The sequence below is a fragment of the Pantoea sp. JK genome (genome assembly GCF_026130245.1).
Taxonomy (GTDB): domain Bacteria; phylum Pseudomonadota; class Gammaproteobacteria; order Enterobacterales; family Enterobacteriaceae; genus Pantoea; species Pantoea trifolii.
Genome location: NZ_JAINFN010000001.1, coordinates 801,440 through 858,885, shown reverse-complemented (window position 1 = coordinate 858,885; position 57,446 = coordinate 801,440). Strand labels below are relative to the sequence as shown.

The following is a 57,446-nucleotide window of genomic DNA, read 5'->3' as shown; positions in this document are numbered from 1 at the left end:
CTGGCGCTGCTGCTGGTGAAAATCGGCTTCCCGGTGCTGTTGCATGGCGTTAGCGACGATCCCACGCGCATCACCACCGAAGCGGTGCTGGCGGCGCTGGACATCGCGCCTGTGACCTCCGCCGCACAGGCGCAGGCGAAGCTGGATAACGGAGAGTTGGCGTTTATCACCATTGACCATCTATGTGCGCCGATGGCGCAACAGCTGTCGCTGCGCTGGCGTATGGGCGTGCGTAACAGCGCGCATACGCTGGCGAAACTGGCGACGCCGTTTGCCGAACGCGCCGCGCTGCGTCTGGCCAGCGTCTCGCATCCGGAATATGTGCCGCGCGTCGGGAAATTTTTCCAGGATATCGATGCACCGGCGATTCTGCTCAACGGCACCGAAGGCGAGGTGTACGCCAATCCGCAGCGCTGCCCGGCGATTAACTACATTCGCGGCGCGGGTGCAGAAGCGGAAGTGTGGGTTGAGCGCCAGCCGGAAGTGAGTGTGGAACTGCCGGAAAGCAAAAGTGCGCAGGATACCGCTGTGTGGATCAATCAGGTTTTAGCCGGGGAACGCGCTGTACCGCAGGCGCTGCGTTTGCAACTGGCGTGTTGTTTGGTGGCGACCGGGCAATCGGCCAGCATGGCAGATGCGGAAGGGCGCTTACAGCGAGCGGGGATCTGAGGCCTGCCAGGCGCATCGCAAGGTTTCCGTAGGGTCGCCATTCATGGCGACCGCCATCACGCCTTCGCTAATACGCTCTCCACCAACCGCTGCCAGAAGGTAATACCGATCGGCAGCAGTTCATCATTAAAATCGTAATTCGCGTTATGCAGCGGGGCGGACGGCGTCGTGCCATCGGCACCGAGCCAGAAATAGGCGCCGGGACAGGCTTCCATCATGCAGGCAAAATCTTCCGAAGCCATTGAAGGGTTCACCTGCCAATGCACCTGCGACTCGCCGAGCACATCAACCGCCACCGCACGCACCTGTTCGGCTTGCTCTGCATGGTTGGCGGTGACCGGATAACCGGGATACCAGTGAATCTCGCCGCTGACGCCAAACGGACGCGGCAACGTAGTGACAAAATCTTCAATCAGACCGCGCACGCGATTGCGCACGTCGGTCTGCAAACATCGCACCGTTCCGCGCAACACAATCTGCTCAGGAATGACGTTAATCGCTTCACCGCCGTGAATCTGCGTCACGCTCACCACCGCCGAAGCCAGCGGCGACAGACGACGCGACGGAATGGTTTGCAGCGCCAGAATCAGTTCTGCGGCGACCACCATTGGATCTGCACCACTTTCCGGCATCGCCGCATGGCAACTTTTACCGTGCAGCGTAATTTCAAACGAGTCGAGTGACGCCATCATCGCATCCGGGTTCACCGCCAGCGTGCCCACCGGCATGCCCGGCCAGTTATGCATGGCGTAAACCGCATCCATCGGGAAGCGCTGGAACAGACCTTCTTCCACCATCTTGCGCGCGCCACCGAGATTCTCTTCGGCGGGCTGGAAGATGAAATGAAGGGTGCCGCTGAAGTTACGCGTGGCCGCCAGCTGACAGGCCGCTGCCAGCAGAATCGAAGTGTGACCATCGTGACCGCAGGCATGCATGACGCCAGCTTTCTGCGACTTCCACTGCGGTGCACCTTTTTCGGTGATCGGCAGCGCATCCATATCGGCACGCAGGCCAATAACCGGTCCGGGGCCGTTCTCTAAGGTGCCGATGACGCCGGTGCCGGCTAAGCCACGAAACACCTGTAATCCGGCCTCGGTGAGTACCTTCGCGACGAGCTCGCTGGTCTGCTGCTCCTGGTAACCCAGTTCAGGATGTTGGTGTAACTGACGACGCCAGTTGAGGGCGTTTTCCAGCAGTGCAGCAGGCAGGCTCATAAGGTAAGGCTCTCCATTAGCAGCGTGAGCTGCAAAATAATGTATTTACTGTAGTGGCAAGCGCATAGCGGCGTCTATCGTGGAACGGAATGATTTGGCTATAGGGTATAGCGGAATGGAATATGCAGATTTAAATAAAAACAGGTCGCCATGAATGGCGACCCTACAACGATAGTGCGCGGTTTTCGCGCACCTGGTTTATTTCTGCATCGGCAGGTTCAGACCGTGTTCCTGCGCGCAGCTTTGCGCTAATTGATAACCGGCATCCGCGTGACGCATTACGCCAGTGGCTGGATCGTTCCACAACACGCGGCCTAAGCGCGCATCGGCTTCTTTAGTGCCGTCACACACGATCACTACGCCGGAGTGCTGCGAGAAGCCCATACCAACGCCGCCGCCATGGTGCAGGCTGACCCAGGTCGCGCCGCCTGCGGTGTTCAGCAGGGCATTCAGCAGCGGCCAATCCGATACGGCATCCGAGCCATCCTTCATCGCTTCGGTTTCACGGTTCGGTGACGCCACGGAACCGCAATCCAGATGATCGCGACCAATGACGATCGGCGCTTTTAGCTCGCCGTTGCGCACCATTTCGTTGAACGCCAGCGCCGCTTTGTGACGCTCGCCCAGACCCAGCCAGCAGATACGCGCTGGTAAGCCCTGGAAGGCGATGCGCTCCTGCGCCATGTCGAGCCAGCGGTGCAGATTCTGGTGATCCGGGAACAGCTCTTTCAGCTTGGCATCGGTTTTGTAGATATCTTCCGGATCGCCTGACAGCGCCACCCAGCGGAACGGACCTTTGCCTTCGCAGAACAGCGGACGAATATAGGCCGGCACAAAGCCTGGAAAATCAAAGGCATTTTTCACGCCTTCATCCAGCGCTACCTGACGGATGTTGTTGCCGTAATCCACGGTCGGGACGCCCATGTGATGGAAGTCCAGCATCGCCTGTACATGCACCGCCATTGAGGCGCGTGCGGCTTTCTCCACCGCTTTCGGGTTGCTGACACGCTCGGCTTCCCAGCGCGCCACATCCCAACCGACCGGCAGATAACCGTTAATCGGATCGTGCGCCGAAGTTTGATCGGTGACGATATCCGGCTTCATGCCGCCCGCTTTGGCACGTTTCACCAGCTCCGGCACGATTTCAGCGGCGTTGCCCAGCAGGCCAACAGAAATGGCGCGCTTCTCTTTATTCGCCTGATCAATCAGCGCCAGTGCTTCGTCCAGCGTATAGGCTTTGTGATCGACGTAGCGAGTACGGATACGGAAATCGATGCGTGATTCCTGGCACTCAATCGCCAGCACGCTGGCACCGGCCAACACGCCCGCCAGCGGTTGTGCGCCGCCCATGCCACCCAAACCGGCGGTGAGGATCCAGCGGCCGCTGAGATTGCTGTCGTAATGCTGGCGACCGGCTTCGGCGAAGGTTTCAAAGGTACCTTGCACGATGCCCTGCGCACCGATGTAGATCCATGAACCGGCAGTCATCTGGCCGTACATCATCAGGCCTTTTTGATCCAGCTCGTGGAAGTGATCCCAGTTGGCCCAATGTGGCACCAGATTCGAGTTAGCCAGCAGCACGCGCGGTGCATCAGCATGCGTGCGGAATATGCCCACCGGTTTGCCGGACTGGATCAGCAATGTCTCTTCCGGCTGCAGCGCACGCAGCGAACGCAGAATCTGCTCGAAGCACTCCCAGTTTCGCGCGGCTTTACCGATGCCGCCGTACACCACCAGATCTTCCGGGCGCTCTGCCACGTCAGGATCGAGGTTGTTCTGGATCATGCGGTAAGCCGCTTCAATCAACCAGTTGGCGCAGTGCAATTCATTACCGCGCGGCGCACGGATTTCACGGGCTACAGCCTGAGTCAAAGTTTCGCTCATCATCGATTCCTTAATTAACAGTCTTACGCTGGCTTGGCAGCAGCGCGGTAAGGGATTCAGGCCATGCGGATGCGCTGGCCCACAGACGCATGGATTCGATATCCGGCGCCAGTAAACGGTCGTGATCGAGGAAGGCCACGTTCTCGCGGATGCGGCTCATCTCCTGTTCCAGCGTCGGCGAGCTCTGCAGCGGACGATGGAAATCAATGCCTTGTGCAGCGGCCATCGCTTCAATACCCACTACGGCGGCGGTGTTGAAGCACATGCTGCCGAGGCGGCGGGCTGCGTAGGTCGCCATCGAGACGTGATCTTCCTGGTTAGCGGAGGTCGGCAGGCTGTCAACGCTGCCAGGATGCGCCAGCGATTTGTTCTCAGACGCCAGCGCCGCCGCAGTGACCTGGGCGATCATAAAGCCGGAGTTAACGCCGCCATCATTGACGAGGAACGGCGGCAAACCGGAGAGGCCGGTATCCAGCAGCAGCGCCAGACGACGCTCGGAGATCGCGCCGATTTCGGCAATCGCCAGTGCCAGAATATCGGCGGCGAAGGCCACCGGCTCGGCGTGGAAGTTACCGCCGGAAATCACATCGCCGCTGTCGCTGAACACCAGCGGATTATCCGAGGCGGCGTTGGCTTCAATCTGTAATATGCGCGCGGCATGCGTCAGGTTATCCAGGCAGGCGCCCATCACCTGTGGCACGCAGCGAATCGAGTAGGGATCCTGCACGCGACCACAGTTGGTGTGCGAGCTGAGGATTTCACTGCCGGATAATAAAGAGGAGACGGCGGCGGCAACGTTGATCTGTCCAACCTGACCCCGCGCTTCGTGAATACGCGCATCGTAAGGTTTTACCGAGCCTTTAATCGCTTCCAGCGACAGCGCGCCGGCCATCAGGCCCGCCGCGAAAAGGTTTTCCGCTTCGAATAGACCGCGCAGCGCCAGCGCATTCGAGACCTGCGTGCCGTTGAGCAGCGCCAGACCTTCTTTAGGGCCCAACACAATCGGCTGCAGGCCAACGCGCGCTAAGCCTTCAGTAGCAGGAATTAATTCGCCCTCGACGCGCACCTGACCTTCGCCCAGCAGCATCAAGGAAAGATGTGCCAGCGGCGCCAGATCGCCTGACGCGCCCACCGAACCTTTCTCCGGGATGCATGGCATCACGCCCGCGTTGAACAGCGCCAGCAACGCTTCAATCAGTTCGATGCGCACGCCAGAGTGGCCGCGCGCCAGGCTGATAATTTTGGTGGCGACCACCAGCCGCGTCACATTATCCGGCAGCAAATCGCCGAGGCCAACGCTGTGCGACAGCACCAGATTGCGCTGCAGTTCTGCCAGCCGCGCCGAAGGGATTTGCGTCTGCGCCAGCTTGCCGAAACCGGTGTTGATGCCGTACACCACGTTGCCGGATGCGACGATGGCATCGACGGTTTCATGGGCACGCGCAATCGCTGCGCGCGCGTCATCGGCCAACGTGAGCGTTACCTTGCTTTGATAAATACTGCGCAAGGTCGCGAGGTCCACTTCACCGGGAACGAGGCGAATTTCCTGAACCGAACCTGACATAGTCTACTCCTGTCTATACAAGTGATCTGGCATGAATCGGACGCCGATATTTTGCGATGGGGCGGTCCGATTTGCCGTGGATTGCGATGAGTGAAGCATAAGTGTCTAATCTTGTCTATACAAGTAGCAAGCACTATGCCAGATTGTTCTTGTTCTGTGAAATGCGGCGCAAAGCGGTGAAACAGGCGCAACCGCAACGTGATTGCACCGCAATGGCACGAAAGCTGCACCAATGCTGGGCGGATTGCACAATTAGATGTATATACATTTACCGGCTGAGACAGTAAACTTTGGGCATTATTCTTCAAAGGAACAGGAAATGGCGGAGCAAACAGCAGTAGCACAGCTGGCTGCGGCGATGGGCGATGAGCCTGCGCCGATTTACCAGCGGGTGAAGCAGGCAATCGTTAGCCAAATCCGTGAAGGCCACTGGAAAGCCAATCAGCGCGTGCCGTCTGAAAGTGAACTGGTGAACGAGCTGGGCGTCAGTCGCATGACCATTAATCGCGCGCTGCGTGAGCTCACCAGCGAAGGTTTTCTGGTGCGCATGCAGGGCGTAGGCACTTTTGTCGCTGAGATGAAGGGCTACACCGCGATGCTGGAAGTGCACAACATCGCCGATGAGATTGCGCAGCGCGGACATCGTCACAGCTGCAAGATTTTGTCGATTGGGCAGATGAAGGCCGATCCCGAACAGGCGGCGGTGCTGGGATTATCTACCGGGCAAACGCTGTTCCATTCGCTGATTGTGCATTACGAAAACGATCTGCCGGTGCAGCTGGAAGATCGTTTGGTCAATCCGCTGGTGGCGCCGGATTATCTCAGTCAGGATTATCATCAGCTGACGCCGTACACCTATTTGATGCGCGTCGCCCCGCTGACCGCCGGTGAGCATATTGTTGAAGCGGTGCTGCCGGATCTGCGCCAGCGTAAGCATCTGGCGCTGGATGAACATGAGCCGTGCCTGTTGATTCGTCGTCAGACGTGGAGCGACAACAAGATTGTGACCTACGCGCGCCTGCTTTATCCAGGATCGCGCTATAAGTTGCTGGGTCGCTTTAGAGGACACGGTTAAGCGTGACAAATAACAGTCTGGCATCTGACGTTTGTGGTGCCAGCTGTAGCGTTTCATCCAGCCACCACATCCCCTGATCCACCGCCAGCATTTCTCCGGCCGATGTTTGCCATGTGCCCGCCACCACCCACGCCACGCCGTTTTCGCTGCTGACCGTTTTTTGCGCGATGCTCACCGCAGACCGCCAGCTGTCGCGCCGCGTCATGATATTGAAATCCTGACAGCTGCCAGAAATTTTAGCTTCAATCGCCCATTCACCGGGAAACGCCCATGGCTGCAGCGGGGTTAAGCGCTGCTGAGCCTGTTCACTCTCAAGTAAAACGCTGTCGCCATGCAGCAAGGTAATCACGCGGTCGATGCCGGGGAAGGGCGAAAACGGCCCGTCGGCGGAGATGGTGGCGATGCTGGCGCGCCAGGCAAACTGTGCGTCGTCCGGCGGATAGCTGGCGATTTCCCGCGTTTCACCGCCGCCATTGCGCCAGCGGCTGACCGGAAGCTGGTCATAGGCAAAACGGGTTCTCATTGCAACGCCCTCATCGCCTCGGCGAAGTGGATCGCGGCGTGCTCTTCTGCCGCATGATGGCCTTCGCTGATAACCTGTTTGCCCGCCACAAACACATCGCGGATCTGTTCGCGCTGTCCGCCAAACAGCCAGCGATTTAACAGCGATGCGCTGCTGACGCTGCTGAGAAACGCGTCTTCTGCCAGCACCAGCCAATCGCCACGTTTGCCGATCGCCAGTTCACCCGCCGACAAACCACACGCCTGCGCGCCGCCCTGTGCGGCTTGCTGCCACAGCAGATCGCCGACGGAAGGTTGATTGGGCAAGGTGATGCGGTTGCGACGACGATCGCGCAGTCGCTGACCGTACTCCAGCCAGCGCAGCTCTTCCAATGCACTAAGCGATACATGGCTGTCGGAGCCAATGCCCCAGCGGCCGCCGCGCGCGATGTATTCCACCGCCGGGAAAATGCCGTCACCGAGATTGGCTTCGGTGGTCGGACACAAGCCCGCCACCGCGCCGCTCGCCGCCATGCGCTGAATTTCATCGTCATCAAGATGGGTAGCGTGAATCAAACACCAACGTTGATCGACCTTAAAGCGGTTGAGCAGCCAGGCCACCGGACGTTCGTCACTCCACGCAAGGCTGTCGTTAACCTCTTTCTCCTGCTCGGCGACGTGAATATGCACCGGCACATCCTGCGGGCAGGCGGCTAAGACTTCATGCATCTGCGCTTCATTCACCGCGCGCAGCGAATGGAAGCAGATGCCATGATTAAGCAGCGGCTTATCCGCGCTCCAGCTTGCCACGCGCTGCTGCTGTTGCAGGTAGGCGTCGGTTTGCTGAATGAAACGGCGCTGGCCGTTGCTGGCCGGTTGCGAACCAAAACCGCTGTAGCTGTAGAGCACCGGCAGCAAGGTTTGGCCGATGCCTGCGTTCTCCGCCGCCGCCATCAGTGCCAGCTGCATGGCATCATCGGCGTAAGGTTTACCCTGTGGATCGTGGTGCAAATAGTGGAATTCCGCCACCTGGCTGTAGCCGCCTTTCAGCATGTCGATGTAGAGATGCGTTGCGATAGCGCCAACCTGCTCGGGCGACAGGCGCTGCACCATGCGGTACATCAAATCGCGCCATGTCCAGAAGCTGTCCTGCGGATCGCCTGCCACTTCGGCCAGTCCTGCCATCGCGCGCTGGAAGGCGTGTGAATGCAGATTCGCTATCGCTGGAATTACCGGTCCGGCAAGACGCGTGGCATCGCCGGGCTCGCTGTTGGGCGCGAGTTGTGTGATCTGTCCAGCTGCGTTGGTGGTCATCAGCACGCGCTCATGCCAGCCGTCGGCCAGCAGCGCGCGTGGGGCAAAATAGGTTGTCATGGTTGATCCTGCATGGCGAAAGGTTGTATATACATATACATACTTTGAAGCCTGGTGTAAATCGCCGAACGCGAAGGGGAGTGGGATGGCAGAAACAGAGCAGATCGACAGCCTGTGGCTGGGGGCCGACATCGTTACGATGCGTGACGGACACTACAATCTGATTGCCGACGGCGCGCTGGCGGTCGATCAGGGAAAACTGATTTGGGTGGGGCCGCGCAGAGAATGCCCGGCTTTTGCCGCGCGTGAACAGCACCAATTTTCCGGCGGCATCATCACGCCTGGTTTGGTGGATTGCCATACGCATCTGGTGTTTGGCGGCGATCGCAGCCAGGAGTTTGAGCAGCGTCTCAATGGCGTGAGCTATGCAGACATCGCTGCGCAGGGTGGCGGCATTCTCTCCACGGTGCGCGCCACCCGCGCCGCTTCCCAGCAAGAGCTGGTGGCAAGTGCGCGCTGGCGGCTGGATCGCCTGCTGGCGGAAGGCGTCACCACGGTGGAGATCAAATCCGGTTACGGTCTTGATGAAGCCAGCGAGCTGACCATGCTGCGCGCCATTCGTGAGCTGGCGGAAACGGTGCCCGCCGATGTGCAAGCTACTTGCCTGGCTGCGCACGGCTTCCCGCCGGAGTTTAAAGACAATCCGCAAGGCTGGATCGATATCATCTGCCAGCGCCTGCTGCCGCAGGTGAAAGCCGAAGGTTTGGCGGATGCGGTAGATGCGTTTTGCGAGCATTTGGCCTTTTCTCCTGAGCAAGTTCGCACGGTCTTTGATGCAGCCAAAGCATTGGGCATGCCGGTGAAACTGCACGCCGAGCAGCTATCGGCGCTCGGCGGCGCGGCGCTGGCGGCGGGTTACGGTGCGCTCTCCGCCGATCATCTGGAATATGCTACCGAAGCCGACGCGCAGGCGATGGCGCAACACGGCACCGTTGCGGTGTTGCTGCCGGGCGCGTTTTATCTGTTGCGCGAAACCCAGCGTCCGCCGGTGGCGCTATTCCGTGAACACGGCGTGCCGATGGCGCTGGCCAGCGATGCCAATCCGGGCACCTCACCGGCGCTGTCGCTGCGTTTGATGCTGAACATGGGCTGCACGCTGTTTGGTTTAACGCCGGAAGAGGCGTTGGCGGGCGTGACCTTGTGGGGCGCGAAAGCGCTGGGCTTACAGCACTCGCACGGTTCGCTGGAAGCGGGCAAGGTGGCGAATTTTGTTCACTGGCCGCTGGCGCGTCCGGCAGAGCTGGTTTACTGGCTGGGCGGCGAATTGCCGTGCCAGGTTATTTATCGTGGAGAAGCGCAATGACACCTTTTCATTTCACCGCCGGTAATGTTCCGCTGCTGGTCAGCATTCCGCACGCTGGTACGCAATTAACGCCGGAAGTGGATGCCGGTTTGAGCGACGCAGCGCGCGGCCTGCCGGATACCGACTGGCACTTGCCGCTGCTGTATGACTTTGTGCGCGATCTCGGTGCCAGCGTGTTGATTGGTCACTATTCGCGTTTTGTTATCGATCTCAATCGCCCAGCAGATAATCAGCCGCTCTACACCACGGCGACCACCGGCTTGTATCCGGAAACCTTGTTCGACGGCAGCCCAACTTTTGCTGCAGGTAAAACGCCGAGCGCCGAGGTGCGTCAGGGTTATCTGGAAAGCATCTGGCAGCCGTATCACCAGCAGCTGCAACAGGAGCTGGCGCGGCTGAAAGCGCAGTACGGTTATGCGCTGCTGTTTGATGCACACTCGATCGCTTCGGTGATTCCGCGCCTGTTTGAGGGACGTTTGCCGGATCTCAACATCGGGACCAACGATGGTGCCAGTTGTTCAACGGCGGTGATTGAGGCGATTAAGCAAGTTTGCAGCGAGCAGCAAGAATACAGCTGGATCGCGAATGGGCGCTTTAAAGGTGGCTACATTACCCGCGCCTACGGGCAGCCGGAGCAGGGCGTGCAGGCGGTACAGCTGGAGCTGGCGCAGCTCAATTATATGGATGAAACTCCGCCGTTTGCCTGGCAGCAGGATCGCGCTGCACAGCTGCAGAAGGTGCTGAAACCGCTGATGCAGGCGTTTCTTGCAGCGGGTAAACCTCAATAAAAACCACCTTCGTAGGGTCGCCATTCATGGCGACCAATTAACGCTGTACGTACATGTAGATGGTCGCCATGAATGGCGACCCTACTGCACCATCGCAATGCATTCTCTGCTACATCACAGTGCAACATTACGTCCATCCCGTGACAATCCCCCTGATTTTGCGGCTTTGCCGATTTGGCATAGCGCTTGCTAGGTTGTATGTACAAGTAAAGACCACGCAGCGATTATCAATTTTTATACTGGCTGGCTCACAAAAAGCTTATGCCGGCAATGATCTGCCGCACGCTAACTTGTATATACATGAAAGGTCATCTGCAAATATTGCACAAGCAGAGACTGACAAACTCGATTAATAGCCAGGAGAAGCCGCATGACGCACCGTGTTCAGATTCGCCGTTTTTGCCTCACGACCCTGTTTGCCAGCCTGATGATGAGCGGCATTGCCGTACAGGCGAAAGAGTGGAAATCGATCACCATCGCTACCGAAGGCAGCTATGAACCCTGGAACCTGACGCTGCCGGGCGGCAAGTTAGGCGGCTTTGAACCGGAACTGATGGAAGACCTGTGCAAGCGCATGGGCATTCAGTGCAAGCTGGTGGTGCAGAACTGGGACGGCATGATCGCCGGCCTCAACGCCGGTAAATATGACGTGATCATGGATGCGATTGTCATCACGCCGGATCGTAAAAAAGTGGTCAACTTCACCACGCCATACGCCTCAACGCCGGCCACTTTCATCACCACCAAAGATAGCCCGCTGCTGCCAGCCGATCACAACATCATCAAGCTGCATGACGATGAGAAAGAGATCAACGCGGCGATTGCCCCCCTGAAAGCGGCGCTGAAGGGTAAAACCATCGGTATCGCCTCCGGCACGGTTTACACGCCATTTATCGATAAGTACTTCAAAGGCGATGCTGACGTACGCGAATACACCTCGTCGGCAGATGCGATGCTCGATCTGCAATCGGGCCGTATCGATGCGGTGTTCGATGACGTGACCTTTGCGCAATCAATGTTGGCGCGCAAAGAGAACAACAATCTGATCTTCAGCGGTCCACAACTCGGCGGCCCAATCTGGGGCGAGGGCGAAGCGATGGGTGTACGCATGGCGGACAACGACCTGAAGGCCAAGCTGGATGAGGCGATTCATGCCGCACTGGCTGACGGCACGGTGAAAAAGCTCAGTGAGAAGTGGTTTAAAACTGACGTAACCCCGTAAGTGAGGTGAAAGATGATGAGCCTGCTGAGTTTTGGTGCTGATGGTTGGGGCCGCCTGATCCTGAGTGCCGCCTGCACCACGCTGCTGCTATCGCTGGTGGCGCTGATGATGGGTGCGGTGGTCGGTTCCGGCGTGGCGGCCGCCAAATTATCGCCTCAGCGCTGGCTGCGCTGGTTGGGTGAAAGCTATTCAGTGGTGTTTCGCGGCATCCCGGAACTGCTGGTGATCTACCTGTTCTATTTTGGGGGATCCGGCCTGATTACGCTGGTTGGGCAGATGTTCGGCGCGGATGGCTTTATCGAAGCGCCGCCGTTCCTGATTGGTGCGCTGGCTATCGGGCTCATCTCTGGTTCGTATCAGGGTGAAGTGTATCGCGCGGCGCGCCTGGCGCTGTCGAAAGGCGAGGTGGAAGCTGCGGTGGCGATTGGTATGCCGCGCTGGCGCATTGCCCAACGTATTCTGCTGCCGCAGGTGGTGCGTTATGCGCTGCCGGGTATGTCGAACGTGTGGCAGATGAGCCTGAAGGATTCGGCGTTGGTGTCGGTCACCGGCATTGTCGAGCTGATGCGTGCCAGCCAGGTTGCGGCCGGATCCACGCGCGATTACTTCACTTTCTATCTGATCGGCGGCGCCTGTTATCTGGTGCTGACGCTGGTGTCTAATCATGCGTTTCGCCGGGCGGAATCGCGTCTTGGTCGTGCGTGGCAAAGTCGCACTGCGGCACAGCATTAAGGAGCAGCAGCATGATCGACTTCGCTTTTCTCTTTGATACCTTTCTCAAGCTGAGCGCCGCGCTGCCGGTGACGCTGGGCCTGTTTATCAGCGCCTTTATTTGCGGCGGCATTCTGGCGATTGGCATTTTGTCCCTGCGCATGAGCCGCTGGCGCGTGCTGAGCGGTTTCGCGCGCGGCTACATTCTGGTGTTTCGCGGCTCGCCGCTGATGATCCAGCTTTTTCTCATCTATTACGGCCTTGGGCAGTTTGGCGTGATCCGCCACAGCTTCGTTTGGCCGTTCCTGCGCGAACCCTTTATCTGCGCGGTGCTGGCGCTGTCACTTTGTACTGCGGCTTATACCGCCGAGATCTTGCGCGGTGCGCTGCTCGCGGTGCCAGCCGGGCAAGTGGAAGCGGGCCTCGCCTGCGGTATGTCGCGCTGGCTGCTGCTGCGCCGCATCATCGCGCCGATTATGCTGCGCTATGCCCTGCCTGCGTACTCCACCGAAGCGATTCTGCTGGTGAAATCCACCGCGCTCGCCAGCCTCGTCACCGTGTGGGACGTGACCGGCGTGGCGCAGCAGATCATTCAGCGTACCTATCGCACCATGGAAGTGTTTGTTTGTGCGGCGGCGATCTACCTGATTCTCAACTTTATTATCGTCCAGCTGTACGCGCTGTTAGAGCGTCGTCTGACCCCGGCGCATCGTGTCGCAAAAAAGCCGTTGCCCGCCGTTAAACCGCTTGCCGGAGAGTAATATGCATTCCACATCACCCGTTACCTTATCCGCCACCGACATCCATAAATCTTTTGGCGCGATGGAAGTTCTGAAAGGCATTTCGCTGCAGGCGCATAAAGGCGATGTCATCTCGATTCTTGGTGCCAGCGGCTCGGGAAAAAGTACTTTGCTGCGCTGCATCAACCTGCTGGAAACGCCGGACGCCGGTGTAGTGAGCGTCGGCGGTGAAACCATTGAGATGAAACGCCATGCGCGCGGCCATCAGCTGGCAGCCAATCCGAAGCAGATTGAGCGTTTGCGTTCACGCCTCGGCATGGTGTTCCAGAGCTTTAATCTGTGGTCGCACATGACGGTGCTGCAAAACGTCATCGAAGGGCCGCACTATGTGCTGAAGCGCGACAAGAAAAGCTGCATCGCCCAGGCGGAGCAGCTGCTGGATCGCGTCGGCTTACTCAATCGCAAAGATTTTTACCCGGCGCAGCTGTCGGGCGGCCAGCAGCAGCGTGTGGCGATTGCCCGCGCGCTGGCGATGGATCCGGAAGTGATGCTGTTCGATGAACCGACCTCAGCGCTCGATCCGGAACTGGTGGGCGAAGTGCTAAAAGTGATGCGCAGCCTGGCCGAAGAGGGGCGCACCATGCTGGTGGTGACGCATGAAATGGGCTTTGCGCGTAACGTCTCAAACCGCGTGGTGTTTATGCATCAGGGCACCATTGATTGTCAGGGCGCGCCGGAAGAGATGTTTGGTGCCGAGGGATCGCAGCGCTTCAAGCAGTTTATCTCCAGCCATCACGGCGCGGAGCAGCCAGCATGACTATCGTGTGGGGCGATGGCCCATTAACCTGGCAAGAGTTGGTGCAGGTGGCGCGGCACGACGCGGAACTCAGTTTGAGTGCCAGCGCCTGGCAGCGTATTGCGCAAGGGCGCGCGATTGTCGATGAGATTGTCGCCAGCGGCCAGATTGCCTACGGCATTAATACCGGATTGGGCGCGCTGTGCAATATCACGCTGCCGGAAGATCAGCTTAGCCAGCTGTCGCGCAACACATTGTTGAGCCACGCCTGTGGTGTCGGCCCGCTGCTGACGCGTGAACAGGCGCGCGCCATTCTGTGCGCGGCCATCGCCAATTACAGCCACGGAAAATCGGGCGTGTCGGTGGCGCTGGTGCAGCATCTGCTGGCGCTGCTCAATCAGCAGATTACGCCGCAGGTGCCGTCGCAGGGTTCGGTGGGCTATCTCAGCCATATGGCGCATATCGGGCTGGCGCTGATTGGTGTTGGCGACGTCGAGTATCAGAACCAGATTATGCCTGCTGCGCAGGCGTTAACGCTGGCGGGATTACAGCCCTATCGTCCGGGTGCCAAAGAGGGCTTGAGCCTGGTCAACGGCACGCCGTGCATGACCGGCTTATCCTGCCTGGCGCTGGATGACGCGGCGCGTTTGCTGGATTGGGCTGATGTCACCGGCGCGATGAGTTTCGAGGCGCTGCGCGGACAGCTGGTGGCCTTTGATGCCGAGGTGATCGCGCTGAAAGCCAGTCCGGGCATGCAAGTGAGCGGTCAGCGTTTACGCGATCTGCTGAGTGATAGCCCGCTGCTGGCGACCAGCGTTGGTATTCGTACCCAGGATGCGCTCAGCCTGCGCTCCATGCCGCAGGTGCACGGCGCCAGCCGCGATCAGTTCGATCACGCGGCGCGCCAGATTGAAACCGAACTTAATGCCTGCACCGATAATCCGCTGGTGCTCGGCACGCCGGATAACTGGCGCGTGGTGTCTCAGGCTAACCCGCACGGCGAATCGGTGGCGATGGCGGCGGATCTGCTGGCAATTGCCATGGCGGAAGTCGGCAGCATCGCCGAGCGGCGGCTTGATCGTTTAGTCAATCCGCTGGTGAGCGGCTTACCGGCGTTTCTGGTGGCGCAGCCGGGCGTTAACTCCGGCATGATGATTGCGCAGTATGTGGCGGCGTCACTGTGTGCGGAGAATCGTCAGCTGGCGCAGCCGGCGGTGCTGGATAACTATGTGACGTCGGGTTTGCAGGAGGATCATCTCAGCCTCGGTACCGGCGCGGCGCTGAAGCTGCTGAAGCTGGTGGGCAACGTATGGCAGATTCTGGCGATTGAGTATCTGCTGGCGGCGCAGGCGCTGGATTTCCACGGCGAAGAGCAGCTGGCGCAAGGGACGGCGCAGGCATTACGTCGCCTGCGCGTGGTGGTTGCCAACTGGCAGCAAGATCGCTGGCTGGCGCCAGAGATTGCCCGCGCGGTGCAGGTGTTGAAGAGCGGTTTGTAACACGGTCGCCATGAATGGCGACCCTACAAAATCCGGTCGTAGGGCGCCATTCATGGCGAGCTGGCCGACGATCAGCGGCGCGCGTCCGGGCGCACCAAATCAAAGCGCAGTTCTTCGCTGATGCCGTAATAGGCCGACGGGCCACCGGCACGCAGGATTGGCTGCGCTTTGGCGGTTTGATAGATCCCTTCTTCCAACAGTGATTCATCAATATGAATGGCGACCGCTTCGCCCATCACCAGCCAGCTATCAATTGGGTTGCCTTGCGCATCCTGCAGTTGAATCAGCTGCGTCAACTTACACTCAAAATTCACCGGGCTTTCCGCCACCATGCTGACATTAACGTGTGATGCGGCAAGCGGCGTTAATCCTGCCAGCGCAAACTCATCCTGTTCAGACGGCACCGATGCGGAGCTCTCATTCATCGCCTCGGCTAGCGGACGCGTCGCCAGATTCCAGACAAACTCTTTGGTCTCGGAGATATTCTGCACGCTGTCTTTCCAGCCACTGCTGGCGAAACCGATAATCGGCGGATGATAGTTGAAGCAGTTAAAGAAGCTATAGGGCGCTAAATTGCGTACGCCGCGGGCGCTTTGCGAGCTGACCCAACCAATGGGGCGTGGACCGACGATCGCGTTCAAAGGGTCGTGCGGCAAACCGTGTCCCGCGCGGGGCTGATAAGAGTAACGCTGACGAGTCATAACCATCCTTATAAGAGAACCTGAGTGTGGTGCACTAATCTCATCTAATACGGTGAATTCGATTAAGCGCATTGTGCGATGCCGCTAGTCAGAGTATCTTACGCCCGCGCTATTTTCCGGAGAAACTATGAACAAGCCAGCCGCTACGTCACCTTTCCATCCGCGTAACCGCCATCAAGGCCGTTATGATTTTGCTGCTTTGACCGCAGCCCATCCGCCGCTGGCGGTGAAAGTGCGTCCCAACGGCTACGGCGAGTTGTCGGTGGATTTCGCCGATCCTGAAGCGGTGATGCTGCTCAATCAGGCGCTGCTGAAGTTGTTCTATAACCTCAACTGGCAGCTACCCGCAGGTTATCTGACGCCGCCGGTGCCGGGCCGTGCAGATTATGTGCACGCGCTGGCCGATCTGCTGGCAAGCGACAACGGCGGCGTGGTGCCGCGCGATCTGGATGTGATGGATATCGGCTGCGGCGCGAACTGCATCTATCCGCTGATTGGCAACGCCGAATATGGCTGGCGCTTCACCGGCACCGATATCACTGCCGAAGCGATTACCGTTGCCGGACAGATTGTGGCGAGTAATCCGGGCTTGCAGCGCGCCGTGCGTCTGCGTCGGCAAAAGGATACCTCGGCGATTTTCGCTGGCGTGGTGCATAAGAATGAGCGTTATCACGCGGTGCTGTGCAATCCGCCGTTCCACGCTTCTGCGGAAGAGGCGGCCAGCGTGGGTCAGCGTAAAACGCGTAACCTCGGCCTGGGCAAAAACGCGCCGCTCAATTTTGGTGGTCATCATAATGAATTGTGGTGTGACGGTGGCGAGCGCAAGTTCGTCGGCCAGATGATCGCTGAAAGCGTGGCGCACTCCGACCACATTATTTGGTTCACCTCGCTGGTCTCGCGCAAAGAGAATTTACCGGCGCTGCGCGACCAGCTGCGCGATCTTGATGCCTACGAAGTGCGCATCCTCGAAATGGCGCAAGGGCAGAAGCAGAGCCGCTTTATCGCCTGGACGTTCCAGCCGCCAGCTACACGCGCCAAGCGGCTGAAACGCTAAGCTTATTGCGCCGGTGGCAACGCCGGTAAGCTGGCAGCGGAGGCAATATCGCTGCCGGTTTGCATCACTTCTACCGTTTGATGTGGCGCTTTAATGCCGGCCGCATCAAAATGCTTCTTCACCTTATCATCCAGCGCAAAACGTACCGTCCACTGCTTCAGCGGCTGGGTGGTGAATGACACGCGCACGGTAAAGGATTGGTTGGTTAATCCCACTAATCCGGCAAAACTCGGCTCGCCAATCACCATGCCGCGAATCTCCGGGTTCTCCAGCAGCTCTTTCACCGCGCCCTGCAGCGTTTGGTTGACGCGTTCGGTATCTTCACTGCGATCTACGTCGTAGTTCGCCACGAACGAGCCGATGCCGCGCACAAAGTTGGCGAAGGTGGTGATCGATGACCACGGAATAATGTGATACGCGCCGGTATCCTGACGCACGCCCACCGAACGAATCGACATACGCTCCACCGTGCCGGTGATTGGGCCAATGGTGACTAAATCACCGGTGTTCATGCCGTTCTCAAACTGGATAAAGATGCCGGTGATGATGTCCTTCACCAGCGTTTGCGAACCGAACGACACCGCCAGACCAAGCGCACCGGCACCGGCCAGCAGCGGCGCGATATTCACACCGACTTCCGACAGCAAAATCATAATGGTGATGGTGCTGATCACCACCGCCAGCGCGTTACGGAACAGTGTCAGCAGCGTGCGGGTGCGTGCGCTCGGCATTGGGCGGCCGTGCGAATCAGAGGCGAGGCGGCTTTCGATTAAACTCGCCAGCAGCGTCCAGCCGATTGCCGACAGCAGCACAATCATCACGATACGAATCAGGATATCCACCATTTTCTGTCCGGTACCGAGAGTGAGCCAGTGCCAGAGATCAAACAGATTCCAGGCGTTGAGCAGCAGCAACAGCGTGGCAAATACCGTGACCACGCGCGCCAGTTTCAGCAGCGCTTTTACCCAATCGTTGACGCGCTTTTGCAGCTCGGGATAGTTGCGGCGCATATCAGGCGACAGCGTGACGGTTTTGCCAATCCAGCGCGTTAGCATGCCGGAAATCAGCGCGGCAATAACCACGATCGCCAGGCTGCGGACCGTGGCGGACATCATAAACTTCAGGCTGTCGCCGGGATTGAAGATCGAGAACAGGAACAGCGCGATAAAGTAGGCGCTGGCCAGCCAATGCCACACCATGCCGAAGGCGCGGATGAACAGCGCAAAGAAGCTCATGCTGCGATCGGCGAGACGCGACAACTCCTGATGAATGTTGCTTTTGTTGCGGAAAATCAGCCACAGCGCCCAGCCGGTCATGATCCCCATGATCAGCATATTGACCAACGCGGCTACCTGAATGTTGACCTGATTGGAGACAATCGGCACCACCACCAGTAAACCGTAACCGATGATGCCGCTCAGCCAGCTCAAACGCGTGTTCCAGTATCTGGCGCGCGCATCGGTTAAGTGGAAGAAACGCAGCGTGGGGAAGCGCGGGCAGAAAATCAGCCGCAGCACCGCTTTAAAGAATTCAATCAGCGCAAAGGCGTTAAGGAACAAACCTTGCTGATAGGCGATGGTGCGGTTGTTGTTGTGATAGTTGTCGCTGATGATCTGCCCGACAAACAGCGTCAGCGCCAGCAGCACAATATCGAGTACAAAGGCCATTAAGATGGCAGCGGGCAGGTGTAGCCACTTAGTGCCCTCAAGATTTTGATCGCGTCCCCAGCGTCCCATACGTCGCCAGACCGGCCACATCATACGGCGTGTCAGCCAGTAAAACGCAAACACCGAGGCGGCGAGGGCGGCAAAGTATTTCAGCGCGTTGAGGAAGGTTTGTTGGTTAAAGGCTTTGTGCGGCGCATTGGTGATGTTGTAATGCAGTTGGACAAACTGCGCGGCTACCGCACCGCCATATTCACGCATTACGCTGGTGACGCTTTCCAGCACCGTGGGATCTTCTTCATTGGCCAGCGGCGGTGCCAGCACCGGCGGTTCGCTGGTGGATTGACTGTTTGCGGCCTGACGTAACTGATCGATCAGCTCCTGGCGCGAAGCGTTGTTATCCAGAATATTTGCCAGCGCGGCGTAAGCGGCTTTTTTCTCGTCTAAGCTGGGTTTGCTTTCGGTTGTGCTATTCGTTGCCGGGGTTTGTGACTGCTGAGCTGCAACGACTGCCTGCGGCAGGTTAACCGCCTGCGCCGGGGCAATGAGAAACAGGGTGAACAAACTGAAGAGTAACCACACGGCTAAACGCCATGGTGGGCTGGCAGACGACATCGCTTTCCTCCTTTAGCTTCGCGCAGCGGCACAAGAGAGAAGTATAGTCAGTGATGGAAGGTTAGGATTCTGAAAGGAAAATTGCGTGGGTGCGGGTAAGAAGAAGGTCGCCATGAATGGCGACCCTACGGATTAGGAGACGTGCTGCAGGAATTCGCGCAGACGATCGCTTGGCGGGTTGGTGATCAAATCGTCCGGGTTGCCATCTTCTGCAATGGTGCCTTTATCGATAAAGATCAGACGCGAAGCCACTTTCTGAGCGAATCCGACTTCGTGCGTCACGATGACCATCGTCATGCCTTCTTCCGCCAGATCCTGCATCACTTTCAATACTTCGTGACGCAGCTCGGGATCCAGCGCTGAGGTTGGCTCATCAAACAACATCATCTTCGGCTTCACTGCCAGCGCACGGGCAATCGCCACGCGCTGTTGCTGACCGCCAGAAAGCTCAGACGGGAAGTGGTGTGCACGCTCGGCGAGGCCAACTTTACCCAGTAGCTCACGCGCCAGTTTATGCGCTTCCTCTTTCTTCGCACCGCGTACGCGAATCGGGCCAAAGGCGACGTTATCCAGCGCGCTCATCTGTGGGAACAGATGGAACTGCTGAAACACCATGCCCGCTTCCTGACGAATCAGGCGCTCATCCACTTTCGGATCATTAACCTTCATGCCATCGACAATCAGGTCGCCGGTGGTGATCTCTTCCAGCTTGTTGATGCAGCGCAGCAGCGTGGATTTACCGGAACCAGACGGCCCAATAATCACCACCACTTCGCCTTGATTAATCTTCAGGTTGATGTCGTGCAGAACCTGAGTCTGGCCGAAATTCTTCGAGACGTTTTTAAATTCAATCACAGAATTTTCATCCTTTTCTCAATACGGCGCAGCACAAAGCTCAACACCAACGTAATAACCAAATAGATAATGGCAACGGCGCTCCAGATCTCCAGCGCGCGGAAGTTACCGGCAATGATCTCCTGACCCTGACGCGTCAGTTCGGCCACGCCAATTACGATAAACAGCGACGTATCTTTGATGCTGACAATCCACTGGTTACCCAGCGGTGGCAGCATACGGCGCAATGCCAGCGGCATGATCACGTAACGCAGGGTTTCGCGGCGCGACAGACCCAGCGCCAGACCCGCTTCACGGAAGCCTTTGTTGATCGACAGCACCGCACCGCGCGTGATTTCTGCGATGTAGGCGCCGGAGTTAATCATGATAGTGACCACCGCCGCGCTAAACGGATCGATACGCAGATCCGGAAAAGCCATCGGCAGGGCGAAGTAGATAAACATCACCTGAACTACGATTGGCGTACCGCGAATCAGTTCGATAAACACTAAGGCGATGTTGTTGGTGATCCAGCCGCCGTAGGCGCGGGCAAAACCGGCGACTAAACCGATAATTAAACCGCCGACCAGGCCGAGGACCGAGATCAGCAGGGTCATTTTGGCACCGTCGATTAAAATCGGCAGGGCAGGCCAAATGACGCTCCAGTCAAACTCCATGGTGTGACTCCAAAATCTGTTGCGTGGAAATGTAAAAAGCAGGGAGTGTTAAGCTCCCTGCTGGAAAAATCGGCTTAAGCCGCAATTATTTTGGTTCAGTACCGAACCATTTTTTATAGATGGTGTTGTAAGTGCCGTTGTCGCGCAGGGTTTTCAGTGCGCCGTTCACTTTTTCACGCAGATCGTCGCTGCCTTTCGGGAACGCGATGCCATACTGCTGTGCTTCAATCGACTCGCCAACCGCTTTGAAGCGGCCTTTACCGGCGGTGTTGATGAAGTACAGGATGTTCGGGGTATCGTGCAGCACAGCGTCAGCACGATTAGTGCCTAACTCCATGTAAGCGTTATCGATGTTCGGGAATTGACGCAGATCTTTCGATTTGATGTGCGCTTTCGCGTAATCCACCGAACCGGTACCGCTCTTCACCGCTACCACTTTGCCGTTCAGATCGTCGATGCTCTTCACGTCTTTTTCGTTCTCGCGCACCATCACCAGCAGGCCGCTTTTGTAGTAGCCGTCAGAGAACTCAATGGCTTTTTTACGTTCTTCGGTGATGGTGATACCCGCCAGCGCCAGGTCAATGTTTTTGGTTTGCAGCGCAGGGATGATGCCGCTGAAATCCATTGGCTTGAAGGCGTAATCGAGTTTCAGTTCTTTCGCGATGGCATCCCACAGATCGATATCAAAACCGACGTATTTATCGCCTTGTTTGAACTCGAAGGGAACGAATGCGGTGTCGGTCGCGACGATCAGTTTTTTGTCTGCTGCGGTGGAAGAAAGCGAGAAGGCCAGCGCTAACGCGGCCACGGAGACTTTAATCAATGACTTCATCATTTTTTTCCTTATTACCCCTCAGGCCTGGTGGCCCGATGTACGGCCTATCATATGAAAAAATTATGCCAACTTTTCAATTTGCTCGAAATCAGTAGTTTTAAGCACTTGCTGACACGATTTTGCGCAGAAGAAAAGTTTTGCACCTTATTGGTGCTTCATTTTGGTGCATGGTGCTGTTGTGGTGCAGACACAGTGTGCACCAAGGGCGGGGAGAGCGAAAGAAGGGATTAAGGAATTGTTAACGACGTCAAAAAAAGCACCACAATGTTACAGACGTAAAAAAAGGCGGGATAACCCGCCTTCGTTATAACACTGAAATTTATTCAATATTCGATTCGATAAACCACAGGAATTTATCCAGATCGCGCGATGCCGCAGTGAAGATATCAGCGGTATCTTCATCGCTGACTTCAGTGATAGCTTTACGCGTGTCATTCGCCACAATCGCATAGCGATCGGCCAGCGCTTTCAGGTGATCCTGCACGCTATGAATGTTCAACGGATAGCTTTTAAGTGGTGTTTTATCGTTAACGATCTGAGTGGTACCCAGCGCCACGCCGCCTAACTGAACTACACGTTCAGCGATAGTGTCCTGGTGATCGGTAATGGCGGTACGGAAACCATCCAGCATCTCATGTACGCCAATAAAGTTGGCGCCACGCATGTTCCAGTGCGCCTGCTTGGTGATCAGCGACAGGTCAATAAACTCCACTACCAGACGGTTGAGCACCTCGATGGTCGCTTTTTTATCGCTGTCAGCGACGTCATTACGGGTGTAAATCAGATCAGACGATTTAGTTTTAACCAGTTTTGCGGTACTCATCATTAATGTCCTCTTATTGATGGTTGTCCTAATCAAGCACGGAAATAAGTATAGCAGCAGTTTTTTAATCTGCAGGATTGATCAAACCAATGACAGGAATAGATAAACCTTAATGTTGCTCAGGGATTGTACAGTTTAAGTATTAGTTGATGTAAAACAGAAGGTTGTGGAATGTGTTAATTATTTATTAATCGTGTTGCAAAATAATAACGGAGAAATCCTAACGCCACTTTAAAAATGAAAATGAGAATGCTTCTATATTTAGCCTGCGGCGAAGCAGGCTAACGAGTGAATATTTATTGCGTATGAGTAATATCCACTTCGCTTATTTTTGCGCTTTTTTGTTTCATGGTCAGCGTTGAACCTGCCGAAGCGACAATGATCGCCAGCAGCGCCATCCACTGTTGCAGCGTTAACAGTTCGCCGAGGAATAACATGCCTGAAAGCGCCGCCATCGCCGGTTCCAGACTCATTAAGGTGCCGAAAATGCGCGCCGGCAGTCGCGTCAGCGCCATCATCTCTAAAGAATAGGGAATGGCGCTGGAGAGCAGGGCGATCAGCAGCGCTAACGGCAACACTTCCCAATGCCAGATGCCCGGCGCGGCGAATGCCAGGCCGAGCGGCACAAAAATCACCGAGGCAATCAGCGAACCCATCGCCACCGTTGCCGGGCCATGTTCCGCCCCCGCCCGCTGACCTGCAAGAATATAGACCGCCCAGCAGGCACCCGCGCCTACCGCCAACAGCGCACCGAGCGGATCGATGTGACTCATCCCTTCACCGATTGGCAACAGGAACCACAAACCCACTACCGCCAGCAGCACCCAAAGAAAATCAAGTGGACGACGCGCGCCGATCAACGCCAAAGTCAGCGGACCCAAAAACTCCAATCCGACGGCAACGCCCAGCGGCACGGTGCGAATCGCTAAATAGAAGAGATAGTTCATGCAGCCGAGCGCTAAACCGTACATCAGCAGCGGCTTGCGCTGCTCGCGCGTAAAGCGCAAACGCCAGGGTTTGAAGATGATGCAGAGAATCAGCGTGCCAAGACCAAGACGCAGCGCGGTAATGCCGGGCGCGCCAACGGTGGAAAACAGTGATTTTGCCAGAGAAGCGCCGCCTTGCAGTGAGAGCATGGCAATCAGCAGCACAGCAACAGGGAACAACACTGGGGCCATATTTTTGGTCGTTTGAGGCGCAGACATCCTGTAATCCAGTCCTTTATTTATTAACAGCAGGGTAACAAGCGCTCAGTGTAAAGGAATCTTCAGCAAATAAGGAGACGTGAATCGGGGAATTAAAAAGCGCTAACAGGTCAGAAATTGGCCAGATTTAGAGCCATTTCCGTAAAGAAACGTCAGGTTAGTTTAGGAATTTACTTAAAGGCATTTTTTGTGATCGGAATTTATGTTGCAGGAATATGATGCTTTTTATAAGTAAAATGAATGACATAGGAAACTTCATTAACTTTCTGTTACACCAAACAATCTGTTAGACAACAAAATGCGGGCAGAGTTTCTTGCTGTTTTTTGTTATATTTATAGCGTTGTCAGGAGAGAAGTATATTCACATTTGAGGTGGTTATGAAAAAAATTGCATGTCTTTCAGCATTGGCTTGTGTACTTGCAGTTTCTGCAGGTTCTGCCATGGCACAAAGCACCGTTACCGGTGGTTACGCTCAGAGCGATTATCAAGGCGTTGCTAATAAAGCAAACGGCTTCAACCTGAAATATCGTTACGAAGACGGTTCTAACCCACTGGGTTGGATCGGTTCTTTCACCTATACCGAGAAAGATCGTACTGATGCTGGCGTTTATAACAAAGGCCAGTACTACGGCATCACCGGTGGTCCGGCTTACCGTCTGAACGACTGGGCAAGCATCTACGGTGTTGTTGGTGTGGGCTACGGCAAATTCCAGCAGAATGATACCGCAGTACGTTCTAAGTCTGATTCAAGCGACTACGGTTTCTCTTACGGTGCGGGTATGCAGTTCAACCCAATCGAGAACATCGCAGTTGACGTAGGTTACGAGCAGAGCCGTATCCGCAACGTCGATGTTGGCACCTGGATTGCTGGCGTAGGTTACAGCTTCTAAGTTCTTGCTTAGACCAGTTGCACAATAAACGGTCCTTCGGGGCCGTTTTTTTATGGGCGCAATATACGGTTTACCGACTACCAGAAACACAAAACCCGCTACGTGAGCGGGTTTTATTGGAAGTCGGGAACGTTAACCGCGCCAGATCAGGTTTGGGCACGGACGTTCAACCAGCTGTTTGCCGGTGAGCTTTTCAATCAGCATCAAACGCAGCGCAAACGGCGAGCGGGTAAACAGGCAAAGCAGCGATTTCAGCTCAAAAGCCGGTTTGCTCTGTTCAGTCTGGAAACATTTGCCACAGTCGAGGCAGTTTTTCATGGTAGTCATGTTCACCTCCCGAGTGAATGACGACAATATCTTTGTAGCCTTTATAAGCTATTCGCTTACATTATCGACAAAGATAGCACTGGCTATACTCTTTAGCCAACACTATTTAGGAAAAATTTGTGCTTATTTGTGCCTGGTTTACAATGAGCGCAGCCAGCCCGCACCGCAGGTAAAGTGCGGCAGATAATAAAGAGGAAGTTAGATGAGTCGTCGTGCAAAAATCGCCACCAACATGCCCCAGGGCCCGCTAAAAGAGATAGAGGAGCATGTCGAAGGATTTCGTCAGGTGCGTGAGGCGCATCGTCGTGAGCTGATCGATGACTATGTAGAATTAATCTCTGATTTGATTCGTGAATTTGGCGAAGCGCGTCAGGTGGATATGGCCGCACGTTTGGGCGTTTCCCAGCCAACCGTGGCGAAAATGCTGAAGCGTTTGGGTACCACCGGTTTAGTCGAGCAAGTGCCGTATCGCGGGGTGTTCCTCACTGCTGAAGGTGAGAAGCTGGCGGAAGCGAGCCGCGTTCGCCACCATATTGTTGAAACCTTCCTATTGGCGCTGGGTGTTAGCCCGGAAACCGCGCGCCGTGATTCAGAAGGCCTGGAGCATCACGTCAGTGATGAAACCCTGGCCGTGTTCCAGAAATTCTACGAGAGTCGCTAACTACAAGGCCTTCCACCATCATGCCCAATCTGCTTCGTTCCTTAATGCGCGATCGTATTTTGCATTTGTTGTTGCTTTTAGGTGTGATTATGTTGCCGCTGGCGAAATTCCGCTGGTCGCAACTGCCTGCCGCTGTAGACTGGCACACCATCATGACGCTTACCGGCCTATTGATGTTGACCAAAGGATTAGAAAACAGCGGCTATTTTGATGTGCTAGGCGCGCGCTTGATCCAACGCTTTCAACATGAACGCACGCTGGCGCTGTTCATGGTTTGCGCCGCCGCGTTGCTCTCTACTTTTCTCACCAACGATGTTGCGCTGTTTATTCTGGTGCCACTGACGCTGACGTTGCGCAAATTCTCGCGCTTGCCGATTTCCCGTCTGATCATTTTCGAAGCGCTGGCGGTGAATGCAGGTTCCTTACTGACGCCGGTCGGTAACCCGCAAAACATTCTATTGTGGAGTCACGGCACACTCAGCGTACCCGGTTTCATTGCGCAAATGGCGCCGCTGGCGGCATTTTTAATGCTCACGCTGATGGCGTTGACGTGGTGGAGTTTCCCGGCGCGCGTAATCCAGAAACATGAACAAACCGAAAGCCAAACATGGTACAAGCCGCTGTTCACGATTAGCGTGCTGCTGTACATCGTGTTTGTCGTGGCGCTCGAGCTGAAAATGACCGGCTGGGCGTTGCTGCTGGTGGCGGCCTGTTTCCTGATCATGGCGCGCAGCGTGTTAATCAGCATCGACTGGAGTTTGCTGCTGGTGTTCGTGGCGATGTTTATCGATGTCTTCCTGTTGATGCATTTGTCCTGGTTGCAGCCGCATTTTGCCGCTATTGGCCAAATCGGTGAGGGCGGACTTTATCTGCTGGCCATAGGCCTGTCGCAATTCATCAGTAACGTGCCCGCCACCATTCTGCTTTTGCAGAAAGTGCCACCGTCCGACGTGCTGGCGTGGGCGGTAAATATCGGTGGATTTGGCTTATTGCCAGGATCGCTCGCCAACCTGATCGCCTTGCGTATGGCGCAGGATGCGCGCGTTTGGTGGCGTTTCCACTTGTTTTCCATCCCGATGTTAGCCTGGTCGATGTTGGGCGGATGGCTGCTGTTACACCTGATCCGTTAGCGCGACGCCAATGTCGGCTTGTGTAAAGTTGCATTGGCATTTGTCAATTTCCCATCTAAGGTTATGTTGACCGTTTTTGCCCGGCAATCGGGACAACCGCCTACGATGAAAAATTATGGAAAACAAGAATCAACCGTCTGAACGCGATCAGCAGGATCCGCAAAACACCTCGAATACCCATCAAGATAACAATGAACCAGAACGTAAACGTCCCGGAAAGAAGCCACTGATTTTTCTCGCCATTGTGGTGGTGATCATGATCGTGGTGGGATTATGGTTCTGGCTCACCACACGCAATATTGAAAGCACGGATGATGCCTTTACCGAAGGCAACGCGGTGACTATCGCGCCGAAAGCGGCCGGTTACGTGGTCAAGCTGCTGGTGCGCGATAACCAGCGCGTGAAGCAGGGCGATTTGCTGGTGGAGATCGATGCACGCGACAGTGAAGCGCAGCGCGATCAGGCCAAAGCCCAGCTTGGTCTGGCACAGGCGCAGCTGCATCAGGCGCAGGCGCAGTTAGCTTTGTCTCGCGTGCAGTATCCGGCGCAGCGCGATCAGGCACTCGCCGATCAGGCTAAAGCGCAGGCAAATTTACTTAATGCGCAGGCTGATTATCGTCGCCAGCGCGGTGTTGATCCGCGTGCCACATCTCAGCGCAATATTGATACTGCCGCCGCGCAGCTGCGTTCGGCTGAAGCGCAACTGCAAAGCGCTAAAGCGCAGGTTGAAGTGGCTTCTCAGGTGAAGCTGCAAATCCGGCAGCAGGAAACCAATGTTGAAGCGCGTGAGCAGCAGGTTGAGCAGGCGCAGGCGCAGCTCAACACCGCCGAATTGAATCTCTCTTATACCCAGGTTCGCGCGCCATACGATGGCTTTGTCACCAAGCGTAACGTGCATCTCGGCACGCTGGTGCAGGCCGGCAGCGCGCTGTTCTCGCTGGTTTCGCCTGAAATCTGGATTAATGCCAACTTCAAAGAGTCGCAGCTGGCGCGTATGAAGCCGGGCGACAAAGTGGAAATTAGCGTTGATGCCTGGCCGGATATGGAGCTGGAAGGGCACGTGGATAGCGTGCAGATGGGATCCGGTTCACGCTTCTCCACCTTCCCGGCGGAAAACGCCACCGGCAACTACGTGAAAATCGTGCAGCGCGTGCCGGTGAAAATTGTCATCGATAAAGGGTTAGATCCCAATCATCCGCTGCCGCTGGGCTTGTCGGTTGAGCCGAAGGTTACAGTGGAATGAGTGCGAGCGAAAGCTGGCGTCCGGCCAGCAATCCGTGGCTGGTCGCTATTACGGTGACGCTGGCGGTGTTTATGGAGATCCTCGACACCACCATCGTCAACGTCGCGCTGCCGCACATTGCCGGTTCGCTCTCCTCCAGTTACGACGAATCGACCTGGGTTTTAACCTCTTATCTGGTCGCCAACGGCATCGTATTGCCGATCTCGGCGTTCTTCAGCCGCCTATTTGGCCGCAAGCAATTCTTCCTGATCTGCATCGTGATGTTCACCATCTGTTCCTTCCTGTGCGGTATCGCCACGGAACTGTGGCAGATCATTCTGTTCCGCGTGCTGCAGGGCTTTTTTGGCGGCGGATTGCAGCCGGTGCAACAATCGGTGCTGCTCGATTACTTCAAAGCGGAAGATCGTGGCAAAGCTTTTGGCCTGTCGTCGATTGCGATTATCGTCGCACCGGTAATTGGTCCCACGCTCGGCGGTTGGATCACCGATAACTACAGCTGGCGCTGGGTGTTCTTCATTAATATCCCGGTTGGTATTTTGACGGTGATGGCGATTTATCAATTGCTGGAAGATCCACCGTGGGAACGCAAGTGGGATAAAGGCCGCCTGAAAATCGATTACATCGGCATCAGCCTGATCACGCTGGGGCTGGGCTGCTTGCAGGTGTTCCTCGATCGTGGCGAAGATGAAGATTGGTTTGCCTCGCACTTTATTCGCCTGTTCGCCATGCTGGCGGTGATCGGCATTATCGGCGCCATTTATTGGCTGCTGTATGCCCGTAAACCGGTGGTCGATCTCACCGTAATGAAAGACCGCAACTTCTGGGTGGCGGGCTTGCTGATGGCGGGCATGGCGATGATTCTCTATGGCAGCTCAGTGGTGCTTCCCCAGCTGGCGCAGCAGGATCTCGGTTACACCGCAACCTGGTCGGGGCTGGTGCTGTCGCCCGGCGCGATATTGATTGTGCTGACGATACCCATCGTGCTGAAGCTGATGCCGATCGTGCAAACGCGCTACATCATTGCGTTCGGCTTCACCTGCCTTGCCAGCGCGTTCTTTTATTCCACCACGTTAACGCCTAACGTCGATTTCACCACGCTGGTGATGATGCGGAGCGCGCAGTCGATCGGCCTTGGTTTCCTGTTTGTGCCGCTGACCACCATTGCGTTCATCACCGTGCCGCAGCGATTAAACGCCGATGCCTCAGCATTGTTCACCATGTTCCGTAACGTCGCGGGCTCGATCGGCATTTCGCTGTCGACGGCGGGCATTACCGAACGTATGCAGACGCGTTCGGCCAGCATGGTGCACAACATGTCGCCGCTCAATGAGCCTTACAATCTCACGCTCCAACACTGGGCTGATTCGATCCGTAATTTCACCACCGCCGTGGGCGATCCACTGGTGCTGGCGAGCGGGCAGCTCTATCAGGAGATGATCGCTCAGGCGCGTATTCTGGCGTACATCGACGTCTTTATGGGCCTGAGTATTGTGGCGCTGCTATTGATTCCATTCTGTTGGTTGCTTTCGCCAATTAAGAGCGAAGGCGGTGCAGGAGCACATTAAAATGAAAATGATTTCACGATCTCAGCCGTCACTGACGTTGCTGGCGCTATCACTGTTGCTGGCCGGATGCGCGGTAGGACCGGATTATCAGCCGCCGCAGGCGCACACGCCGGGCGGTTACCACGATTTGCCTTCACAGCAAGCATCTAAGCCGCTGGCGGCGGCGACCAATCCGCTGTGGTGGAAAAGCTTTAACGATCCCCAACTTGATAGCCTGATTGAGCGCGCCATTGCCGGCAACTTAACGCTGCAACAATCGGTACTGCGTATTGCCGGTGCGCGCGAGCAGCTGGCGCAGGCACGCGGTGGCTTATTCCCGTCGCTTAACGGCTCGGCAAAAGTCACACGCCAGCAATTGGGTTTAATGGGTTTGCTGAAATCCAACGGCGTTTATGACCAGGTTGATAGCGATGTCGCCAGCCAGCTTAACGGCTTAGATCATTCCGTTACGTTGTATCAGGGCAGCTTTGACGCCAGCTGGGAACTGGATCTGTGGGGCAAAGTGCGCCGCCAAATGGAAGCCGCAGATGCGCAGCAGCAGGCGGCTATCGAGCAGCGCAACGATGCGTTGGTGTCGCTGGAAGCTGAAGTCGCGCGTGCCTATCTGCAACTGCGCGGTTCGCAGGCGGTGCTGGCGACCTTGCAACAGCAGATTGAGGTGGCGCAGCAAACCTGGGAGCTGACCAAAAGCCAGCAGCAAAATGGCCTAGCGCCCACCACCGATGTGGAAAACGCCCGCGCGCAGTTGGCCTCACTGAATGCGCAGATGCCGCAATATCAGGCGCAGCAGCAGCAGGCGATGAACGGTTTGGCGGTGCTGTTGGGTAAAACGCCGGGCGCGCTGGATAATGAACTGATGAACATCAAGCCGCTGCCCGATTTGCCGAAATTGGTGCCGGTGGGCATTCCGTCCACGCTGGCGCGGCGACGTCCGGATATTCGTCAAGCTGAAGCCACGCTGCATGCGGAAACCGCGAACATTGGCGTATCGATTGCTGACCTGTTCCCCAGCTTGTCGCTCACCGGGCAACTGGGTGTACGAAATACCGATGCCAGCTATCTGGATGACTGGAGCAGCCACTTCTTTAGTGTTGGGCCGTCGCTATCGATTCCTATATTTCAAGGTGGCCGTTTAGTTTCCAGCGTGAAACTGGCGCGCGCGCAGCAAGCCAGCGCGGCGCTTGATTATCGGCAAACGGTATTAACCGCGCTGCAGGATGTGGAGAATGCGCTGGTGAGTTATCGCGCCGATCAGCAGCAGGTTATTGCACTGGATGAAACCACCGGCGCACTGCAACGCGCATTTGATTTAGCCAGCGACAGTTATCGTCAGGGTATTTCTACGTTCCTCGATGTATTAGATGCGCAGCGACAACTGGCACAAGCCAAAGCACAATCGACGCAGGCGCGCATGCAAAGTGCGCTCGATTTAGTGGCGTTATATAAAGCGCTGGGTGGTGGCTGGGAAGCTTATCAAAATGTCAACCTGCCGGACTATTCTGTGTTTGGTCCCGCGACATAAGTGCATTAATTTCACTTAGTAGCCGGTTAACCGCCGGCTTTTTTATCGGTACGATATGAAAAAAATGAGATACTTCTCTCATCCCCCATCAATATATTACGCCACATTGAAAATAGGTTTTTCGTTACACCATTAATCCTTGCTTACCTTTGTGCTCACTAATGCTGCAACGCGCAATAGCCGCTAAATGATTGTTTATTACCTGAGAATATTGGTCTGAAATCGATTCCAGTTCCGCCATAAGGAACAACTCTGGTTGTTAATTCAGGGTTAATTAAAGCAACCCTTGCCGTTTTAAAACGCAATGTAAGAATTAGGTAAGCAAGTTCAGATTAATCCGGGCAATAAAATTAATTTATTTTTTTATTTGAATTAGGTAATCTTGCCACTACAGTTTATTTAAACCCCTTAAGCAAGGACATTGTGATGAGTGACGCATTTAAAGTTCTGAACAACATTCGCACATTACGTGCGCAGGCTCGTGAACTGCCATTGACCGATCTGGAAGAAATTCTGGAGAAATTAACTGTTGTTGTGACTGAACGTCGTGACGAAGTAAACGCTGAAGAAGCGCAGAACCGCGAAAAAGAAGAGAAGCTGTCTAAATATCGCGAAATGCTGCTGGCTGACGGTATTGACCCGAACGAATTACTGGGTGCTCTGGAAGTTGGTAAAAAGCGCGCTAAGCGTGCACCACGTCCAGCAAAATATTCTTACACCGATGAAAACGGCGAAGTAAAATCATGGACCGGTCAGGGCCGTACCCCAGCTGCGATTAAAAAAGCGCTGGATTCTGGTAAAAGCCTCGATACTTTCCTGATCAAATAATCCGCACAATCCTTGTAAGTGGGAGCCGGGGGCAAATGCCCCCGGCTTTTTTGTTATTTTTATTTCTGTATGAGCAACAACACCTTTAGCCCATAGCAACGTTTGCCTCTGGCGCAGAGGTGGCGTCCGGGTGCCCGCTTCTGGCATAATGCCCGCTGTTTTTTCCTCCACTGCGTAACAAAGGTCAATGCCGTGTTAGTTTCCAGCAATATCACCATGCAGTTCGGCAGTAAGCCGCTGTTCGAAAATATCTCCGTTAAATTTGGCGGCGGTAATCGTTACGGTTTAATCGGTGCGAACGGCAGCGGTAAATCTACCTTTATGAAAATACTGGGCGGCGACCTGGTGCCGACGGGTGGAAATGTTTCCCTCGACCCCAATGAGCGTATCGGTAAGTTACGTCAGGACCAATTCGCCTTTGAGCAATATAGTGTGCTGGACACCGTGATCATGGGCCACAATGAATTGTGGGCTGTGAAGCAAGAGCGTGACCGTATATATGCTTTACCGGAAATGAGCGAAGAGGAAGGCTATAAAGTCGCCGACCTTGAAGTCGAATACGGCGAGATGGACGGTTACAGTTCGGAATCACGTGCCGGTGAATTATTACTGGGCGTTGGCATTCCGGTGGAGCAGCACTACGGTCCGATGAGCGAAATTGCGCCGGGCTGGAAATTGCGTGTGCTTTTAGCGCAGGCATTATTTGCTAATCCGGATATTTTGTTGCTCGATGAACCGACCAACAACCTGGATATCGATACCATTCGTTGGTTGGAGCAAGTGCTCAACGAACGTAACAGCACCATGATCATCATTTCGCATGACCGTCACTTCCTGAATATGGTGTGTACGCATATGGCGGATCTGGATTACGGCGAACTGCGCGTTTATCCAGGTAATTATGACGAATATATGACCGCGGCTACTCAATCACGCGAACGTTTATTATCGGATAACGCCAAGAAGAAAGCGCAAATTGCCGATCTGCAATCGTTCGTCAGCCGTTTTAGCGCCAACGCCTCTAAATCACGTCAGGCGACTTCGCGTGCCAAGCAGATTGATAAAATTAAGCTGGAAGAAGTTAAAGCCTCCAGCCGTCAAAACCCGTTTATCCGTTTTGACCAGGATAAGAAACTGTTCCGTAATGCGCTGGAAGTTGAAGCGCTGACCAAAGGTTTTGATAACGGTCCGCTGTTTAATAAACTCAACCTGATGTTAGAAGTCGGCGAGAAATTGGCGATCCTCGGTGCCAACGGTATCGGTAAAACCACGCTGCTGAAAACGCTGATCGGTGAACATACGCCGGATAGCGGCACGGTGAAATGGTCCGAAAATGCGCGCATTGGTTATTACGGCCAGGATCACGCGGAAGACTTTGCTGAAGATCTAACGGTATTCGACTGGATGAGCCAGTGGAAGCAGGAAGGCGATGACGAACAAGCGGTGCGCAGTATTCTTGGCCGCCTGCTGTTTGGTCACGACGAGATCAACAAGCCAGCCAAAGTGCTGTCGGGTGGTGAGAAGGGCCGCATGCTGTTTGGCAAGCTGATGATGCAGAAGCCGAACATCCTGATCATGGATGAACCGACTAACCACCTTGATATGGAATCGATCGAGTCGCTCAACATGGCGCTGGAGATGTACGAAGGCACCCTGATTTTCGTCTCGCACGACCGTGAATTTGTCAGCTCGCTGGCTACCCGCGTGATGGAGATGAAAGCCGATCGTATTATCGACTTCACCGGAAACTATGAAGATTACCTGCGCAGCCAGGGGATTGTTTAAGGCTGGTGAGATTTCGGTGCTGATCAGGCGAAAATACCGGGTCGCTGCGTAAAGACGGCGTAAATACATCCCTGTAGCCTCGGCCGCCGCATCCCTGCGGCGGACGCTTTACTCCGGACCCGGCATTCACGCCTTTATGCCCGTCAGGTGCGGCATTTCAACAGCCGCACCTCTGCTTGATGGGTGAGGGAGTGACGCCCGAAGAGCAAAGCGTCCGAGCCATGGATGGCGAGGCCGATCAGCATGGATGCGGTTATCCTTTGCGATCGGGCGTCATTCCCTCAACCTTGCCCGAGAAAGCAGAAAATTCTGCTATACCCCAATCTGCCCAATATTGACATACTGCGTTTCCAGATATTCCTCCAACCCCACATCCGCACCTTCACGTCCCAAACCTGACGCCTTCACGCCGCCAAACGGTGCCACTTCGGTGGAAATAATCCCTTCGTTCACGCCCACCATGCCGCTTTCAAGCTGTGGCGTGACGCGCAGCGCGCGGGCTAAATCACGCGTCCACAGATAAGCCGCCAATCCATATGGCGTGGCGTTAGCGCGCGCGATCACCTCATCTTCAGTGGTGAAGCGGAAGCAGGCGGCTACCGGGCCGAACGTTTCCTCATGCGCCAGCAGCATCTGCTCATTGGCATCGGCGAGCACCGTGGGCTGATAGAAACTGCCACCCAGCGCATGACGCTCACCGCCGCACAGCAAACGTGCACCATGCTGCATCGCATCCTTAACATGGGTTTCAACTTTCTCCATGGCGCGCCGATGGATCAGCGGTCCTTGCTGCGCGCCTGGCGTCAAACCCGGTGCCACTTTCAATGCCCGCGCCGCATCGGCCAGTTTATTGACGAAACGATCGTAAACGCCGTCCTGCACGTAAAAGCGATTCACGCAAATACAGGTTTGCCCGCTGTTACGGTATTTTGCCGCCATTGCGCTTTCTACTGCTGCATCAATATCCGCATCGTCGAACACGATAAAGGGCGCGTTGCCGCCTAATTCCAGCGACAGCTTTTTCACCGAGCTGGCGGCATCGCGCATCAACAATTTCCCCACCGCCGTTGAACCGGTGAAGGAGATTTTGCGCACGCGATCGTCGTGCGTCAGCGTATGACCAATCTCCACGGTGGCGCCACTGACGGCATTCAACACGCCCGGCGGCACACCTGCTTGCTCCGCCAGCACCAGCAAGGCAAAAGCCGACAGCGGCGTTTCATTGGCGGGTTTGACGATGGCGGTACAACCTGCCGCCAGCGCGGGGCCCAGTTTGCGCGTCAACATTGCCAGCGGAAAATTCCACGGCGTGATGGCGGCAACCACACCCACCGGCTGTTTAAGGGTCAGTATCAGATTGCCCGTTTTGGTGGACGGAATGGTTTTGCCGTTGGCGCGCTTGCCTTCTTCGGCGAACCATTCAATAAAGCTGGCGGCGTACAGCACTTCGCCACGCGCTTCGGCCAGCACTTTACCCTGTTCCTGCACCACCAGTTGCGCCAACGCTTCCTGGTTTTCTACGATCAATTGATACCAGCGCTGTAAAATCACCGCGCGTGCTTTGGCGGTCAGGGCGCGCCAGGCGGGCAGCGCAGCAGTAGCCGCATCAATCGCACGGGTGGTTTCGGCTTCACCCACGTGAGCAACGTGCGCCACCACGCTATCATCGGCTGGATTATTCACCTCATAGGTGTGCTCGCTCTCCAGCCATTGTCCATTGCAGTACCAGCCGGTCCGTAGCAGTGAAGTTGTCATGCAATATTCCTCGCAGGTTGAATCTGATCGGCGAACACCGTGCGTGCCGCGCGACTATGGCGGGTAATGCGTTTGCCGGCGGTATAGTCGTTAATCACATCGCAGGGCGTGTAATTGCGTTCCAGCTCGAAACGCTCTTCGCTATCCAGCGGCGTATCCAATGCGGCAATGGCACTATCCAGCTGCGCTACGCTGTCGGCCCCGACCAGCATCGCATCCACGCCTGGATGGGACAGCACCCAGGCTTGCGCGATCTGCGCGCTGGAAAGTCCACGCGCCGCCGCCACGCGACCCACCGATTCGGCGATCTGCAATGAGGCTTCATCGCCATACATTTCGCGGGTAAAGAAGTCGGTTTGGTTACGCACCGACTGCACATCGCCGCTCAGCAACCCGCGCGCTAACGGACTGAACACCGAGACGCCCAAACCCTGATCGCGGCAGAACGGCAGCATTTCACGCTCCTCTTCGCGATAGGCGCAGTTAAGCTGCAACTGCATGTTGATAGGCTTAACGAAACCGTTGCGCTCGCAGCACCACAAAATTTTCGCCAGCTGCCAGCAATACATGGTGGAAACGCCGACATAGCGCGCTTTGCCGCTGCGCACGATGCTGTTCATCGTTTCCCACGTCTCTTCGATCGGCGTATTCACATCGAAATAGTGCAGCATATACATATCGACATAATCGGTGCCGAGGCGACGCAAACTGCCGTCGATGCTGTCGAGGATGTGCTTACGCGAATGGCCCTGATTATTGTGCCCGCCGCCAAGCGGATAACCGACTTTGGTGGTCAGCACCAGTTCGTCGCGTTGTGCCACGCGCTTCAGCACGCGGCCCACCACCTCTTCACCGGCTCCGCTGGAGTAGAAATCAGCCAGATCGATAAAGTTAATGCCGTTCTCCAGCGCGTGACGAATGATCGGCTCACTCTGCGCTTCATCAAAAATCCACGGTTTCCAGCTCTTGCTGCCCATGTTCATGGTGCCGAGACAAAGACGGGATACGCGTAAACCGCTGTGGCCGAGATTGATGTATTCCATGCTGCAACTCCTGTTACTTCGGGGTATAGAACGGATTGCCCAACTGCGGCAGCGCCTGCTGCAACTGCTGGCGCCCCGGTAATTTTTCCATTGCCGCCTCAATGGCCACCGTGCAGGCGCGATAGTTATTGGCGAACACCTCATCCAAATCAGTACAGCCTGGATTCACCCAGTTGGCCGTGACGATGCACCACTCATCTTCGGCTTCGGCGGGCAGCGTACCTTTCAGCAGCGCCTCGGTGACCGCTTTGGCAATCGCCGCCTGCGAAGCGCCCCAGGTGGCGTTGCCGTGCAGTTCGCCATCAATTGCGGCTTTATTTACATACAAGGTCATGGGTTTGGCCGGCACATTGGGTTTAATCACCACCATAAATGGACAGTGCCCTTGCGACGGTGTCGCCAGGCTGGTGGAGAACGCCTGTCCCACCACGCCGTCACGCGGTCCAATCATGATATTGATGTGCGAGGCATTTACGCCGTCGCCTGCAAAACCTTCACCGATATACATTTCCATCATTGCCTCCCGTTACAGCTGTTGCGTTGAAGTTGAAGCGTGCGGGCTGAGCGACTTGTCAGCCGGCGGTGTGTCTTGTGACGCGTCGGTTAGCGTCAATCCTTTGGTTTCTGGTGCCCAGGCGATGGAAACCAACGCGCCCAGCACCAGAATCGCGGCCAGTAACGCCATGGTGCCGCCGATGCCGTAATTCACGATCGCCGGCGGCAGCAACAGCGTGCCGACCGCCGATCCAAGGCGGCTCATTGAGGTGGCGAAACCCACGCCGCGTGAGCGCACATCGGTTGGGAAACTTTCGGCGGGGAACACGCCAACCAGGTTGCTCACTGCCGACATCACCAGGGTGAAAGCCGCGAACAGCACAATTAGCCAGACGCCCGCGCTGTTGTGCAGCAGACTCAGCAGCAACAAGCAGGCGGCGAGGAAGATGAACGAGCCAATCAGGAAGCCGCGACGTGAACACATGGCGGTAAGCACAATGCCCAACACCGCGCCGACCAATAACAGGCCGCTCAACAGCAAATCGGTAGCGAAGCCCTGATCCAAACCCATCTGACGCAGAATCGCCGGCAGGAAGGTGTAGATGGCGAAGTACGGGATCACCAGACAGACAAAGAACAAGCAGTTAAAGGCGGTGCGGCGGCGATAGCGCGGGCTGAACAGCGCGCTCAGGCCACCATCGGGCGCGTGCTGGCGCTCTTCAGGCAAGGTCACATTCGGGCCAAACAGACGCGCGACAATCGCCAGCGCTTCTTCCCTTCGCCCACGTCGCAGCAGCCAGCGGGGCGATTCCGGCGTGCCGATGCGCAGTAGCAGAATCGCCAGCGCCGGTAACGCCGAAGAGGCAAGCAGCCAGCGCCAGCCGTCGGCATGCGCGTTGAGCGCCAGATGTCCGGCAAAACTCGCCGCCACATAACCAACCGTCCACAACACGCTGAAGGCGCCAAGTAGCACGCCGCGATGCTTACGCGGCGCGAATTCCGCCAGAATGGTGTGACCGACCGCGAAGTCGCCGCCAAGGCCGAAGCCAATCAGCACGCGCAGCAGGAACAACTGCTCCGCCGACTGCGCAAAGAACTGCATGCCGGAGGCGAGGGTGATGAGAATAAAGCTGAAGCAGAAGATCTTCTGGCGGCCAACGGAATCGGCGATCCAGCCAAGAATCAAGCTGCCAAGAAACAGGCCGATTAAGGCGGAGCTGCCGATCATGCCCTGCCAGAACGGCGACAGGTTCATCTGCGGCGTCATTTGCGTCAGCGCGAAGCCAACAGAACCGAGGATATAGCCGTCGGTAAGGTGCGCGCCGAAGGTCAAACCGGTGATTTTGAGGTGAAAGCGATTTAAGGGTACATCATCCATCAGCGTTGTTTGATTCATGTTCCTTCCTTCTGGGTTGGAGAGATGATTGTTATTTTATTGTTATCTGGATGCGAAATTACTGTGGCATTTGAACGGGGTGCAGGCGAGTGCGAAAAAGTCATACCCCTATTCCGCAATTTCCTGTGATTGCTCTCATAAAATTGGCGTTTGATTCTCCCTGGCTGAAAGGGCTGTGGTTACATTGGCGCAACATTTCACCCATGTCTGCCGGAGGCAGAGATGAGAAAGTTACCTTCTCTCAATATGTTGCGGCTGTTCGAAGAGACCTGTCGCACCCTGAGCTTTAGCAAAGCCGCCGATGCGCTGTTCATGACGCAGAGCGCCGCCAGTCGACAGATGCGTCAGCTGGAAACCTTCCTCGGCAAAGATCTGTTCGTGCGTAGCCATAGCGGTTTACTGCTTACACCAGAAGCGATCCAGCTGCTGCCGGTGGTACGGCAGTCGCTGGATTTGCTGGAAGAGGGCGTGCGCGGCGTACAGCAGCACAACCCGCGCCAGCACCTGCGTTTGCAGGTTGCGCCTACTTTTGCCACGCGCTGGTTAGCGCCACGGCTGGTCACGCTGCGTCAACAGCATCGCCATCTGCAAATCATGCTGATCAGTGAAGCGCGCCAGAAATACAGCGACTTTGACTGCGCTATCCGCTTTGGATCGCAGGAAGAGGCGCAGGTGGCGGGTGGAGAAGGGGAATGGCTGTGTCATGAAACCCTGGTGCTGGTGGCCAGTCCGCTGCTGATGCTGGATGGGGCCTGGCCGGATATCAATTTGATGCCGCAGTTGCACATTCTCAATGGCGACAGCCGGCTGGATAACTGGGCGCGCTGGTGTCAGGCTTGCGGTGAAGCCCCGGTGCTGGAAGATAACGGGCTGGCCTTCAGTACTCAGGATCAGGTGATTAACGCCTGCGTAACGGGCGCGGGTTATGCGGTGCTGGATCGTGCGATGGTGCGTAATGAACTGAACAACGGCGTGCTGGTGCAGGTATCGCCACAGATGCTCGCCAGCGCAAACGGTTATTGGCTGGAAGTGCCGGGCGGCAAACAGACGCTGCCGCGTGTTACCGTATTTCGCGATTGGCTGTTGACGGAGATGCAGCGTTTTAACGCTGCCGCGCCGATTGCCACGATGACGCTTTAATGAAAAAGGGGGTGTGCAGTGGATTTAGTTGAGTTGTTAAAGAACGCGCCGGTGGTGGCGGCGGTGAAAGATGCGCAAAGTCTGCAGCAGGCGCTGGATTCACCTTGTCAGGTGGTATCGGTGCTCTACGGCAACATTTGCAACATCGGGCGTATCGTTGGACAGATCAAACAAGCCGGAAAAATGGCCTTCGTCCATGTCGATCTGCTGGAAGGCAGCTCGCGTCAGGAAGTGGTGATTCAGTTTCTGAAAATCGTCACCCAGGCGGATGGCATCATCAGCACTAAACCGGCGATGCTGAAAGCCGCGCGCCAGCACGGATTCTGGGCGATTCACCGGCTCTTCGTGCTCGACTCCATCTCCTTCAACAACATTGAGAAGCAAGTGGCGCAGTCAGCGCCGGATATTGTTGAAATCCTGCCTGGCTGTATGCCGAAAGTGCTGGGCTGGATCACCGAACGCATCAGCCAGCCGATCATTGCCGGCGGGCTGGTGTGCGATGAAGAGGATGCACGTCTGGCGCTGGCAGCTGGCGCGCTGGCGGTGTCCACGACCAATGCCAGCGTGTGGCCATTGGCTGCCGGTATTTCGTAGGGTGCGCATTCATGCGCACCGGTTTTATCCGAGGTTGCTTAACCGCTGTAGCAGTGGATCCAGCGCAGCATGCAACTGCTGATAAACATGCTGGTTCAGTTGCTGATAGTGCGCATGATGTGCGGCGTTGGGCATGAAGGTCTCGCCTGGCTGCACCAGCGCTGTCACCGCATCGGCGTACTGTTGCCACACGCCAACTGCCATGCCCGCGCTGATGGCACAGCCGATCGCCGCTGAACTGCGCATGGCATTACGTCGTGCGGGTACGCCAAAGATGTCGGCAAACAGTTGCATAAACAGATCGCTATTGGCACCGCCACCCGAAATCACCAGCTGCGCCAGCGGGCGTTCCAGCGCCAGCATCATCGGATCCAGATGATTCTTCATCGTGAACACGATGCCCTCCAGCAGCGAGCGGAACAGATGCGCGCGCGTATGGCGGCCATCGAATCCGATGATTGCCCCTTTGCGCCACGGTGCGTGCGCCGGTGCCGCCCAATCGTGTAGTGTGATCAACCCGTCGCTGCCTGCGGGCACGCGGCTGGCTTCGGCACTTAGCAAGCTCTCAATGTCGATGCCGCGATCCTGCGCATCCTGGACCGCGGCGGCGCCAAACTGATCGCGGAACCAGCTGATGGTCCACATGCCGCGCCGCACGCCCATGCATTCGTAGAGAAAACGTTGTGGCAGCGCGGCCTGAAACGGCCAGAAGTGATCGCTACTGCGCGGGGTTTCATCGCCGTGCACCATCGCACCGATATACGTGCCGAGTGAGATCAGCGCTTCATTATCGGCTAACGCACCCGCGCCCAAGGCTTCCACCGCTTTATCATGCGCGGTTGCCACAATCGGCAGGCCTTGCGGCAGGCCGCTGGCTTTGGCGCCGGCAGACGTTACCTGACCGAGTACGTCGCCCGGCCGCACCACATGAAACAGCTGTTCGCGGCGCAGATTGCAGGCTGGCATCTGCAGGTTATCCCAATCCTGGCGCACATCATCCATCGGCCAGCAGCCGATATAATTGGCGCTGGTATCGCGCGTTTCGCCGGTAAGACGATGGGTGATATAGCCGGATGTGGTGGTGATCCAGCGCACGTCGCCATAAGCCGTTTCGTGCTGATAAGGCTGATTGAGACGCACATCCATCCAGTTGATCACCGGCCAGGCCAGTTCACCGTCAGCGCGCATTAGCACACGGCAGCAGCGGATCACGCACAACCCGGCGGCCAGCAGCTGATGCGGTTGCCCGCCCAGCTGGTGAAAACGCAGCATTGCCGCGCGACAGGCTTGTTGCACCGATGTCCAGAGATCGTCTTCAGGATGTTCAGCACGGTTTGGCTGCGGAATAGCCAGCGCGCGCAGTGGTTGTTGGGCACTGCACAGCAACTTGCCATCCGTTTGGAAGATCACCACTTTGGCACTTTGCGTGCCCACATCGATGCCCATCAAATAGCCAGACATATCAGACTCCTTTTGCCAGCGCTGTCGCAGCCGCGACGCGCTTGATTTGTCCCATTAATAATGCGGTAAACACCAGCACCACCACGCTGGCCGAGGCGCCCATCATCCACATATTGCGATAGGCGAGAGCGGGCGGCAGTGTATCCTGCCAGTGGCCAATGATCGGGTAGACGAAGACATCCGGCAGAAAACCAATCACCGAACAGATGCCGATGGTGGTGCCCAGAATTTGTTTTGGCGTGTTCACTTCGCCGATGCAGGCAAAGTAGAGCCCGCGCGAGGCATAGCAGGTAAAGGCCATCAACAGAATCAGGCCAATCGCCAGCACTAAACTCACCGGCTGCCGGGTAACCAGCCACAGCAGAATCAGCGTGGTGAAACTCACGAATGCGAATACCTGTATCACGCGCGTTGGCGAGCGCCAGCGGCTGTAGCTGGTGAGCATACCGCCCATTGGGCCACAAATGGCGCGAAACACTTTGTTGATGATGATGCCCATATAGCTGGCGGCGACCAGCGACATGCCGTAAATCTCTGAGAGATAGTTGGTGGAGTAGCTGAGAATAGCGTAAAGCGTATAGACGCCGAAGATGATCATGCTGCAATACCACGTGGTGGGCATTTTCAGCACGCGCAGCGCATGTTGCAGGCTGAAGGCAGATTGTGCCTCGTCGCCGCTCTGGGCAAAGCCATCGCTGACCAGAAACCAGCAGGCGATCCCCAGGGCAATATAGGTGCCGCTGTAAATCAGGATCACCGCTTTAAGACTGTTAGGATCGTCCGGATGAAAGCGTGAAAACACCCACACGGTAAACAGCGCGAGGCCCATCACGCCGACACCGCGCAGGCCTTCCATCCAGCCCATGATTTTGCCTTGCTCCTCACGTGTGCCGAGCAGCGATGCCGCTTTGATTGACACGGCCCACAGCAGCAATATTGTGGTGATGGCAAAGGCAACCTGAATCAGCAACATCGCCCACAGCGGCGGATAAGTTGCCATAATCATGCCCAATAAGCCGGTGGCGATCATCGCGCCGGACATCACTTTGCGGTGCGAGAATTTGTCAGAAATGATGCCGCCCGGCGCGTAAAGCAGAATCGCTGTAATACCGAAGGTGCTCATAATGACGCCAATTTCGGTATTGGAAAAACCCATAAATTTCGCCATGGGAATTTGATAGATATAGCGTAAATAGGCGAGATCGAAACTAATGCCCCCGCTGATGCTTATTACCGCCAGGGTTAGCCAGCGCGTGGTATTTTTAGCGTGCATCTCAAATCCCCAAAATTAGAAACAAAAAAAAGAGAAAAGCGTCCTCTCCGCAATTGCGGAAAGTTACTTTTCTCTTCGTCTCAGACAGTAACGGACGCCATTTTTAACACGCAGCTAAGAGTTTGCGTTGTGAAGAAAATCACAAAAGCCAGTTTCACTGCGCTCTCGGTTTTATCCTATGTATTTTGTGCGCAGTAAATTATAAGGCGTGATTAGCGCGTACTTTTGTTGCAATAACTTTTGTGATTACGATCGCTTTTTATTTTTAAATCGCCATGCTAGCGTAATTGGCAGTTACTCGAGATTAGGAGAAAAGTAACTTCTTCGCTTCACCGCGAAGGAGCTTGCTTTTCTCCTTTTTTATTGCCCGTTATTTAGCCAGGAGGTGAAATGATGACGACGGAAGCGCTGGAGAGTTTTTCTCTCGACTTCTTTGGGTTGCATGGAAAAAGCGCCATTGTCACCGGCGGCAACAGCGGTCTCGGCCAGGCCTTTGCCGTGGCGTTAGCCAAAGCGGGTGCCAACGTGTTTATTCCGGATCTGGCGCCAGCCAATGCCGAAACGCGCCAACTGATTGAAAGTTTTGGCGTTCGGGCGGAGTTCATGCAAGCCGATATCACGCAGGCGGGTGAACCGGCACGCATTATTGCCGAATGTCTGGAACGCTTTGGCCGGCTGGATATTCTGGTGAATAACGCCGGGATCTGTAAGTTAAATTCGGTGCTGGAATTTGATCGTCAGGATTGGGATCCGATGATTCAGGTGAATCTCACCGCAGCATTTGAAATGAGTCATCAGGCGGCAAAAATAATGGTGCCGCAGAAGTCGGGCAAGATAATTAATATTTGCTCGCTCTTCTCCTGGCTAGGAGGACAAGGATCGCCCGCCTATGCCGCCACCAAACATGCGATTGCCGGTTTAACCAAAGCGTATTGTGACGAGTTAGGCCAACACAATATTCAGGTCAACGGCATTGCGCCGGGTTATTACGCGACGCCGATTACGTTAAATACCCGCAGTAATCCCGAAACCAATCAACGCGTGCTGGATCATATTCCCGCTAATCGCTGGGGAAATACGCAGGATTTAATGGGCGCGATGGTCTATTTAGCCAGCCGCGCATCAGATTACGTTAACGGTCATTTGTTGGTCGTCGATGGCGGATATCTTGTCCGTTAACTCTTTATTACTCGTCGAGGAAAAATTATGACACTTTCACGCGAAGCTATTGTTGAACAATTAAAAGAGATCGCCGGTCCGCAGCAGGTGATTACCGATGAAGCAGAATTAAAACGCAGCAGCCACGATCGGTTCCGTAAATATGCCGATATTCACGGCGTGTACACCATGCCTATCCCAGCAGCGGTGGTGAAATTACAACACACCCAGCAGGTTTCCGAGGTGCTGGCCTTTATGAATCGCCACCAAATTAACGGCGTGCCGCGCACCGGCGCATCGGCCACCGAAGGCGGGCTGGAAACCGCAGCGCCGAATTCAGTGGTGCTGGATGGATCCGGCATGAATAAGGTCATTAAGATCGATATCGAGAACATGCAGGTTACCGCGCAGTGTGGCGTAACGCTGGAAGTGCTGGAAAATCAGCTGCGCGCGCAGGGGTACACCACCGGCCATTCACCGCAGTCGAAGCCTTTAGCGCAGATGGGCGGCTTGGTCGCCACGCGCAGTATTGGGCAATTCTCCACGCTTTATGGCGCCATCGAAGATATGGTGGTGGGCCTGGAAGCGGTGTTCCCGAACGGTGACATCACCCGCATCAAAAACGTACCACGCCGTGCGGCTGGCCCCGATATCCGTCATGTGATTATTGGCAACGAAGGTGCGCTCTGTTACATCACCGAAGTCACGGTGAAAATGTTTAAATATCAGCCAGAAAATAACCGTTTTTATGGCTATCTGCTTGATTCGATGAAAACCGGTTTCGCCATCCTGCGTGAAGTGATGGTTGATGGTTATCGTCCGTCGATTGCGCGTCTCTACGATCCTGAGGATGCTAATCAACACTTCAGTCACTTTTCGAAAGATAAATGCGTACTGATTTTCATGGCGGAAGGGACGCGCGGGATCAGCGAAGCCACCGGCAACGGTATCGAGGCAATTGTGGCGCAGCATCGTGAGTGTCAGCCGGTTGACAGCAAGCTGATCCAAAGCTGGTTCGAAAACCTTAATTGGGGACCGGAGAAAGTGCAGGCCGAACGCGACTTTATTATGCGCACCGGCAACATGGGGTTCACCACTGAAGTGTCAGGCGACTGGTCCACCATTAATGCCATCTACGAAAACGTGCTGAAGCGCATTCGCAACGAATTCCCGCATGCGCAGGACATCACCATGCTCGGCGGGCACTCGTCGCACAGCTACATCAACGGCACCAATATGTATTTCGTTTATGACTACAACGTGGTGGATTGCCGCCCGGAAGAGGAGATGGCGAAATACCATGTACCGCTTAACGGTATGATTGTGGAAGAGACGCTGAAGCTGGGTGGTTCGATGGTGCATCACCACGGCATTGGTAAGCATCGCGTGCAGTGGGCGAAACAGGAGCACGGCAGCGCCTGGCCGATTTTGCAGGCGCTGAAGACCGCGTTTGATCCGAAGGGGATTATGAATAAAGGCACCATTTTCCCGCAGGAATAAGGTTTGGCATCGTTTTGACAAGGTCGCCATGAATGGCGACCCTACGTGGCGCGCAGGGATGCGCGCGTTATTCACCACACACTTCGCAGTGCGCGTCCTGCTCCACCTTCATGCTGCGGAATTCTGCGCTCATCGCGTCGTACATCAATAAGCGCGCGCTAGCGGGTTGACCGAAAGCCGTCAGCACTTTTAAGGTTTCCATCGCCTGCATCGCGCCAACCACGCCAACCAGCGGTGCCATCACGCCCGCTTCGACGCAACTTAACACCTGATCGCCAAACAAACGGCTGATGCAGCGATAACAGGGTTCGCCGGGCTGCCAGGTGAAGACGCAGAGCTGGCCTTCCATGCGGATCGCCGCGCCGGAGATCAGCGGCACCTTGTGCTGAAAACACAGGCGATTGATCTGCTCGCGGGTATCGACGTTATCGGTGCAATCCACCACCGCGTCGTGACGCGCAATTAACGCGCTGAGCTGCGCGTCGTCCAGCTGAGCATCAATTGGCTCCAGCTGACAATGCGGATTAATTGCGGCTAACTGCTGGTGCGCAGAGGCGACTTTTGCCATGCCAATCTTCGCATCGCTGTGCAGGATCTGACGCTGCAGATTGCTCAGGCTAACGGTATCGAAATCGAGCAAGGTGAGATGTCCCACGCCCGCTGATGCCAGATAAGGCGCCGCCGCACAGCCGAGACCGCCGAGCCCGATCACCAACACGCGTGATGCCTTCAGTTTCTCCTGGCCATCAAAATCAAAACCGCGCAGTACGATCTGGCGGTTATAGCGCAGCATCTCTTCATCGCTCAACTCAACGCTCATTAGCCCTCCAGCAGCGTATTAAAGGCTTCGATCTCCACCCATTCGCCGGGTTCGACATCGCCGCGATCGCGCTCAAGCACCACAAAGCAGTTGGCCAGCGCAAACGAACTGAACACATGCGAACCTTGTGCACCGGTGCTGCGCACTTCCAGCACGCCGTCATCGCCACGGCTAACAATTGCACGCTGGAAGTCGAGACGACCCGGCGATTTCTTCAAACGCTGGGTGGCGCGTGCGCGTTGGCGCAGCGGCATGATGGGCGTGGTTTGGCCGGTTAAGGTGGCCAGCAGCGGCTGAACTAATTGATAGAAAGTGACAGCCGCAGAAACCGGATTGCCCGGTAAACCGCAGAACCAGCTGTTTGCCAGACGACCAAAGGCAAAAGGTTTGCCGGGTTTGATCGCCAGTTTCCAGAAGGTGATGGCGCCGAGCTCTGCCAGCATCGCACGGGTGAAGTCGGCTTCGCCAACCGACACGCCGCCGGTGCTGATCACCACATCGGCCTGACGATCGGCTTCGGTAAAGGCGGTACGCAGCGCCGCCTGATCGTCGGCAATGACGCCAAGATCGATCACTTCGCAGCCCAGCTTGTTGAGCATTAACGCCACGGTAAAGCGGTTGGTGTCGTAAATCTGACCTTCCGCCAGCGGCTGACCGACCGCTTGCAACTCATCGCCGGTGGAGAAAATTGCCACGCGCAGTTTGCGCAGCACGCTCACTTCAGCAATGCCCAGCGACGCCAGCAGCGGCAGTTCGGCCGCGCCGAGACGCACACCGGCGTCCAGCACCTGTTTGCCCGCCTGAATGTCTTCGCCGATGCGACGAATGTTCTGCGCGGCCTGCACCGGCGCGGTAATCACAATGCCGCCGTCGCGCTGCTCCGTTTGCTCCTGCATCACCACGGCATCACAACCGGCGGGAATCGGCGCGCCGGTCATGATGCGGATCACGCTGCCCGCTGGCCATTCGCCGTTAAACGGCGCACCAGCAAAGGCTTTACCGGCCACCGGCAACACGCGATCGGGCGCGATATCGGCCAGACGCAGCGCATAGCCGTCCATCGCCGAGTTATCAAACGAGGGCACATCAAGCGGTGAAAGAATCGGTTTCGCGGTGATACGTCCGGCGGCTTCAAACAGCGAGACGTTGAGCGAATCGCTGATCGGCGTCAGCTGTTGCAGCATCTTTTGCTGCGCGTCTTCGAGGGAGGTTAATCCTGCGGTAAAAGGTTCCATGTCCAATTCTGCCTGGTTAATTTCAGATGCGGTCTATTATGGGTAATGCGTGGCCGTTAAGCGAGAGTTGGTGGTCAGGAAGGGGAATTTGTAGGGTCGCCATTTAGGGTGATCAGGAAAACCTCTCACAACCAAAAAAGCATAATCCACAATAAAAGGTTATGACCGCGCAGGCAGTTTCTGCTTTACAAGATGAGGGGGCCTTTCTATAGTCGAAAATTGCCAAAAAAAGATGAAAACCATTCTAAATCAGTGTTTTTGGTTCTGATTCCTTCACAGGGTACCGGTTATGGCTAAAGCAGTTATCGCAATTCACGGCGGTGCGGGCGCGATTACGCGTGCGGCAATGAGCGCCGAAAAAGAGCAGCACTATCGTCAGCAACTCAGCGCAATCGTTACCGCAGGCCAGCAAATTCTGGCCGCCGGCGGCAGTGCGCTGGATGCCGTTACCGAAGCCGTGCGCCTGCTGGAAGAGTGTCCGCTGTTTAACGCAGGCAAGGGCGCGGTGTTCACCCATCAGGGCACGCATGAACTCGATGCCAGCATGATGGATGGCCGCACGCTGGACGTCGGCGCGGTCGCGGGCGTCAGCCACATCCGCAATCCGATTCTTGCAGCGCGTAAAGTGCTGGAAAACAGTCCGCACGTACTGTTCATCGGTGCGGGCGCAGAAGCCTTTGCCGCAGAGCAGGGTTTAGCGCCGGTCGAGGCCGATTTCTTCTCCACGCCGGAGCGCTGGGAACAGCTGCAGCGCGCGCTGCACAGCCAGCAGATGGTGCTTGATCACGACGGTGAAGCAAATAGTCACAGCGACGATCCGCTGGACCCGGATCGCAAATTCGGCACCGTCGGTGCGGTGGCGCTCGATCTTCAGGGTAATCTGGCGGCCGCCACCTCAACCGGCGGCATGACCAACAAACAGGCCGGTCGCGTGGGCGATTCGCCGTTGGTCGGCGCGGGCTGCTACGCCAGCAACGACACAGTAGCGGTCTCCTGTACCGGCACCGGCGAAGTGTTTATCCGTACGCTCGCCGCCTATGACGTAGCGGCGCAGATGCATTACGCCGGACGCTCGCTGCAACAGGCCACCGCCAATGTCATTCATGACAAAGTGCAGGAGCTGGAGGGCAGCGGCGGGCTGATTGCCATTGACGCCGCAGGCAATGTGGCGCTGCCGTTTAACAGCGAAGGCATGTATCGCGGATTCGCCTATGTGGATGGTGACGTTGAGGTAGCGATTTACCGCGACAGCTAAGGAGCAGGCATGACGGACCAAAAGCTGCAGTTTGTGCCGGAGCAGGTTCTGGCGGTGCGCGATCTTAACGTGCGCTTTGAGCATGAAGGTCGCATTACCGAAGCGGTGCGCAACCTGTCGCTCGACCTGCATCGCGGTGAAACCCTGGCGCTGGTGGGCGAATCGGGCTCGGGAAAATCTGTCACCTCGTTGGCGCTGATGCGCTTGATTCAGCAGGCCGGTGGTGAAGTGAGCGGCGAAATCGAGCTGCGTCGTCGCAATGGCGAGGTGCTGGATGTGATGCGCGCGTCGAACGGTCAGATGCGCAAAGTGCGCGGCGCCGATATGGCGATGATCTTTCAGGAGCCGATGACCTCACTCAATCCGGTGTTCACCGTCGGCGAGCAGATTGCGGAATCCATCCGTCTGCATCAGGGCAAAAGTCATCAGCAGGCGCTGGCGGAAGCGCGGCGTATGCTCGATCTGGTGCGCATTCCCGAAGCGCAAAACGTGTTATCACGTTATCCGCATCAACTCTCCGGCGGCATGCGCCAGCGCGTGATGATTGCCATGGCGCTGTCGTGCAAACCGGCGCTGCTGATTGCCGATGAACCCACCACCGCACTCGACGTCACCATTCAGGCGCAGATTCTGCAGCTAATCCGCGTGCTGCAAAAAGAGATGCAGATGGGGGTGATTTTTATCACCCACGATATGGGCGTGGTGGCGGAGATGGCCGATCGCGTGCAGGTGATGTATCGCGGTGATGTGGTGGAACGCGCGCCGGTGCAGCAGCTGTTTGCTGAACCGCAGCAGCCTTATACCCGCGCGTTACTGGCGGCGGTGCCCAAACTGGGGGCGATGCACGGCCAGCCGCTACCGGCCAAATTTCCGTTACTGCACAGCAACGGCCGCGAAGAGCAGGCCGTGCCGCAGGACACGGTGCGCCACGATCGACCGCCGATTTTGCAGGTGCGCGATTTAGTCACGCGCTTTGATATTCGCGGCGGCTTGCTCAATCGCGTCAAGCGCCGCGTGCACGCGGTGGAGAAAGTCAGTTTCGATCTCCATGCCGGTGAAACGCTGGCGCTGGTGGGAGAATCCGGCTGCGGAAAATCCACCACCGGACGTTCGCTGCTGCGGCTGGTGGCCAGCCAGGGTGGCACCATCACCTTTGACGGCCAACGCATCGATGCGCTGCAGGGCAATGCGCTGGCGTCACTGCGCCGCGATATCCAGTTTATTTTCCAGGATCCTTACGCCTCGCTCGACCCGCGTTTGACCGTCGGTTTCTCGATCATGGAACCGCTGCTGGTGCATAAAACGCTGGATCGCCGTCAGGCGGAGAAACGCGTTGCCTGGCTGCTGGAGCGCGTCGGTTTGCTACCGGAACATGCGCAGCGCTATCCGCACGAATTTTCCGGCGGCCAGCGCCAGCGTATCTGCATTGCGCGCGCGCTGGCGCTCAATCCCAAAGTGGTGATCGCCGATGAATCGGTGTCGGCGCTGGACGTGTCGATTCAGGCGCAGATCATCAACCTGATGCTCGATTTGCAGCGTGAATTTGGTATCGCCTTCTTATTTATCTCGCACGATATGGCGGTGGTGGAACGCATCAGCCATCGCGTGGCGGTGATGTATCTCGGACAGATTGTGGAGATGGGGCCGCGCCAGGCGGTATTTGAGCAGCCGCGCCATCCGTACACTAAAAAACTGATGGCCGCTGTGCCGGTGGCCGATCCGGCGCATCGGCATCGTGAGCGGGCGCTGATGGTGGATGAGATCCCCAGCCCGATTCGCCCGCTGGGCGATGAGCCGGAAGTGGCGCCTTTACTGGAAGTGGCACCGGGCCATTTTGTCGCCCGGCACGCAATTAGCGGCGCCTGAGCAGCAAACAACCGCACATCTTTGGATGTCGCGCATGACAGGGATTACAGGAGAACGATAACGATGCATCATATTATGCGAAAAGGGGTTATCACTGCCGGTTTGTTGAGTTCGGCGCTGGCGCTGCCCGCGTGGGCGGCGAAAGATGCGGTGATTGCGGTAGCCTCAACCTTTACCACGCTCGATCCGTATGACGCGAACGATACGCTGTCGCAGGCGGTGGCGAAGTCCTTCTATCAGGGCTTGTTCGGCTTCGATAAAGACATGAAGCTGACCAACGTGCTGGCGGAAAGCTATCAGGCGAGCAGTGACGGTCTGACGTACACCATCAAGCTGCGTTCTGGCGTGAAATTCCAGGATGGTACCGACTTCAATGCCGAAGCGGTAAAAGTAAACCTCGATCGCGCCAGTAATCCGGATAACCATCTCAAACGCTATAACCTGTTCAAATATATCGCCACCACCGAAGTGGTCGATCCGAGCACGGTGAAAATCACCCTGAAGCAGCCGTTCTCGGCCTTTATCAACAACCTCGCGCATCCGGCGGCGGTGATGATTTCGCCCACCGCGCTGAAAAAATATGGCAAGGATATCGGCTTCCATCCGGTGGGAACCGGCCCGTTTGCCTTTGATACCTGGAACCAGACCGACTTCGTGAAAGTGAAGAAGTGGGATGGCTACTGGAAAAAAGGCTATCCGAAGCTGGATAGCATTACCTGGCGTCCGGTGGTGGATAACAACACCCGCGCGGCGATGCTGCAAACCGGCGAAGCGAGCTTTGCTTTCCCGGTGCCGTTCGAGCAGGCCAAACTGCTGGAAGGTAACAGCAAGCTCGATGTGGTCACCACGCCATCGATCATGCAGCGCTACATCAGCCTCAATGTGACGCAAAAGCCGTTTGATAACCCGAAAGTGCGTGAAGCGCTAGAGTACGCGATTAACCGTCAGGCGCTGGCGAAAGTCGCCTTTGCCGGTTACGCCACGCCAGCCACCGGCATCGTGCCGCCGAGCATCGACTTTGCGCAGAGCTATCCGGCAATCAAATACGATCCGGCTAAAGCACGTGAACTGCTAAAGGAAGCGGGCTTCCCGAACGGTTTCGAAACCACCTTGTGGTCGTCGCATAACCACAGCACCGCGCAGAAAGTACTGCAGTTCACCCAGCAGCAGCTGGCGCAGGTGGGCGTGAAGGTGAAAGTGACAGCGATGGATGCCGGACAACGTGCCGCTGAAGTGGAGAGTAAAGGGCAGAAAGAGAGCGGTGTGCGCATGTTCTACACCGGCTGGTCAGCATCGACCGGTGAAGCCGACTGGGCGCTGACGCCGCTGTTCGCTACTACCTCATGGCCGCCAGCGATCTTCAACACCGCCTTCTACAGCAATCCGCAGGTGGATAAAGACCTTGCCGATGCGCTTAAAACCACCGATCGCGACCAGAAAGCTAAGCTGTACAAAGACGCGCAGGATCGCATCTGGAACGACCATCCGTGGATCCCGCTGGTGGTGGAACAACTGCTGTCAGCCAACAATAAAAACCTCAGCGGTTTTTATGTCATGCCCGATACCTCATTCAATTTTGATGAGGCCGATCTGAAGTAACAGACGCGGCCAGCCTTAGCGGGCTGGCCGATGCTGCGCAGGACTTCGCATGCTCAACTATTTTCTCAAACGATTACTGGGACTGATTCCCACGCTGCTGATTGTGGCGGTGCTGGTGTTCCTGTTCGTCCATTTGCTGCCGGGAGATCCGGCGCGCCTGATTGCCGGCCCGGAAGCGGATGCTTCGGTGGTGGCGCTGGTGCGTCAGGATCTCGGTCTTGATCAGCCGCTGATCAAGCAGTTCTGGCACTTTATGATCAATGCGGTGCAGGGCGATTTCGGCCATTCGCTGGTCTCGAAACGTCCGGTGATTGACGAAATTGCCGCGCGCTTTTTCCCGACGCTGTGGCTGACACTGAGCAGCATGGTGTGGGCGGTGATTTTCGGTATGGCGATTGGCATCACCTCGGCGGTGTGGCGCAATCGCTGGCCCGATCGCATCGGCATGACGCTGGCGGTGTCGGGTATTTCTTTCCCGGCGTTTGCGCTTGGCATGCTGCTGATGCAGGTGTTTTCCGTCGAGCTTGGCTGGTTGCCGACCGTCGGCGCGGATAGCTGGAAACACTACATTTTGCCATCGATCACCTTGGGTGCAGCGGTGGCGGCGGTGATGGCGCGCTTCACCCGCGCGTCGTTTGTGGAGGTGATGCAGGAAGATTACATGCGCACCGCGCGCGCCAAAGGGGTACGCGAATCGCTGGTGGTGGTGAAACACGGCCTGCGTAACGCCATGATTCCCGTGATTACCATGATGGGCCTGCAGTTTGGTTTCCTGCTCGGCGGCTCGATTGTGGTGGAAGTGGTGTTCAACTGGCCAGGCTTAGGCCGCTTGCTGGTGGATTCAGTCGAGATGCGCGATTACCCGGTGATTCAGGCCGAAGTGCTGCTGTTCTCGCTGGAATTCATTCTGATTAACCTGATTGTTGACGTGCTGTACGCGGCAATCAACCCGGCCATTCGCTACAAGTAAGGAGTCGCAATTGAAGAACTGGCGACGAGCCGCGGCATTGAAAACCATGCCGACTATCACGGAAAACCGGGTACGCACGCCGTGGCGCGAATTCTGGCGGCGCTTTCGCCGTCAGCATGTGGCGCTGCTGGCCGGATTGTTTGTGCTGCTGCTGATTGTGGTGGCGTTTATCGCGCCGCTGATTGCGCCTTTTGATGCGGAAAACTATTTCGATTACGACCGGCTGAACGAAGGGCCATCGCTGATGCACTGGTTTGGCGTTGATTCGCTGGGGCGCGATATCTTCAGCCGCGTGCTGGTAGGCACGCGCATTTCGCTGATTGCCGGTTTCTTCTCGGTGGCGATTGGCGCGCTGATCGGCACCGTGTTAGGTCTGCTGGCGGGCTATTACGAAGGCTGGTGGGATCGCATCACCATGCGCATCTGCGATGTATTGTTCGCGTTCCCCGGCATTTTGCTGGCGATTGCGGTGGTGGCAATTATGGGCAGCGGCATGAGCAACGTGATTGTTGCGGTGGCGATCTTCAGCATTCCGGCATTTGCCCGTTTGGTGCGCGGCAATACGTTAGTGCTGAAGCATCAAACCTATATTGAGTCGGCACGCAGCATTGGTGCGTCGGACTGGACCATTATCATGCGTCACATCCTGCCCGGTACGGTGTCGTCGATTGTGGTCTATTTCACTATGCGTATTGGTACCTCGATCATCACGGCGGCGAGTTTGTCTTTTCTCGGCCTCGGCGCGCAGCCGCCCACGCCGGAGTGGGGCGCAATGCTCAATGAAGCGCGCGCCGATATGGTGATTGCGCCGCATGTCGCCATCTTCCCAAGCCTGGCGATTTTCCTTACCGTGCTGGCATTTAACCTGCTGGGTGATGGTTTGCGTGATGCGCTGGATCCGAAATTGAAGACCTGATGGTGGTTTGGTCGCCCGTAGGGTCGCCATTTATGGCGACCTTTTCGACAACCGCACAATCCCGCCCTTAAAACGTTTCCCAATTGTCATTACTGTGCGCGGCGGCCGGCGCGGCGCGGGTTGGCGTCATCACCGGTTTCACCATTTTCGCCACCGGCGCAGCGGCCTGGCGAGCGCCGGTTTTGAAGCGTGCCACCGCAGAAGAGAGGCTGCTGGCCTGCTGTTCCAGCGACGCCGAGGCGTTCGCGGATTCCTGCACCAGCGTGGCGTTCTGCTGCGTGACGCGATCCATCTCGTTCACCGCCTGACCAATCTGGTCGATGCCGCGACTCTGCTCATCGGACGCCGAAGCAATCTCGCCCATGATATCGGTGACGCGGGTAACAGCGCTGACGATCTCCTGCATGGTTTCACCGGCGCTGCTCACCTGTTGCGAACCGGTGTTGACGCGCTGCACGGAATTCTCAATCAGCAGTTTGATCTCTTTCGCCGCCTGGGCGCTGCGCTGTGCCAGATTACGCACTTCGCCTGCCACCACGGCAAAACCGCGACCCTGTTCACCGGCGCGTGCCGCTTCTACTGCTGCGTTGAGCGCAAGGATGTTGGTCTGGAAGGCGATGCCATCAATCACGCTGGTGATATCGGCGATTTTCTTCGAGCTGTCGGCGATATCGCGCATGGTTTTCACCACGCCATCCACCACGTTGCCGCCTTTGTCGGCGGTTTCCGAGGCGGTTTTCGCAAGCTGCGTCGCCTGACGCGCGTTATCGGCGTTCTGTTTCACCGTGGCGGTCAGCTCTTCCATGCTCGCCGCAGTCTCTTCCAGTGACGCTGCCTGTTGTTCGGTGCGTGAGGAGAGATCGTTATTTCCCGTGGCAATCTCGCTGGCGCTGCCAAAAATCGCGTCCGCGCTATCACGCACATTGTTGATGGTGCTGAGCAGCGACTGCTGCATGTGGTTGAGGCTGGCGGCAATCGACGCCATTTCGCTGCGGCCTTCCACCTGCAAACGGGCAGAGAGATCGCCATCGGCGAAGCGTTCCATCTGCTGTTGTACCAGCTTCATCGGTGCCAGCAGAATGCGACGCACCAGAATCCACACGGCAACCAGCAGCAGCACCACAACCACCGCCATTACGGCGACCAACACCAGCATGTGCTGATAGTTATTGTCATATTCCGCATTGCGCTCGGCCAGCAGTTGCACGTTCTGCTCACGCCACTGTTTGTAAGCCACTTCCAGATCGTCCTGCGCCTGCTGGGCATCAAGGTTGCCATAGGCGGCGTAATCATTGGCTTTCAGGAACGCCGCCGACTGTTTCAGCAATTCAGCGAAGGCAGCAAACTTAGCGTCGACTACACTGGCTGAATCCGCGCTTTGTCCGGCGATACGCGGCATGCTCTTATAAAGATCAAAATGTTGCTTCGCTTCATCCAGTGACGCACCTGCGCTGATCAGCAGTTTGTTGATGGCGGCGACTGACGCTTCATCCGTCTGTTTTTTCAGGATACGAATGGCGACGCGGTTGATGATCACGCGGGTCTTCACCAGCGTTTGCCAGCCATCGGCCAGCTCCCGTTGCTGGTGCGACAGCTGATTGCTGGTGGTGAAATTATGCTGTCCGGTAATCAGTGATGATAAAAACAGCGAGCCGGAAATCGCCTGCATCGCGGTGAAAACCACCAATATCATCATGATGGCCGTCACAATTTTCATTCGTTTAAACATAGGTGCGTCTCTGAGGAAGTAGGCTGATAGTGAAGTTATCGGTATAAAAGCAAATCGCTTAAGTGCCAGCGGGAAATAATTACGTCACAGGATGATGAGAGGCGGGAAAAAGCAGATGAAAGCGTTTAATTATGAGCAGGATTTCAAGCACATCGATTTTCGCCAGCAGCCAGAGCTCTATCAGGTGGGGCGCGGCGAGCAGGGCGTGTTGATGGTCGAACCTTACAAAAGTGAGATTCTGCCGCACTGGCGTTTTCGCACCGTCGAGCTGGCAAAGCAGTCTTCACAACAGATTATGCAGTTATTTGAAGCGTATCGCGCGCAGGACGATTTTGTCGGCATGGACATGGCGCGCAAATATATTCAGATGGGTTATACGCGTGCGCGCCGCTACAGCAATCATCAGGGCGGACGAAAATATGACGAGGCCGGCAACGAATTGCCGCGTACCACAGAAAAAGAAAAGGCCGCTGCGGCGGCCGTTTTCAAAGCGTGCTGGGATAAACTGCGCGCGGATACGGACTATCTGGCGCGCAAACGTGCGCACCAGCAGAAGTATGGTTAAACGCGCGTGCCCCACAGATCGTATTCATCGGCGTGTTCGACTTTAACGCGCACCACGTCGCCGACTTTCACCTGACGATCGCCGTTCAGATAGACCGCGCCATCGATTTCCGGGGCGTCAGCCATGCTGCGGCCGACCGCGCCTTCTTCATCCACTTCATCAATTAGCACCAGCACTTCGCGGCCGATTTTTTCCTGCAGACGTTCGCTGGAGATCTTCTGCTGCAGCTGCATGAAGCGATCAAAACGATCCTGCTTCACGTCGTCCGGTACCTGATCCGGCAGCTGGTTGGCGGTTGCGCCATCTACCGGGCTGTACTGGAAGCAGCCAACGCGATCGAGGCGCGCTTCCTGCAGGAAGTCGAGCAGCATCTGGAAATCTTCTTCGGTTTCACCGGGGAAGCCGACGATAAAGGTTGAACGCAGCGTCAGCTCTGGGCAGATTTCACGCCAGCGCTTGATGCGCTCCAGCGTACGCTCTACCGCGCCTGGACGCTTCATCAGCTTGAGGATGCGCGGGCTGGCGTGCTGCAGCGGAATGTCGAGGTACGGCAGAATTTTGCCTTCAGCCATCAGCGGAATAACGTCATCCACATGCGGATACGGATAAACGTAGTGCAGACGTACCCACACGCCGAGTTTGGCTAACTGCTCGCACAGGCTCACCATGCTGGTTTTCACTGGCGATCCGTTCCAGAAACCGGTGCGATGTTTGACATCCACGCCGTAAGCGGAGGTGTCTTGTGAGATCACCAGCAGCTCTTTCACGCCGGCTTCTACCAGACGTTTGGCTTCGTCGAGCACTGAACCAATTGGACGGCTATCCAGATCGCCACGCATCGATGGAATGATGCAGAAGGTGCAGCGATGGTTGCAGCCTTCGGAAATTTTCAGGTAGGCGTAATGGCGCGGCGTCAGTTTGACACCTTGCTCTGGCACCAGGCTGAGGAACGGGTTGTGCTCCGGCTTAGGCACAT

51 protein-coding genes (2 of these 51 running past the window's edge) are annotated in these 57,446 nt (G+C 56.3%); 28 read left to right on the top strand and 23 right to left on the bottom strand.

Going from position 1 to position 57,446, the window contains the following annotated elements; genetic code table 11:
- On the top strand, positions 1-669 hold the 3' portion of the coding sequence (gene ybiB / locus PanJK_RS04125; protein WP_265297278.1) for a DNA-binding protein YbiB. 300 nt of this gene lie to the left of the window's left edge; 669 of the gene's 969 nt are visible here — the last part of the coding sequence; its start codon lies beyond the left edge, outside the window; it ends in the stop codon at positions 667-669.
- A gap of 56 nt (positions 670-725) precedes the next feature.
- On the opposite strand, the gene PanJK_RS04120 is transcribed toward ybiB, so the two are convergent.
- From PanJK_RS04120 to hutH, 3 genes are all read right to left on the bottom strand, one after another.
- On the bottom strand, positions 726-1,883 hold the full coding sequence (locus tag PanJK_RS04120) for a M20 aminoacylase family protein (RefSeq protein ID WP_265297275.1): 1,158 nt from the start codon (positions 1,881-1,883) through the stop codon (positions 726-728).
- A gap of 198 nt (positions 1,884-2,081) precedes the next feature.
- On the bottom strand, positions 2,082-3,767 hold the full coding sequence (hutU, locus tag PanJK_RS04115) for a urocanate hydratase (RefSeq protein WP_265297272.1): 1,686 nt from the start codon (positions 3,765-3,767) through the stop codon (positions 2,082-2,084).
- A gap of 10 nt (positions 3,768-3,777) precedes the next feature.
- The gene (gene hutH / locus PanJK_RS04110) at positions 3,778-5,331 is read right to left on the bottom strand and encodes a histidine ammonia-lyase (RefSeq protein ID WP_256696013.1); all 1,554 of its coding nucleotides are present in this window, start codon (positions 5,329-5,331) and stop codon (positions 3,778-3,780) included.
- Positions 5,332-5,650: 319 nt separating this feature from the next.
- On the opposite strand from hutH, the gene hutC reads away from it, so the two are divergent.
- Positions 5,651-6,406, top strand: coding sequence for a histidine utilization repressor (gene hutC, locus PanJK_RS04105; protein ID WP_008102577.1), 756 nt, complete (start codon positions 5,651-5,653; stop codon positions 6,404-6,406).
- Here hutC and PanJK_RS04100 read toward each other — a convergent pair.
- Together PanJK_RS04100 and PanJK_RS04095 are read right to left on the bottom strand one after the other, a co-directional pair.
- On the bottom strand, positions 6,390-6,929 hold the full coding sequence (locus PanJK_RS04100; RefSeq protein WP_265297269.1) for a HutD family protein: 540 nt from the start codon (positions 6,927-6,929) through the stop codon (positions 6,390-6,392). The genes hutC and PanJK_RS04100 overlap by 17 nt on opposite strands.
- Positions 6,926-8,281: a formimidoylglutamate deiminase gene (locus PanJK_RS04095; RefSeq protein WP_265297266.1), complete on the bottom strand. Its 1,356-nt coding sequence runs from the start codon at positions 8,279-8,281 to the stop codon at positions 6,926-6,928. Before PanJK_RS04095 ends, PanJK_RS04100 begins: the two co-directional genes overlap by 4 nt.
- 85 nt (positions 8,282-8,366) lie before the next feature.
- Between PanJK_RS04095 and hutI the strand changes: the two genes are divergently transcribed.
- The 7 genes from hutI to PanJK_RS04060 all read left to right on the top strand — a co-directional run bounded on the left by hutI (position 8,367) and on the right by PanJK_RS04060 (position 15,340).
- Positions 8,367-9,584: an imidazolonepropionase gene (hutI, locus tag PanJK_RS04090; protein ID WP_256696018.1), complete on the top strand. Its 1,218-nt coding sequence runs from the start codon at positions 8,367-8,369 to the stop codon at positions 9,582-9,584.
- A complete protein-coding gene (gene hutG / locus PanJK_RS04085) occupies positions 9,581-10,372 on the top strand; it encodes an N-formylglutamate deformylase (protein WP_256696019.1) in 792 nt (263 codons plus the stop codon). Before hutI ends, hutG begins: the two co-directional genes overlap by 4 nt.
- A gap of 370 nt (positions 10,373-10,742) precedes the next feature.
- Positions 10,743-11,594, top strand: a complete 852-nt coding sequence (locus PanJK_RS04080) for a transporter substrate-binding domain-containing protein (protein ID WP_256696020.1) — start codon at positions 10,743-10,745, stop codon at positions 11,592-11,594.
- A 12-nt stretch (positions 11,595-11,606) separates the two neighbouring features.
- Positions 11,607-12,326, top strand: a complete 720-nt coding sequence (locus PanJK_RS04075; RefSeq protein ID WP_256696021.1) for an ABC transporter permease — start codon at positions 11,607-11,609, stop codon at positions 12,324-12,326.
- An 11-nt stretch (positions 12,327-12,337) separates the two neighbouring features.
- Positions 12,338-13,066, top strand: a complete 729-nt coding sequence (locus PanJK_RS04070; protein ID WP_256696022.1) for an ABC transporter permease — start codon at positions 12,338-12,340, stop codon at positions 13,064-13,066.
- Position 13,067: 1 nt separating this feature from the next.
- Positions 13,068-13,862: an ABC transporter ATP-binding protein gene (locus PanJK_RS04065; RefSeq protein ID WP_256696023.1), complete on the top strand. Its 795-nt coding sequence runs from the start codon at positions 13,068-13,070 to the stop codon at positions 13,860-13,862.
- Positions 13,859-15,340, top strand: a complete 1,482-nt coding sequence (locus tag PanJK_RS04060; RefSeq protein WP_265297260.1) for an HAL/PAL/TAL family ammonia-lyase — start codon at positions 13,859-13,861, stop codon at positions 15,338-15,340. Before PanJK_RS04065 ends, PanJK_RS04060 begins: the two co-directional genes overlap by 4 nt.
- Positions 15,341-15,411: 71 nt before the next feature.
- Here the strand turns inward: PanJK_RS04060 and PanJK_RS04055 are convergent, their stop codons facing one another.
- Complete coding sequence (locus tag PanJK_RS04055; RefSeq protein ID WP_265297258.1) at positions 15,412-16,041, bottom strand: flavin reductase family protein; 630 nt, start codon at positions 16,039-16,041, stop codon at positions 15,412-15,414.
- 127 nt (positions 16,042-16,168) lie between these two features.
- Here PanJK_RS04055 and rlmF point away from each other — a divergent pair, with 127 nt between their 5' ends.
- On the top strand, positions 16,169-17,095 hold the full coding sequence (gene rlmF / locus PanJK_RS04050; protein ID WP_265297256.1) for a 23S rRNA (adenine(1618)-N(6))-methyltransferase RlmF: 927 nt from the start codon (positions 16,169-16,171) through the stop codon (positions 17,093-17,095).
- A gap of 2 nt (positions 17,096-17,097) precedes the next feature.
- Here rlmF and ybiO read toward each other — a convergent pair whose 3' ends face one another.
- The 6 genes from ybiO to rhtA form a co-directional block, all read right to left on the bottom strand.
- Positions 17,098-19,374: a mechanosensitive channel protein gene (ybiO, locus tag PanJK_RS04045; protein WP_265297254.1), complete on the bottom strand. Its 2,277-nt coding sequence runs from the start codon at positions 19,372-19,374 to the stop codon at positions 17,098-17,100.
- Between the two features lie 132 nt (positions 19,375-19,506).
- Positions 19,507-20,229 (bottom strand): glutamine ABC transporter ATP-binding protein GlnQ, encoded by a 723-nt coding sequence (glnQ, locus tag PanJK_RS04040; protein ID WP_061723607.1) that lies wholly within the window; start codon positions 20,227-20,229, stop codon positions 19,507-19,509.
- Positions 20,226-20,885, bottom strand: coding sequence for a glutamine ABC transporter permease GlnP (gene glnP, locus PanJK_RS04035; protein WP_256696029.1), 660 nt, complete (start codon positions 20,883-20,885; stop codon positions 20,226-20,228). Before glnP ends, glnQ begins: the two co-directional genes overlap by 4 nt.
- Before the next feature lie 85 nt (positions 20,886-20,970).
- Positions 20,971-21,717, bottom strand: coding sequence for a glutamine ABC transporter substrate-binding protein GlnH (glnH, locus tag PanJK_RS04030; RefSeq protein ID WP_036647919.1), 747 nt, complete (start codon positions 21,715-21,717; stop codon positions 20,971-20,973).
- Between the two features lie 322 nt (positions 21,718-22,039).
- Positions 22,040-22,543 carry a DNA starvation/stationary phase protection protein Dps gene (dps, locus tag PanJK_RS04025; RefSeq protein ID WP_036620516.1) on the bottom strand — a complete coding sequence of 168 codons (504 nt, stop codon included), beginning with the start codon at positions 22,541-22,543 and terminating at the stop codon, positions 22,040-22,042.
- A gap of 296 nt (positions 22,544-22,839) precedes the next feature.
- On the bottom strand, positions 22,840-23,748 hold the full coding sequence (rhtA, locus tag PanJK_RS04020) for a threonine/homoserine exporter RhtA (protein ID WP_265297246.1): 909 nt from the start codon (positions 23,746-23,748) through the stop codon (positions 22,840-22,842).
- A 378-nt stretch (positions 23,749-24,126) separates the two neighbouring features.
- On the opposite strand from rhtA, the gene ompX reads away from it, so the two are divergent.
- Positions 24,127-24,639 (top strand): outer membrane protein OmpX, encoded by a 513-nt coding sequence (ompX, locus tag PanJK_RS04015; RefSeq protein ID WP_008102541.1) that lies wholly within the window; start codon positions 24,127-24,129, stop codon positions 24,637-24,639.
- A 132-nt stretch (positions 24,640-24,771) separates the two neighbouring features.
- Here the strand turns inward: ompX and PanJK_RS04010 are convergent, their stop codons facing one another.
- On the bottom strand, positions 24,772-24,966 hold the full coding sequence (locus PanJK_RS04010; RefSeq protein ID WP_097094437.1) for a hypothetical protein: 195 nt from the start codon (positions 24,964-24,966) through the stop codon (positions 24,772-24,774).
- Positions 24,967-25,168: 202 nt separating this feature from the next.
- On the opposite strand from PanJK_RS04010, the gene mntR reads away from it, so the two are divergent.
- From mntR to PanJK_RS03975, 7 genes are all read left to right on the top strand, one after another.
- Positions 25,169-25,627: a manganese-binding transcriptional regulator MntR gene (mntR, locus tag PanJK_RS04005; RefSeq protein WP_008102536.1), complete on the top strand. Its 459-nt coding sequence runs from the start codon at positions 25,169-25,171 to the stop codon at positions 25,625-25,627.
- A gap of 20 nt (positions 25,628-25,647) precedes the next feature.
- On the top strand, positions 25,648-26,757 hold the full coding sequence (locus PanJK_RS04000; protein WP_265297241.1) for an SLC13 family permease: 1,110 nt from the start codon (positions 25,648-25,650) through the stop codon (positions 26,755-26,757).
- 115 nt (positions 26,758-26,872) lie between these two features.
- Entirely contained in the window at positions 26,873-28,000 is a 1,128-nt protein-coding gene (locus PanJK_RS03995) for an HlyD family secretion protein (RefSeq protein ID WP_256696035.1), read from the top strand.
- Complete coding sequence (locus tag PanJK_RS03990; protein ID WP_154153149.1) at positions 27,997-29,565, top strand: DHA2 family efflux MFS transporter permease subunit; 1,569 nt, start codon at positions 27,997-27,999, stop codon at positions 29,563-29,565. Before PanJK_RS03995 ends, PanJK_RS03990 begins: the two co-directional genes overlap by 4 nt.
- 1 nt (position 29,566) lies before the next feature.
- Positions 29,567-31,087 carry an efflux transporter outer membrane subunit gene (locus PanJK_RS03985; RefSeq protein ID WP_265297210.1) on the top strand — a complete coding sequence of 507 codons (1,521 nt, stop codon included), beginning with the start codon at positions 29,567-29,569 and terminating at the stop codon, positions 31,085-31,087.
- 426 nt (positions 31,088-31,513) lie between these two features.
- Positions 31,514-31,915 carry an H-NS family nucleoid-associated regulatory protein gene (locus tag PanJK_RS03980; protein ID WP_008102525.1) on the top strand — a complete coding sequence of 134 codons (402 nt, stop codon included), beginning with the start codon at positions 31,514-31,516 and terminating at the stop codon, positions 31,913-31,915.
- 192 nt (positions 31,916-32,107) lie between these two features.
- On the top strand, positions 32,108-33,700 hold the full coding sequence (locus PanJK_RS03975; RefSeq protein ID WP_179451434.1) for an ABC-F family ATPase: 1,593 nt from the start codon (positions 32,108-32,110) through the stop codon (positions 33,698-33,700).
- A gap of 312 nt (positions 33,701-34,012) precedes the next feature.
- On the opposite strand, the gene PanJK_RS03970 is transcribed toward PanJK_RS03975, so the two are convergent.
- Genes PanJK_RS03970 through PanJK_RS03955 form a run of 4 tightly spaced genes read right to left on the bottom strand, consistent with a single transcriptional unit; the run spans position 34,013 to position 38,389 of the window.
- Positions 34,013-35,455 carry an NAD-dependent succinate-semialdehyde dehydrogenase gene (locus PanJK_RS03970; protein WP_265297207.1) on the bottom strand — a complete coding sequence of 481 codons (1,443 nt, stop codon included), beginning with the start codon at positions 35,453-35,455 and terminating at the stop codon, positions 34,013-34,015.
- A complete protein-coding gene (locus PanJK_RS03965; RefSeq protein ID WP_154153143.1) occupies positions 35,452-36,498 on the bottom strand; it encodes an aldo/keto reductase in 1,047 nt (348 codons plus the stop codon). The genes PanJK_RS03970 and PanJK_RS03965 overlap by 4 nt, the downstream gene beginning before the upstream one ends.
- Positions 36,499-36,511: 13 nt before the next feature.
- On the bottom strand, positions 36,512-37,012 hold the full coding sequence (gene fae / locus PanJK_RS03960) for a formaldehyde-activating enzyme (protein WP_256698385.1): 501 nt from the start codon (positions 37,010-37,012) through the stop codon (positions 36,512-36,514).
- A 12-nt stretch (positions 37,013-37,024) separates the two neighbouring features.
- Positions 37,025-38,389: an MFS transporter gene (locus PanJK_RS03955; RefSeq protein ID WP_265297206.1), complete on the bottom strand. Its 1,365-nt coding sequence runs from the start codon at positions 38,387-38,389 to the stop codon at positions 37,025-37,027.
- Between the two features lie 222 nt (positions 38,390-38,611).
- Here PanJK_RS03955 and PanJK_RS03950 point away from each other — a divergent pair, with 222 nt between their 5' ends.
- Both PanJK_RS03950 and PanJK_RS03945 read left to right on the top strand, forming a co-directional pair.
- Positions 38,612-39,529 carry a LysR substrate-binding domain-containing protein gene (locus tag PanJK_RS03950; protein WP_265297205.1) on the top strand — a complete coding sequence of 306 codons (918 nt, stop codon included), beginning with the start codon at positions 38,612-38,614 and terminating at the stop codon, positions 39,527-39,529.
- An 18-nt stretch (positions 39,530-39,547) separates the two neighbouring features.
- Positions 39,548-40,123, top strand: coding sequence for a glycerol-3-phosphate responsive antiterminator (locus PanJK_RS03945; protein ID WP_256696040.1), 576 nt, complete (start codon positions 39,548-39,550; stop codon positions 40,121-40,123).
- A gap of 24 nt (positions 40,124-40,147) precedes the next feature.
- Here PanJK_RS03945 and PanJK_RS03940 read toward each other — a convergent pair whose 3' ends face one another.
- Positions 40,148-41,584 carry an FGGY-family carbohydrate kinase gene (locus PanJK_RS03940; RefSeq protein ID WP_265297204.1) on the bottom strand — a complete coding sequence of 479 codons (1,437 nt, stop codon included), beginning with the start codon at positions 41,582-41,584 and terminating at the stop codon, positions 40,148-40,150.
- Position 41,585: 1 nt separating this feature from the next.
- Positions 41,586-42,857, bottom strand: a complete 1,272-nt coding sequence (locus PanJK_RS03935) for an MFS transporter (RefSeq protein ID WP_265297203.1) — start codon at positions 42,855-42,857, stop codon at positions 41,586-41,588.
- A 393-nt stretch (positions 42,858-43,250) separates the two neighbouring features.
- Here PanJK_RS03935 and PanJK_RS03930 point away from each other — a divergent pair, with 393 nt between their 5' ends.
- Together PanJK_RS03930 and PanJK_RS03925 are read left to right on the top strand one after the other, a co-directional pair.
- Positions 43,251-44,036 carry an SDR family oxidoreductase gene (locus tag PanJK_RS03930; protein WP_265297447.1) on the top strand — a complete coding sequence of 262 codons (786 nt, stop codon included), beginning with the start codon at positions 43,251-43,253 and terminating at the stop codon, positions 44,034-44,036.
- 27 nt (positions 44,037-44,063) lie between these two features.
- Positions 44,064-45,515: an FAD-binding oxidoreductase gene (locus PanJK_RS03925; RefSeq protein WP_265297202.1), complete on the top strand. Its 1,452-nt coding sequence runs from the start codon at positions 44,064-44,066 to the stop codon at positions 45,513-45,515.
- Positions 45,516-45,582: 67 nt separating this feature from the next.
- On the opposite strand, the gene moeB is transcribed toward PanJK_RS03925, so the two are convergent.
- A complete protein-coding gene (moeB, locus tag PanJK_RS03920; RefSeq protein ID WP_265297201.1) occupies positions 45,583-46,335 on the bottom strand; it encodes a molybdopterin-synthase adenylyltransferase MoeB in 753 nt (250 codons plus the stop codon).
- Complete coding sequence (gene moeA / locus PanJK_RS03915) at positions 46,335-47,570, bottom strand: molybdopterin molybdotransferase MoeA (RefSeq protein ID WP_265297200.1); 1,236 nt, start codon at positions 47,568-47,570, stop codon at positions 46,335-46,337. Before moeA ends, moeB begins: the two co-directional genes overlap by 1 nt.
- A gap of 289 nt (positions 47,571-47,859) precedes the next feature.
- Here moeA and PanJK_RS03910 point away from each other — a divergent pair, with 289 nt between their 5' ends.
- The 5 genes from PanJK_RS03910 (at position 47,860) to gsiD (ending at position 54,176) form a co-directional block, all read left to right on the top strand.
- Positions 47,860-48,825 (top strand): isoaspartyl peptidase/L-asparaginase family protein, encoded by a 966-nt coding sequence (locus PanJK_RS03910; RefSeq protein WP_265297199.1) that lies wholly within the window; start codon positions 47,860-47,862, stop codon positions 48,823-48,825.
- 9 nt (positions 48,826-48,834) lie between these two features.
- Entirely contained in the window at positions 48,835-50,691 is a 1,857-nt protein-coding gene (gene gsiA / locus PanJK_RS03905; protein ID WP_265297198.1) for a glutathione ABC transporter ATP-binding protein GsiA, read from the top strand.
- A gap of 63 nt (positions 50,692-50,754) precedes the next feature.
- The gene (gene gsiB / locus PanJK_RS03900; RefSeq protein ID WP_061717205.1) at positions 50,755-52,290 is read left to right on the top strand and encodes a glutathione ABC transporter substrate-binding protein GsiB; all 1,536 of its coding nucleotides are present in this window, start codon (positions 50,755-50,757) and stop codon (positions 52,288-52,290) included.
- Between the two features lie 49 nt (positions 52,291-52,339).
- Entirely contained in the window at positions 52,340-53,260 is a 921-nt protein-coding gene (gene gsiC, locus PanJK_RS03895; RefSeq protein ID WP_256696050.1) for a glutathione ABC transporter permease GsiC, read from the top strand.
- A gap of 10 nt (positions 53,261-53,270) precedes the next feature.
- On the top strand, positions 53,271-54,176 hold the full coding sequence (gsiD, locus tag PanJK_RS03890) for a glutathione ABC transporter permease GsiD (protein WP_061717201.1): 906 nt from the start codon (positions 53,271-53,273) through the stop codon (positions 54,174-54,176).
- Positions 54,177-54,243: 67 nt separating this feature from the next.
- Here the strand turns inward: gsiD and PanJK_RS03885 are convergent, their stop codons facing one another.
- The gene (locus PanJK_RS03885) at positions 54,244-55,905 is read right to left on the bottom strand and encodes a methyl-accepting chemotaxis protein (protein ID WP_265297197.1); all 1,662 of its coding nucleotides are present in this window, start codon (positions 55,903-55,905) and stop codon (positions 54,244-54,246) included.
- Between the two features lie 115 nt (positions 55,906-56,020).
- On the opposite strand from PanJK_RS03885, the gene PanJK_RS03880 reads away from it, so the two are divergent.
- A complete protein-coding gene (locus tag PanJK_RS03880; protein ID WP_008102491.1) occupies positions 56,021-56,470 on the top strand; it encodes a DUF4385 domain-containing protein in 450 nt (149 codons plus the stop codon).
- Here the strand turns inward: PanJK_RS03880 and rimO are convergent.
- Positions 56,467-57,446, bottom strand: the 3' portion of a protein-coding gene (gene rimO / locus PanJK_RS03875) for a 30S ribosomal protein S12 methylthiotransferase RimO (protein ID WP_008102489.1). Its footprint extends 346 nt past the window's final position; 980 of the gene's 1,326 nt are visible here — the last part of the coding sequence; the start codon falls outside the window, past its right edge — the gene reads right to left on this strand; it ends in the stop codon at positions 56,467-56,469. The genes PanJK_RS03880 and rimO overlap by 4 nt on opposite strands.

What these genes read in the sequence shown, in the direction of transcription:
- dps (WP_036620516.1), bottom strand. Translation starts at nt 22,543, where the DNA reads ATGAGTACCGCAAAACTGGTTAAAACTAAATCGTCTGATCTGATTTAC.
- PanJK_RS03980 (WP_008102525.1), top strand. Translation starts at nt 31,514, where the DNA reads ATGAGTGACGCATTTAAAGTTCTGAACAACATTCGCACATTACGTGCG.
- PanJK_RS03930 (WP_265297447.1), top strand. Translation starts at nt 43,251, where the DNA reads ATGACGACGGAAGCGCTGGAGAGTTTTTCTCTCGACTTCTTTGGGTTG.
- PanJK_RS03935 (WP_265297203.1), bottom strand. Translation starts at nt 42,857, where the DNA reads ATGCACGCTAAAAATACCACGCGCTGGCTAACCCTGGCGGTAATAAGC.
- PanJK_RS04100 (WP_265297269.1), bottom strand. Translation starts at nt 6,929, where the DNA reads ATGAGAACCCGTTTTGCCTATGACCAGCTTCCGGTCAGCCGCTGGCGC.
- hutH (WP_256696013.1), bottom strand. Translation starts at nt 5,331, where the DNA reads ATGTCAGGTTCGGTTCAGGAAATTCGCCTCGTTCCCGGTGAAGTGGAC.
- rhtA (WP_265297246.1), bottom strand. Translation starts at nt 23,748, where the DNA reads ATGTCTGCGCCTCAAACGACCAAAAATATGGCCCCAGTGTTGTTCCCT.
- PanJK_RS04065 (WP_256696023.1), top strand. Translation starts at nt 13,068, where the DNA reads ATGCATTCCACATCACCCGTTACCTTATCCGCCACCGACATCCATAAA.
- PanJK_RS03985 (WP_265297210.1), top strand. Translation starts at nt 29,567, where the DNA reads ATGAAAATGATTTCACGATCTCAGCCGTCACTGACGTTGCTGGCGCTA.
- hutC (WP_008102577.1), top strand. Translation starts at nt 5,651, where the DNA reads ATGGCGGAGCAAACAGCAGTAGCACAGCTGGCTGCGGCGATGGGCGAT.
- PanJK_RS04055 (WP_265297258.1), bottom strand. Translation starts at nt 16,041, where the DNA reads ATGACTCGTCAGCGTTACTCTTATCAGCCCCGCGCGGGACACGGTTTG.
- glnP (WP_256696029.1), bottom strand. Translation starts at nt 20,885, where the DNA reads ATGGAGTTTGACTGGAGCGTCATTTGGCCTGCCCTGCCGATTTTAATC.
- PanJK_RS03990 (WP_154153149.1), top strand. Translation starts at nt 27,997, where the DNA reads ATGAGTGCGAGCGAAAGCTGGCGTCCGGCCAGCAATCCGTGGCTGGTC.
- hutI (WP_256696018.1), top strand. Translation starts at nt 8,367, where the DNA reads ATGGCAGAAACAGAGCAGATCGACAGCCTGTGGCTGGGGGCCGACATC.
- hutG (WP_256696019.1), top strand. Translation starts at nt 9,581, where the DNA reads ATGACACCTTTTCATTTCACCGCCGGTAATGTTCCGCTGCTGGTCAGC.
- PanJK_RS03950 (WP_265297205.1), top strand. Translation starts at nt 38,612, where the DNA reads ATGAGAAAGTTACCTTCTCTCAATATGTTGCGGCTGTTCGAAGAGACC.
- mntR (WP_008102536.1), top strand. Translation starts at nt 25,169, where the DNA reads ATGAGTCGTCGTGCAAAAATCGCCACCAACATGCCCCAGGGCCCGCTA.
- PanJK_RS04080 (WP_256696020.1), top strand. Translation starts at nt 10,743, where the DNA reads ATGACGCACCGTGTTCAGATTCGCCGTTTTTGCCTCACGACCCTGTTT.
- PanJK_RS03940 (WP_265297204.1), bottom strand. Translation starts at nt 41,584, where the DNA reads ATGTCTGGCTATTTGATGGGCATCGATGTGGGCACGCAAAGTGCCAAA.
- PanJK_RS04010 (WP_097094437.1), bottom strand. Translation starts at nt 24,966, where the DNA reads ATGACTACCATGAAAAACTGCCTCGACTGTGGCAAATGTTTCCAGACT.
- ompX (WP_008102541.1), top strand. Translation starts at nt 24,127, where the DNA reads ATGAAAAAAATTGCATGTCTTTCAGCATTGGCTTGTGTACTTGCAGTT.
- ybiO (WP_265297254.1), bottom strand. Translation starts at nt 19,374, where the DNA reads ATGTCGTCTGCCAGCCCACCATGGCGTTTAGCCGTGTGGTTACTCTTC.
- PanJK_RS04060 (WP_265297260.1), top strand. Translation starts at nt 13,859, where the DNA reads ATGACTATCGTGTGGGGCGATGGCCCATTAACCTGGCAAGAGTTGGTG.
- PanJK_RS04075 (WP_256696021.1), top strand. Translation starts at nt 11,607, where the DNA reads ATGATGAGCCTGCTGAGTTTTGGTGCTGATGGTTGGGGCCGCCTGATC.
- PanJK_RS03910 (WP_265297199.1), top strand. Translation starts at nt 47,860, where the DNA reads ATGGCTAAAGCAGTTATCGCAATTCACGGCGGTGCGGGCGCGATTACG.
- PanJK_RS04120 (WP_265297275.1), bottom strand. Translation starts at nt 1,883, where the DNA reads ATGAGCCTGCCTGCTGCACTGCTGGAAAACGCCCTCAACTGGCGTCGT.
- PanJK_RS03955 (WP_265297206.1), bottom strand. Translation starts at nt 38,389, where the DNA reads ATGAATCAAACAACGCTGATGGATGATGTACCCTTAAATCGCTTTCAC.
- fae (WP_256698385.1), bottom strand. Translation starts at nt 37,012, where the DNA reads ATGGAAATGTATATCGGTGAAGGTTTTGCAGGCGACGGCGTAAATGCC.
- hutU (WP_265297272.1), bottom strand. Translation starts at nt 3,767, where the DNA reads ATGAGCGAAACTTTGACTCAGGCTGTAGCCCGTGAAATCCGTGCGCCG.
- moeB (WP_265297201.1), bottom strand. Translation starts at nt 46,335, where the DNA reads ATGAGCGTTGAGTTGAGCGATGAAGAGATGCTGCGCTATAACCGCCAG.
- PanJK_RS04070 (WP_256696022.1), top strand. Translation starts at nt 12,338, where the DNA reads ATGATCGACTTCGCTTTTCTCTTTGATACCTTTCTCAAGCTGAGCGCC.
- PanJK_RS04000 (WP_265297241.1), top strand. Translation starts at nt 25,648, where the DNA reads ATGCCCAATCTGCTTCGTTCCTTAATGCGCGATCGTATTTTGCATTTG.
- moeA (WP_265297200.1), bottom strand. Translation starts at nt 47,570, where the DNA reads ATGGAACCTTTTACCGCAGGATTAACCTCCCTCGAAGACGCGCAGCAA.
- glnH (WP_036647919.1), bottom strand. Translation starts at nt 21,717, where the DNA reads ATGAAGTCATTGATTAAAGTCTCCGTGGCCGCGTTAGCGCTGGCCTTC.
- gsiB (WP_061717205.1), top strand. Translation starts at nt 50,755, where the DNA reads ATGCATCATATTATGCGAAAAGGGGTTATCACTGCCGGTTTGTTGAGT.
- PanJK_RS03880 (WP_008102491.1), top strand. Translation starts at nt 56,021, where the DNA reads ATGAAAGCGTTTAATTATGAGCAGGATTTCAAGCACATCGATTTTCGC.
- rlmF (WP_265297256.1), top strand. Translation starts at nt 16,169, where the DNA reads ATGAACAAGCCAGCCGCTACGTCACCTTTCCATCCGCGTAACCGCCAT.
- PanJK_RS03925 (WP_265297202.1), top strand. Translation starts at nt 44,064, where the DNA reads ATGACACTTTCACGCGAAGCTATTGTTGAACAATTAAAAGAGATCGCC.
- PanJK_RS04095 (WP_265297266.1), bottom strand. Translation starts at nt 8,281, where the DNA reads ATGACAACCTATTTTGCCCCACGCGCGCTGCTGGCCGACGGCTGGCAT.
- PanJK_RS03995 (WP_256696035.1), top strand. Translation starts at nt 26,873, where the DNA reads ATGGAAAACAAGAATCAACCGTCTGAACGCGATCAGCAGGATCCGCAA.
- gsiC (WP_256696050.1), top strand. Translation starts at nt 52,340, where the DNA reads ATGCTCAACTATTTTCTCAAACGATTACTGGGACTGATTCCCACGCTG.
- PanJK_RS03970 (WP_265297207.1), bottom strand. Translation starts at nt 35,455, where the DNA reads ATGACAACTTCACTGCTACGGACCGGCTGGTACTGCAATGGACAATGG.
- PanJK_RS03965 (WP_154153143.1), bottom strand. Translation starts at nt 36,498, where the DNA reads ATGGAATACATCAATCTCGGCCACAGCGGTTTACGCGTATCCCGTCTT.
- gsiA (WP_265297198.1), top strand. Translation starts at nt 48,835, where the DNA reads ATGACGGACCAAAAGCTGCAGTTTGTGCCGGAGCAGGTTCTGGCGGTG.
- PanJK_RS03885 (WP_265297197.1), bottom strand. Translation starts at nt 55,905, where the DNA reads ATGTTTAAACGAATGAAAATTGTGACGGCCATCATGATGATATTGGTG.